Here is a 57,671-nt window from a genome sequence, read left to right on the forward strand (position 1 = left end):
GCAGCCGCATAAGGGGCAGGCTGAATCAGTGTCGTGCCAAGTGCTACGATCGTAGTCAGTGATATCATTTTTTGCAGCTTATTCATACGTATGATTTCCCTCCATTCTCTGTACATGCAAGTTGCCCGGATGTGTTCAACCGGTCATTTTACAAGCTCATGCCATGATATGGCGAAACGTTAACTCACCTCCTCCACAAAGTTATCTAGCAAGCAGTTGTTTGAAGCCACTGTCAGGCTAAACGCTCCTTCAATACGCTTTACCGACTCATCGGTAAGGAGTATATGCCGTATCATAAATTATTTTTCAAAAATTAGCAAAAGTAAACTTAATTAAATAATAATTGTAAAATATGTTTCATAATATTCATCCATTGGTTGCTTTTTTGTAACTATTTCAGCATAGCCTGCAAAAGTTTGTCAAGTTTGGGTGAAAAAAGGGCTATCTCGCTCCTGCAAAAGATATACATTGCAGGTAGCAGTAGATAGCCCTTTTTTGCCACGTTAAAGATATACATCGTCTAACAGACCTTTAATTGCTCGTACTCGTATGATTGCGAAGTGCATCATATTCATTGCGCTTGAGTGGCTCTACACGATACGGGTCTTTATACAGACCGATCTCAGTAATAACGCGATTGAGTGAAGGGAACTTCTTCAGAATCGCGCTATTGTTTGTACGCAGATCCAGATTGCTGTAATTGTAAAAGCCTGCTGCCTGGATCGTTTTGATCGTCGTATTGCCTGTAGCAGACGTGTCGCCCTTTTTCGGTAGAGCGATCGTCGCTTGTCCGATAATCACATTATTATTAAGCTTGCTGCCGTTAGGGTATTGTGGCTTCCAGCCAGCACTTAGCACATGACTCCATAGATTGCCGGTTAAGCCATATTGCTTGGCAAGCTGCTCTCCATACGTCTTCCATGCACCGGACATTGGGTTTAGAGCGCGTAGACGCTTAGCGTATTCGCTGTTTAGCCCGTAGTTCAGCGAGCTGGAGCGATCGTTAATTTCCATCGTACCGATATTAATGAGCAGATTGCCTGTGGCCACATTATGATGCCCATTTTCGATAATAAAAGCGCGCTTCGTATCCTGAATAATATTTTTCTGATACGTATTGCCGCTACTACCGCCATCGGCGTAAAAGCCGTTTGAGCGCTGATTGTGGTGAATCAGATTGTAGCGCAGTACATTGCCATATGAGCCCCAATCTTGTGCAGTATAAAAGGCTCCGGTATCTCCTTCGACCAGCCCGGTATTATGCACTTCATTGTATTCAAACAGCAGCTTATTGCTAAATGTATATCGAATGGCATCCTTCGGTACATCATGCAGTAGATTATGATCAATCCGCATGCCAACCGATTCGCGAATGATCAACGGCTCCAGATGGACAAGGATGCCTGTATTATAGATATGATTATTCGTAATCCGGGTGTTGGATGATTCTAGCTTTGCGCGATTGCCCGCATTACTTACACTGATGCCAAAGCTACCTGTATCATAAATATCATTACTTTGAATCATATTTTGCGAGCCACCGATATCGGTAATGCCGCCATTACTCACATTACGTATCGTCAATCCAGCAAGCGTAATATGATTGGTGTTTTGCATGGTGATGCCATTGCCCATCCCATTTTTAAATTCAAAGCCAATCAGTTTCATGTAGGAGGCACCGTTAATTCGCACGATCGGATCGGTATTGTCAGCGATCACGGTTTGCGACTGATTTAATGGGCGAGAAGGGTAGTAATACAGCTTGTCATCCTTGAAGTCGAGCGCCCATTCCCCCGGCTGATCTATCTCCTCCAGTAGATTCAGTAGTCTCCATTCTTCACTACCATCTCCAACACGATACGGATTATGGTTCGTCGCATCTTCAGCAAAGGCACTGAATTTGGACCCGATGCCGCCTTTTGGTGTTTTGGATAGCTCGATCGAGCGCGATGCTGCTTGAATCTGCTGAATACGAATCGTCACCGGACTCCATACGGTACGCCAGAAACCCTGCAAATAAACATCATGCCCGCTTTTGATCGCCTGTTCCCAGCGCATCATTCGGCTGGCAGCGCCTGTGTTTTGACTTTGCTTCGGATCATAGAAGAAGGAACGTGCATTCAAAATGCCAGATGCGACCGCCCAGCCGGGTCGTGTACCCTGGCTCGCATCATCACGATTCGGCCATTGCGAGATCGGCTGCATCGTATCGTTCACAATCAGCTGTAAAATGCCCCACTGCTCGGTAAACGAATCACCGCCAGTAAAGCCATTAATATTGCGGAAGCCGAGCTTGCGCACATCCAGCTCTACAAGCTGATCCGGCTTAATCGCCGGATTCACACGAATGCGTGCCTGTGCATCGAGTGGCTGCCAATCGGCTGGATTGACCGTTTTTCCGTTGGTCAGACTGACCTTTTCCCCTGAAAACGAGCGATAGATGATGGGTGAGCTGGCTGTGCCGGAATCTGCTGCTGTCCATTCCAGCGTAGAGGCAAGAGTGTATTCGCCACCTTTGACCCAGACCGTAATCCCACCCTGAGGCAGAGGACGCTGTAGCTCACGAATATAATCACGTGCTGCTTCAATCGTCGTAAACGGGTGCTGCTTGCTGCCATTTTGCCCATTTGCAGTAGCGGCACCATCCACGTATACATTGACTGGCGTTTGCGGATCAGGGCCGCTATCGAGTGAGCCGAGTCGACTATCCGACCATCCAAAACGCCAGAGTGGAAATGTCAGCAACAGAACCAGACCAGCTGCCAGTAGGATATAGCGAATATTTTTCACCTCTAATGCCTGACCTCCCTACATCGTTGTGTACATCCAGTATAGGAAGGACGAAGTAGAAGTGTCAATTTTATGGAAATGAAAAGGAATAGAAAGGGTAAACAAAAAAACAGCACTATCCGGCAGAGATTGCCTGAATAGTGCTGTAAAGATGCGTCAATCGGGGTGAAAAGGAGAAAAGGTGGATATTCTTCATTGCGGTGTGTCTATCATGCGAAGATAGCGATTCATCGTTACTACGATCCTAAAATCAATACATCTAAAATCGAGGTGTCAAAAACCAAAGTAACCGAAATCAACGTAGAAGGTGCAATTGCTACAGCATGGATTAGTGGTTAGTCAAGCCGCCAGTTTCAGCACGAGTGACGACACGAATACGATAAGCATCCTGCTGTAGGCCGATTTGTGGGAAGATGCTATTCAGGTTCGGGAAGCTGGCAAGAATCTGAGCGTTATTTGTACGCATATCCATTTTGTTGTAGTTGTAGAAGCTAGCTGCTGTCACACTATCCAGCACCGTGTTATTGCTAACATCATAGTTACCGTATTTAGGCTTGATAATGGTACCTACTTGAACGAGTGCATTATTCGTAATCGCAGAGCCATTAGAATATTCAGGGCGCCAGTTCGCATCAAGAATATCCGACCACAGATTATCGGTATAGCCGTATTTCGCTTTCAGCGTGGCTGCATAAGCAAGCCATGCGCCAGACGTTGGATTTTTGGAGCGAAGTGTATCGGCAAAGGTGCTATCTACGCCGTAGCTTTTGGAAACAGCGAGCGATTGATCCTTCGTGTCACTGCGATTTTCGATCCGTACGCTATTGGAAGCGACAACGACGTTATTTTTAGCGATATTATGGTGTCCGTTGAGCTGCAAGGCACGATCAGAGCCTTGAATAATATTGTTGTAGTAGTTATCGCCTGCATCACTGCCATCAGCATAGAAGCCATTCGAGCGACGGTTATGGTGAATGAAGTTGTAGCGTAGATCATTACCATAGGAAGACCAGTCCTGTGCGGTATAGAAGGCACCGGTATCCGTTTCCTCAAGAGCAGTGTTGTGTACCTCGTTAAATTCAAACGTTAGATTGTTATTACGTTCATAACGGATGGCATCGCGCGGTACGTCATGAATGAGGTTATGATCGACCCATACGCCAACCGAATCACGAATAACGATTCCTGCCAGATGGGCATGCTCGCCAATATTATGAATATGGTTATTCGTAATACGTGTATTCGCACTGGTCAGTGTATTACGGTCGCCTTGATTACCAATACTAATACCGAAGCCGCCTGTATCGTAAATATCATTACTTTTGATCATATTAGAGTAGCCACCTGTGTCGATAATACCGCCGTTTCCTACATTGAGTACGGTATTGCCGGCAATCGTAATATGGTGACTATTTTGCATGTCGATCCCGTTACCCATACTGTCTTCCACCTGGAAGCCGAAGAAGGAGATATACGAAGCATTCGTTAATTTCACAACAGCACTTGTTTTGTCGGCAATCTCGACATCTTTATCCATCATGCCATTTCCACTTTTAGGGTAGTAATAGATTTTACCGTCTTTAAAATCAAGTGCCCATTCGCCAGGCTGATCAATCTCGTCCAGCATATTCAGTGCGCGCCATTCTTCTTTACCACTACCGACGCGATAAACCGGATTGGAACCGATGATCTGCTTGCTGAACTTGTCACCCATGCCGCCCGAAGGCATATCAAGCAACGTAATGCTGTTACTACCTGTATTGATGCTCTGCACCTTGCTCATGACAGGTGCCCAGGCGGTTCTCCAGAAACCTTGCAAATACAGATCATGGCCGTCAGCGATGCTTTTCTGCCAGCGCTGAGCACGATTCGTACCGTCTGCATTCAGTGCATCTGCTGTATCACCATCAGCGGGTATGCCGCCTGTACCATAATAGAAGGAGCTTGCATCCGCCGAGCCGTTGGCAGTTGTCCAGCCAGTGCGGTTATTACCAGCTGTTTCATCTGCATTCGGCCATTGAGACACCGGCTGACGCTCGTGATCGACGATCAGATCGATAATCCCCCATTTATCTGAAAAGGAAGTACCACCTGGATATTCGTTAATATTGCTCAAGCCGAGTGCTTTGGCATCCAGCTCCACCAGATTGGAAGCACTGACTTTAGGATTTACACGCTTTTGAGCGTCCGCGCTTAGCGGCTGCCACAGGGACGGGTCAACACTGACACCGTTGGAGAGAATAACCTTTTCCCCTGGATACGTACGGTAGACGATCGTTTTGCCAGCAGAACCAGAATCAGAAGCATTCAGCTCAAAAGTATAAGGGAACTTGTACGTTCCTCCTTTGACCCAGACGGTAATTCCGCCTGTTGGCAAGGCTCCATTTTTAGCGCGAATGGCATCACGTACCTGAGTCATTGTTTTGTAAGGTGCATCTTTGGAACCATCGCCGCCCGTGGCAACAGAACCGTCAACATACAGGTTGAGTCCTGTATTGGTAGTAGGACCGCTGCTAAGTGTAGTTACGACACTGCCATCGGCAAGCTTATCTGCCTTTGCAGGAGCAGGTGACCATATGCCTCCGGTCACGAGCAAGCTTGCCACGGCAAGCGCCATGACTGATTTTTTTACGAACATTATAAATACTCCCTTTCTAATGGTCATTTCTTACACACTGTATGGGTTAGTTCGATGCATCTCCGTTTACTATTGAAATGAGTAGTCTTTATGTGCTAGTTATTTTGTCGGATAGTTTGATGAAATTATTAATATTTATAGATAAAAATGGGTAATTAAAAACAAAAAACGACGATTTTCGCACGATTTTATACAAAAAGTTAAGAAAGTATAAAGAATGAATCCTGGAACGGCTAAATGACGAGTCATAATTAGCTGGAATAGAAGGAAAATCGAGGAGAGAGGAACAAATAGCGGATATATGAGTATAAAGATATAGATGGTATCGATGATGCAGGAGAAAGTAGAGCTTCTGCTGGTATATAAAAGTTACGACTGCCCGTTCACAAAGGATACGGGCAGCGCGAGACTGAAGACTGACAGGGCTGCAAAATGAAAATAACGCGGAGAAAGCAAGAGCAAGCTGTTAATGAATAACGACTCGCGGAGGTGGCTGCACCCGAGTAGAAAGATCATGGATTGAAGGAATAATGGAGGTAAGATAAGGAGCAGTGCTTGCTGGTCATAAGTGTTAATGAATTATTTTCTCTGGGGACATGATTCAGTATAGTACAGCCACAAGCAGGATGTAATCGCCAAAAATTCTTATTTGCAATATCAATATTAGAGTTAATTAATGTAAAAATAGGTAATGTTATAGCCCGTACTTCCTATTGCTACAATCGTTGATGTAGTGAGGCTATGGATACATGCAGGAACGATATATTATTCATTAGTAAAGATGATATTGTGTATCGGTTATGATAAAATGAACCACTCTGTACTGTAGCAGAGCTACCAGACGAGCAAGGTATGGAGAAAAGGTTACAATTTTTTAAAAAAATGTTCGGTTTGCCCCGGTATGACGGGATTGAAGCAGGCAACTGACGGGTTATACATTAATAACACACTGCTCATCAGTAACATTTTGTAGCGGAATGAATTAGGGTATGCTGGTAGCTGGGCTAGCGAGGGATATAAAAAAAAGCGACCTTACCGCTCGCTGTATACTATACAGAGAACGATATAGGCCGCAGGTCGTGCTACTCAGGCACGCTCGATCAGCGTGCGATACGTCGAAGCATTCATGCCCTTGACGAGCTTGATCAGCAGCTCCTTAGCTGCATCATAATCGTCCGTATGAATGATCGAAGAGGAGGTATGGATGTATCTGCCGCAAATGCCGATAACACTGGAAGGAATTCCGATTCCACTCAGGTGTACGGCGCCGGCATCTGTACCGCCTTGAGAAATGTAATATTGTACCGGAATCTTGTTGGTGCTGGCGGTATCCTGAATGTATTCAACCATGCCGCGATGAGTGAACATTGTTGGATCATAGATACGCAATAGTGCTCCTTTACCGATGTGACCGAATGCATTACGATCACCTGTCATGTCGTTAGCTGCACTACAATCCAGACCGAAGAAGATATCTGGCTGAATGAGCTGTGTTGCTGTACGTGCTCCACGCAAGCCCAGTTCCTCCTGAACGGTAGCGCCAGAATAGACGGTGCCTCCCAGTGGCTGCTTGTGCAGTGCCTCCAGCAGCTCTATGGCAAGACCAACACCATAGCGATTGTCCCAGGCTTTGGCCATAATCTTTTTCGGATTCGCCATCGGTGTGAATTCGCACACCGGTACGATTTGAAGACCTGGACGAATGCCCATCGCTTCTGCTTCAGCACGATCATCAGCACCGATATCGATGTACATGTTACGAATATCGACTGCTTTGCTGCGTTCTTCCTGACTCAGCAAATGAACAGGCGTTGAGCCGACTACCCCTGTAATTGTTCCTTGATCGGTAACAATATGGAGCCTCTGTGCCAGCACAACCTGGTTAGACCAGCCACCGAGTGGCTGAAAGCGTACAAGCCCCTGATCCGTAATGCCTGACACCATAAAGCCAACTTCATCAAAGTGTCCGGCAACCATGATTTTCGGACCTGCCTCATCACCACGAATCACACCAAACAGGCTTCCGAGCCGATCCTGTACAAACTCGCTCGTATACGCCGACATTTTCTCTTTGACCAGCTCGCGAAGCTCGCGCTCAAAGCCAGATACAGCAGGAAATTCGGTTAATTGCTTAAATAGCTCAAGAGTTTGTTCATTCATAAGAAAGCATGCTCCTTTATCGTAAAATAACTTATCATAGTATGCCCCGACTGCTCGCAAAAGTCCACTATTTGACCACTGTTCAGATCAAAGAGTGCCCAATCATCCTACGATAAATCATAGCTTATTATGTAACTGTGCCTGTTTCATGTAAAAGTGACTCTGTTGTACGGTTCATGTACAATAACAGAAGCGGCTGCCACGGCTAGACTTTATAGAAGCAGCGTCGTATAGCTGCACAGTGCTCTATAAGAATTAGCGTGAGACAGGACATCAAAGCAGGCAAAGGATGCGCTAGCGAATGATCCAAAAGGGAGCAACCCTTCGTATCCTGTGTTAAAATCAGCACACGCTTTGCAAGCGGAACCTCCAGATGGTAGCGAACCGCAAGCCGCACGAGCGGCCATAACGACAATGGAAAGACGAACCCGAGGTAGGAGGTTTTTTATATATGCCAGTACGTAAAGAATCCATGCAAATTATCGCAGATATCCGATCCAATCTGGAATCCTGCATTCTTGGAAAATCCTTTGAGATCGAGCTGCTGCTCACCGCGTTGCTCGCGGGTGGTCATGTCCTGATCGAGGATGTGCCCGGAACCGGTAAAACACAAATGATCAAAGCACTTGCCAAATCAATGAGCGGTCAATATCGCCGGATTCAATGTAATCCCGATTTGCTGCCAAGTGATATTACAGGTGTATCGATCTTTCATCCGAAGGATGAGCAATTTTATTTCCGTCCAGGGCCAGTAATGACGAATATCTTGCTTGCAGACGAGATCAACCGTGCTACGACCAAGACGCAATCGGCATTGCTGGAAGTGATGGAGGAGCGCAATGTGACGGTCGATGGCGAGACACATCCACTGCCCCATCCATTTATGCTGTGTGCTACACAGAACCCGATTGATTTTGAAGGCACCTATATGCTGCCAGAAGCGCAGCTGGATCGTTTTATGATGAAGATTACGATCGGCTATCCAGACGAGCAGACGGAGAAGAATCTGCTACGTCAGCAGGGAACGACTGGACAACCGGTAGAACGCTTAACCCCGGTGACTGATATGCAAAGCATCGCTGATATTCAGCAGGAGATTCGCTCCGTGCATATGGATGAATCGGTTAGCGATTATCTGGTCAGTATTATTCGCGCTACACGCGATCATCGCTCGGTGCTGCTCGGAGCAAGTCCGCGTGCTACGCTGTCATTTATGATGGCGGTGAAGGCATACGCGCTCATTCATGAGCGTGATTATGTGTTGCCGGATGATGTGAAGCGTCTAGCACCGTATACGATTGCGCACCGCATACTGGCACGTCCAGAAGCACGTATGGAGCGCATGAGTGCAGAGCGAATCATGCAGCAGATTTTGGAGCAGGTTACCGCGCCGGTATCCATAGGACAATAACATTATGAGAGCCTTATTTTCGTACTTGCGGCTGAATATGAAGTTGCAGCGTCAGCCCTCCAAGCTGTGGCTCGTGCTCATTGTCTGGTTAGGTTGCCTGTTCTATGTACTGTTTCAGGGTGGGAAAACATCGGTCATGCTGTTTTCTATGGTTACGCTCCTGGCAATTTACTTGATCATCGGCGGCTTCCGCGGCGTTGGACGTGCGCGTGGAAGCCGGAAGCTGTCTATTGAAGGCGATGAGGGCAGCGCGATTCATGCTGGTGATCAGGTGCAGGTGAAGCTAAATGTCACGATTCCAGGCTTTTTGCCGCTGCCGTATGTGATTGTACGGGAGACGCTGAAGCGACATAACGGCGAATCGTGGTCTTTTGAAGAAAGTTTAATGCCGAGCATGCGTGGACGTGGAGAGCTGTTATTCCAGACTCCACCGCTGGAGCGTGGACGGTATCGCTTCTATAGTACAGAATGTATTAGTGAGGATATTTTTGGACTGCTGGAAAATCGCGGCACATTCAGTGCACCCGGTGAATTCATGGTGCTACCGCGTACGATATTTATTCCGTACTGGGAAATGGGCTCACGTCATTCCAGGCTCGGCGGTCAGCAGACATCTCAGATGCTGTCGCGTCCAGAAACGAATCAGATTAACGGTGTGCGTGACTATGTGTACGGTGATCGCATCTCACGGATTCACTGGAATGCAACCGCCCGTACCGGTGTATGGAAGTCAAAGGAATTCGAACACGAATCCCTGCCGAAAACGATTCTTGTGCTTGATGCTACGGCTGCCCATTACGAATCAATGGAGCATTTTGAGCTAGCCGTGTCGGTCACAGCCTCGATGCTGGAGTACGGTATTCGTGAGCGAATGGGCATGGGGCTATTCACGATTGGGGCGCGTACAGAAGCTTTTGTACCGTCTGATCTGTCTAGCGAATGGCATCGCATGCAGCTTCATCTGGTCGATATTATGGCAGATGGACAGGATGGACTGCTAAAAGGCTTGGAGCAAGGGGCACGCAGTTTCCCTTCAGGCTCGCTGTTTGTGTTGATCAGCCCGCTAAGCGGCGAAAAGGCATGGGAAGTATTCCAGTTTGCACGGATGCGGCAGATGCTGCCGGTTCAGCTGTTGATTGAAGATCAGCAGCAGGAGCATCTTTCCCAGCATTGGACACTCGATTCCAGTGCACGGGGTGCGGTCTGTTATCCGCTCAGTGAGCTTGATCAGCTGCCGACTGTATTAGGGGGGAGAGCCCAATGAAGAAATGGTGGAGCGAAATTTGCGGCTCCTGGTATTACTCATTATGTCTACTATGGGTGTTAATTATCGCCTATCAGTGGATTCAATATGCAGATGGGATCTGGTACAGCGAAACGACGATGTTTGTACTCGGCACGATGATCGCTGTAGCCGTGATCGATATCATTTTGCCCTTTAACGCATGGTACAGGCTACTCATTAAGCTGGTAGCCGTCATTGCGGTCGTCTATTACGCAATGCACACGCATGGTTTGTTCACATGGAGTCTGTCCCAGTCGCTATCCGACAATATGGAGGAGTTCATTAGTACACTGCGCACGTACATCTGGTTTATCGTTGCCGCATGGATGCTGCTTGAAGTGTCTGCGCGAATCGGTACGTCACGACGAGCGATTATTATGTTTGTCGGTACGAATATTGTGGCGCTGGCGATTTTGGATTCCTTCACAAAAACAGCACTGTGGGAAGAGGTTGCATGGGTTGTTTTTGCAGGTATGGGCTGGCTCGTCAGCAATCACTTCCGCTATTTTCAGGAGCGTTTCCCACGAGGGTGGAAGCATCTACGCCGCTATCCACTCAAAATCATGTTCAATATCGCTGTGATCTTCTCGATCATTTTACTGGCAGGGATCAATATGCCAGAGGTGCAGCCTACGTTAAAAGACCCGTATACCGCCTGGAAAAACTGGCATGGTGAATCGGTCATTACCGTGAATGGCTCGAATGGAATGGATGGTCAGGGTGCATCCTCCGGTTATAGTCGTGAGGATTCCAATCTGGGCGGCGGCTTTAACTTTGACTATACGCCGGTAATGTCGGTTAGCACGACGAGCCGTAGTTACTGGCGCGGTGAAACAAGGCTCGCTTACTCTGGTAAAGGCTGGATTGATCGCTCTAGCAGCAGCTGGCGTGATCTGGAGCCGATTCAGGCAGATGAGAAGCTGTCGATGGATGAAGAGCCATCGACAATCGAAACGCGTACAGTCAAACAGCAGGTGAAGATGCTGAGTGATAAAGGAACAAATTATCCCGTACTCTTCGGTGCGTATACGATCTCACGCATCGAAAGTGTAAATGGAAAAAATGATACAGACCAGCTCGATTGGCGCAGTAATTCCGGTGAGGTTCACTGGAGTCAGACACGACAAAATCGCAATTTCCCAGAATCGTACTCGCTGATCTCCAGCGTACCGGTCGTTCCGGTTGCCGAGCTGGAGAAGAAGACCTACAGTGAGCTATATGATGGCAAGTCGCTTGAGCCTTATTTGCAAATGCCGACAGACTTTCCGCAGCGCGTGAAAAATCTGGCGCGCGAGGTGACTGCTTCGGCGACGACACCGTATCGCAAGATCGAGCTGCTGCAATCGTATTTAAAAAATAATTATACGTATACGAATAATCCAGATCTGTCGCGTAAAAAGAGTAGCGACTTTGTCGATAGCTTCTTATTTGAGATCAAAGAAGGCTACTGTGATTACTATTCCACTGCGATGGTTATGATGGCACGCTCGCTGGATATTCCGGCACGCTGGGTTAAGGGCTATGCGCCTGGACAGGCAAATGGCTATGTGACAAGTGATTATTTCCCAGAAGGTGCGACAGAGTACATGGTAACGAATGCGGATGCGCACTCATGGGCAGAGATTTATTTTGCAGGCTACGGCTGGATTCCGATTGAAGCGACACCGGGCTTTGATATGCCGCTACTGACGGAAGCGGTTCAAGCTCCAGCGCAGACAGAGCAAACACCTCAGCCTGAGGAGCAACAGCAAGAACCAGAGCAGGAGCAGGCTGAAACGCCTGTACAAGCAACAGAGAATGGCGCACCACCTGCTGTGATCTGGACAGCAAGCTTGCTCGTAGCCGCCTGGGTTGTGTTTATCGCGTTCCGTTATCGTCGTAAGCTGCATGCGGCTTATGTGCGGATGCGTTACGGCGAAGCCCATACCCCTCAGCAGAAAATGATGGTCGAAGCCAAGCGCTGGCTGGCATGGATGAAGCGACACGGCTTGAATCGAGAGTCACATGAGACGCTCCGAGAATCGGTCGATCGCTGGCAGGAGCTCAAGCCAGAGCTACGACCTGCACTCGGGCCGTTACTGCAATTGTTCGAACGGGCGAAGTACAGTCCGAACGTAGTGACCGAGGAAGAATACGTAACGATGAAGCAGTATGTGCAGGATTTACGAAAATTGTGGCGCAACACGTCCACAAAGTAGTATAATGATTCAGGTATGCACAGACTGGAAAAATAAAGCTTTAATCGTTTGCAAATAAAGCTTCATAAGCTCGTAAATAGCGCCGCTTTTGCGGCGTTTCTTTTTGTCAGAGTGGTTAAATTTATGGTATAGTTTGTCGTATGAAATCGAGGTGAATATAGCTTGTTTGAAATGCTCATTCCGAAATTGCGTGTAAACACGGTCTACGATATCGACCTGGAAAAGCTGTATGCAGAAGGGTACAGAGGGATTATTACCGATCTGGATAACACACTGGTAGGCGCGAAGGCGCCGGATGCTACACCGGAATTAATCGAATGGTTCGCCAAAGTCAAGAAGTATGGCTTCGAGCTGATTATCGTTTCCAATAATAATATGAACAGGGTATCCCTGTTTGCGACTCCGCTGGATATCAAGTTTGTGCATGCTGCACGCAAGCCTTCCAATGCGCCATTTCGTAAGGCGATGAAGCTGATGAACTGTCGTGATGATCAGACGATCGTTGTGGGCGATCAGTTGCTGACCGATGTATACGGTGGCAACCGTCTCGGCCTGTTCACGGTGCTTGTGCTTCCGATTGCGCTGGATGATGAAGGCTGGCGGACCCGATTTAACCGTCAGGTGGAACGGCTGGCAAGGCTAAGACTTCGTAAAAAGGGCCTATGGGCCGAGGAGGAACGCAATAAATGACTGAACAAAGCGGCTTGACCGCTGGAACCAAATGCAGCGGCTGTGGTATCGTGCTGCAAACTGAATCAACAGATCTGCCGGGCTATATTCCGGCGCAGGCGCTGGAGCGTACACCACTGCTTTGCCAGCGCTGCTTCCGTATACGGAATTACAACGAATCGTCGACAGTAACGGTTGACCAGAGCGAATTCCTACGCCTGCTGAGTCAGGTGGGAGACAAGGATGCGCTGGTGATCCATATTGTCGACCTGTTCGATTTTCACGGTAGTGTGATCTCGGGACTGCAACGTTTTGTTGGTAACAACCCGGTTATTCTCGTAGTCAACAAAACCGATCTGCTGCCGAAGGTAACCAACTGGAACAAAATTCGCAACTGGGTACAAAAGGAAGCGAAGGAGCTTGGTCTGAAAGTAGAAGATATTATTCTATGTAGTGCCAAGCAAAATCAAGGTTTTGACCGTTTGCTAGAGGTAGTCGGCTTCATGCGTGGTAAACGTGACGTGTACGTGGTCGGTGCAACCAATGTCGGCAAGTCGACACTGATTAATCGTCTGATTACGGATTATAGCGATCTGGAGGAAGAACTGACCGTTTCTCGTTATCCAGGTACAACGCTGGATACGGTTAGCATTCCGCTGGATGATGGTCACTCGATTATCGATACACCGGGAATCGTGTACGAATCCCGTTATACCGAGCTGGTGAACAAGCAGGATCTGGCTGCATTGATGCCAGACAAGCCACTCAAGCCAGCTGTATATCAACTGAATGCGGGTCAGACGCTGTTTTTTGGAGCGATGGCACGATTTGATTTTATTGAAGGCGAACGCCAGTCGTTCACTTGCTATATTAACAATCGCTTGAATATTCACCGTACAAAGTTGGATCGTGCAGATGAATTGTTCGAACAGCATGGCGGCGAAATGCTTGCTCCACCAACGAAGGAGAATCTGGCTGAATTGCCAGCATGGACACGTCATGAGCTGCGCGTGCCTAAGGGTAAGTCGCTGGATGTGTTCATCTCGGGTCTGGGCTGGATTAAGGTCAATAGTGATCAGGGTGCGCTTGTCGCTGTCCACCTGCCTAAAGGTGTTAAGGTGATGCTGCGTCCATCGCTGATCTAATCAAAATATCGGGATGCGATCATCGTTGTAGTGATGATAATGATCGACATCCCGTTACTCCTTTCCGATACAGCGGTCCTGTATCGTTATTACAGATCAGGAGGCGATGATGATGACGAATCATCCGCATATTCATGCCCCGTTGCTGCTGGGCGTTATGGGCGATCCGATTGCTCATTCCAAATCACCTGCGATGCACAATATCGCTCTGGAAGCTGCTGCATTACCAGGTATGTATGTACCGCTGCATGTGAAGCCCGAGCATCTTGCCGAAGCAGTTACCGGTGCGCGTGCACTTGGCTTTAGCGGCTTTAATGTAACGATTCCACATAAGGTGGCGATTATGGAGCTGCTGGATGAGCTGGATGAATCCGCTGTGCAATGTGGTGCTGTGAACACGGTCGTGATCCGCGATGGACGTACAAAGGGCTACAATACCGATGGAATCGGCTATGTGCGCTCGCTCAAGGAAGAAGCAGGCGATCTATCTGGCAAGCGGGTTACCGTACTGGGTGCTGGCGGCGCAGCACGCGGGATCATTTATGCGCTGCTCAAAGAAGGGATCGCGTCGGTAACGGTTTTGAATCGGACGGTGAGTAAGGCAGACGAGCTACTGAACATTTTACAAAATGGACAGACAGCGATGAAGTCGGCTACGTTCGATGAGCTTCAAGCCTGCCTGGCTGAAACCGATATACTCATTAATACGACCTCTGTCGGAATGCACCCGGATGTGGAAGCGACGCCTGTGGAAGCTTCGCTCATTCCCGAGGGTATTATCGTCAGTGATCTGATCTATAATCCACTGGAGACGCGCCTGCTTCGCGACGCGAAAGCACGTGGCTGTAAGGTTGTGGGCGGTCTGGGTATGTTCGTCTATCAGGGCGCGTACGCTTTTGAATATTGGACTGGAATCGATGCTCCGGTATCATTGATGCACAGCGCGGTGCTGGAAGCATTCAATCATGAATAACATTAATAACAAATAGTAAGGGGATACCTATGTTAACTGGAAAACAAAAACGTTACCTGCGTAGTCAGGCACACCATCTGGACCCGATTTTCCAAATCGGTAAAGGTGGCATGAACGAAGGCATTATCCGCCATGTGGTGGATGCGATCGAGACGCGCGAGCTGATGAAAATCTCGGTACTGAACAACTGTCTGGAAGAGCCGAAGGAACTGGCACAGGAGCTAGCAGAAGGCGCTGGTGCAGAGCTGGTACAGGTTATCGGACGTACAATCGTACTGTATAAGGAATCGAAGGATCACAAACAAATCGAGCTGCCACGCGCGTAAGCGTACTGGCTAGCTTTACAACGGATGCCGCAGGCTGAGATCAACAGATGAATCGCTTTAGCCTGCGGCAATATGATTACAAATGATGCGGTGGTGGATTCATGAAAGTCGGTATTATGGGAGGCACCTTTGATCCGGTGCATATCGGTCATATGCTGGCAGCGGAGGCTGCGCTGGAAGGATGTAAGCTGGATGAAGTATGGTTTATGCCATCTCACATTCCTCCGCATAAGCACGCTGCTGGTGCTTCCGGTGAACAGCGCCTGGAAATGGTAGCACGCGCCATCGGCACGAATCCTGCGTTTCGTACGCTGGATATCGAGCTGGAGCGTGGCGGCGTATCCTACACCATTGAAACGATCCGTGCATTACAGGAGCGATATGGAGAGCATGAATTCTTTTTCATTATCGGCGCTGATATGGTGAACTCGCTGACTGAATGGCATGGAATTGAGGAGCTGGCACAGCGTTTAACCTTTGTAGGCGTAGGGCGACCTGGCTCAGTTATTGACAAGTCAAAAATGCCTGCCTATTTACAGCCGCGTGTGGAGCTCGTCAATATGCCTCAGGTTGATATCTCATCCACCGATATTCGTGAACGGTTGCAAAACGGTCAAACGATCCGTTATATGGTTCACGATCATGTGTATGAATATATTAAGGGGAGCGGAATCTATGAAGCTGACACGCGATGAACTGATTCAATCGGTATCCGCCCAAATGCCGGAGAAGCGTTGGCGTCATACCGAGGGTGTAATGCAATCGGCGGTGCTGCTGGCGAAGCGCTATGGAGCGGATCCGGTCAAAGCAGAGCTAGCGGCGATCCTGCACGATGTAGCCAAATACTGGCCAAGTGAGCGCCAGGAGCAGCTACTGCGTGATAAAGGGCTGAATGATGAACTGCTGCTCTATGACAAGCCACTCTGGCATGCCGAGATCGGTGCGTATGTGGCAGAAGCCGAATATGGCATCGAGGACGAGGAAATACTGAATGCAATTCGTTACCATACATCCGGCAGAGTCGGCATGACCCTGCTGGAGAAAATTATTTGTCTGGCGGACTATATCGAACCAGGACGTGATTTCCCTGGTGTTGATCATATTCGTCGCCTGGCGGAGACGAGTGTAGAAGCGGCACTGGTCGCGGGCTTTGACTCGACGATCAATCTGCTTGTCGCTCGCCGACAGATCATTTACCCGTTAACCGTATTATCCAGAAATGATCTGGTCAAACAACTTGAATTAGAGGGGGAACTCTAAATGTCATTAAACCCAGAACAAGTCATGCAAATGGCTGTAGACGCAGCTGAAAGTATAAAAGCACACGATCTCGTTGTACTTGATCTGAAAGGACTTTCACTCGTAGCAGATTATTTTGTGATCTGCCATGGTAATTCCGATACACAGGTACAATCGATCGCTAGTGAGGTACGCAAGCGCGCTCATGAAGAAAACGTTCATATCCGTGGCTTGGAAGGAATGAATGCTGCTCGCTGGGTGCTGATCGACCTTGGAGATGTGGTTGTACACATTTTCCATCGTGATGAGCGTGAATATTACAATATTGAACGTCTCTGGTCTGATGCTAAAGTGGTGGAAAACGTATGAGTTTTGAAGCAGGTACGATTATCCCGCTGAAAATCGGACGCGAGGTATCGCCGTATGGCTTCTTCCTGACGGATGGAGAACAGGAAGTGCTAATGCACTATAGTGAGATCGTTGGTAAGATCAAGGTTGGCGAAACGGTGGAAGCATTTATTTTCCACGATACGGAAGACCGCCTTGCCGCAACGATGAAAAAGCCTTTGCTCACACTGGGTGAGCTGGCTAAACTGAAAATTGCTGATCTGCATCCGCGTCTGGGTGCTTTTCTGGAAATGGGTCTCGGTCGCCAGCTATTGCTGCCGATGAGCGAGTTACCTGAAAAGCCAGAGCTACGTCCGCAAATCGGTGATGATGTATATGTTGTCCTGCAACATGATCGTCAGGGTCGTCTACTGGCAAAGCTGGCAGGCGAAGAAGAGCTGGCTGAGCATGTATTCCACGCGCCGTCCAGCTGGATGAACGAATGGGTCGATGCGCTTGTGTACAAGCCGCTGCAAATGGGTAGCTTTGTCCTGATCGAAGGCGGCGTGCTTGGATTCGGCGCGATCGGTTTGATTCACCAGAATGAGCGTAGCCGTATGCTGCGTCTGGGTGAAAAGGTCAGCGTACGTGTCACTCAGGTACGTGAAGACGGACGTGTGAATCTGTCGATGCTGCAACGTAAAGAGGTTGGTCGTGATCAGGATGCGGAGCGTCTGCTTGCATTTATCAACGAGCGTGAAGATAAAGCAATGCCTTATTCGGATCGCACCCAACCGGATGTGATCAAGCAGCGCTTTGGAATCAGTAAAGCGGCGTTCAAGCGTGCGCTTGGTAAGCTGATGAAGGAAGGCGTAGTCGTACAGGATCAAAACTGGACACGCCTTGCAACACACGCCAATGCTACGGCATCGGATACAAAGCCACAAACGGACGAAACGAATACAGACGAACAAGCCTGATTATTCAGAGTATGTCATCCTATTGAATAGATAGAAGTCATAGATTGAAGTTAAACGGAAAGGCAAGAACGGCTTAGGTTGCGTTCCTGCCTTTCTGTTTTTATATGCAGAATGGATTGAATATCGACAGCGCCATAACGGCAATAGGGAAGGACGGTTGAAGCAGTGTCATATCGCAAGTTTGCTTATGTATACGATGAATTAATGGACGATATGCCGTATCCAGATTGGCTACGCTTTGTACGAGAGGTATGGGACAAGTATGGTATGCCACGTCAGGTTGCTGAGCTGGGCTGCGGAACAGGTAGCATTACCATTCCGCTGGTGAATGCAGGCTTCCGTATAAGCGGCATCGATCTATCCTCCGATATGCTATCCATTGCACGCGATAAAATGGAATCGACTCCGCAGGGGCACCGATTATTTCAGGACGGGCAGGTACAGTGGATCTGTCAAAATATGACCGATTGGGAGCTACCTGAGCAGGTCGATAGTGTGATCTCCTTCTGCGATTGTGTAAATTATCTTACCGAGCCGGAGGATGTCATTCGCACATTTCAGGCCACCCATCGCGGATTAAAGCCGGGCGGTACGTTTATTTTTGATGTGCACCATCCGAATACGCTTCGCCGTTATGACGAGGAGCAGCCCTTCATGCTGGATGATCGCTCGGTATCGTATTTGTGGACATGTGAATATGATGCGGTTCGCACCGAAATTGAGCACCATCTGACGATTTTCGCTCGTGTAGATAATGCGCAAAACTCGCTGTATGAGCGATTTGAAGAGGTTCATGTGCAGCGCTCGTACGAACAAGAGTGGCTGAGTACCGAGCTGTATAAGGCAGGCTTTCGGGATGTGAAGTGCTATGCTGATTTTACATGGAATGAACCGGGAGAGGAAGCTGCACGCCTGTTTTTTGTAGCAGTAAAATAAGCTATTTTTATTGTGAGAGCGAGCTTATAGAAGCAAGCACAGAGCGCAAGATCGGGAACGATGCCTCAAGACCGACCTTTAAGCTGGGATACGCCTTCTTTTACCTGTTCAAAGTATCCCGGCTTAACCGGAGGTCTTTGGCATGTTGCCGGGCTGGAGTGGATGCACTTTCACCCGACGCCTTCAGTTATCCTACTTTTGACGCCACATTACATCACCATAATTAAACTCAATCCGCTGCTTAAATCAGTACAGACATATAACCAGCCACCGTACATCCTATGCCGCTATATCGTATGAATTAAGTATACCTTCAAGCTCAAAGCCAAGCTTTTTCATACGTCAATCTTTAATTTAAAATAGATCAACCGATATAGTAGAGTATACATACTTTATATTTAGATGATAAATTTAGATCAACATCAAGATACACTGTCATTCATCTGCAATTTAGGATCGCTCAGAAATTGCACTCTACTATAACGAATAGGGTGGACATGCATGCATACGATTATTCAAACATTATTTAATAACTTAACCTTCCTCACTACAGCTTTGTTTTTTGGTAATTTGATTTTAAAGCTGGTGGATCGGAAGTTTGGTAAAACAAAATGGGCTACGCCTCTGACTGGAGGTTTATTTAGCGGATTGATCGGAGTTGCGATGATGACTTATTTTTCGATCAATATCCATAGCGGTGGTAACTCGCTCATTGTTGATTTTAGACAGCTGGCTATATTGTTCTCCGTTTATTATGGAGGAGGCTGGGCAGGCTTGATCGCAGCCGCGATTATGGGTGTGTATCGGCTATTTATCGGATCATTTCAATTTAGCTCGTGGATTGGTCTGGCGAATATTATGTTTACGTATATACTTGCTGCCACAATGATGCGTTATGGGAAGCGCGTCTCGTTATGGGTATGGGTGCGCGCACTGGTTGGAGCATTATTGATTTATCTGATCGCGGTAACTATTGTTGGAGCGCTGTTACGAGCGTATACACTACATGCGCTGTTTGGCTTATTTTTCATAATGGCAGGCATGTTTGCGTATTATATTCTCTGGTATTTGCGGAGAGCAGACGATAATCTGGTCGTGATGCGTGATGCAGCAAATCATGATTTTTTAACAAAGCTGTATAATCCACGTTCGTTTGATCGATTGTTTCGGCTGACAACGGCGCAGGCAGAGGAACGGGAAGAATCGTTTGCGCTGCTGGTGGTAGACATTGATCATTTTAAGCATGTGAATGATCAGTATGGGCATTTGAATGGAGATATTGTACTGGTTCAGGTTGCACAATTGCTTAACGATACGGTGCAACAGCACGGGTATTGTGCACGTAAGGGCGGCGAGGAATTTGCAGCTATTTTGAATCTGAGTACACAGTATGATGCACTTCAGATGGCTGAGCAGGTACGTGAACGAATTGATCAGCATGTATTCCGGCTGGATGGTGGGCATCAGATTCATTTAACCGTGTCGATCGGCGTTAGCTTATATCCGCAGCATGTACCGCATCAGATGTTTCATGAGGCGGATAAGGCGCTCTATTATGCCAAGGAGCATGGGCGTAATCGAGTCTGCTTATCCACCGATTTGAAGGCGGTATGATGTAGGGTAGAGCTGAGTTTAAAATATAGTGTGTTGTTTGCAGCTTGAACGACTATAGTTGTAGCGTAAATAATTACAAAAGCAGGCACCTTTCTATGAGTTAAGAAAGATGCCTGCTTTTTGGTTTATATTGATCGATAGATAAGTGGGTAGATAAAATGAATGCTGATCATAATAAAGCTATAGATTGTATCGTGACATAAGTGATGGAATGCTCCCATTTTCAATTGGCGCTATTTCCTTATCAATTGCCTGCATCGATCTCCAGCATAGTTTACAACGCAGCGGAGGCTTCGATTGCAGTGTCTGCCACTACATCATGACGCTTCTGTACCTGCACGCGACTGGAAAAGAAAGTTGCACCGCCGCCCATATCGGACAGGCGATCTGGAGTGAGCGCGTTGACCAGATGGGTAGGCTGATGATCACTTGTATCTGCCCATAGTCCCTGACTCACGACTACACCTGGCAACACGGTTTCTCCAACCGCTGCCATGAGCTCGCAGGAGCCGTTAGGATTGGAAATGATGACCCAGTCTCCATCTACAATTCCATGGCGCTCTGCATCGACGGTGTTCATATGCAGACGGGGTGCCTTTTCCATACCGGCATGCTTGGCATTATTAGAGAAGGTGGAGTTCAGATAGTTATGAGCTGGGCCAGGGATGTATAAATAGCCGTCATCATCCTGCTCCTTGAGCGGTACATATGTTGGCAGCGGGGGTAGCCCTATTTGTTCCAGTGTGCTGGAATACAGCTCTACCTTACCGCTTGGCGTATCCAGACGATCTGGATAGATGTACGGACGATGTGCTTTGATATATTTGTGCTCTAATAAGCCTTCGTAGCTAATATTTTGCAAGCCCGGATTGGCTGGATGATCGAGTGCCTGTCGAATCAATTGTTCATCACTATCCTGTAGAGCTTGCTCCTCATAGCCCATGGCAGCAGCGAGCAGGCGGAATACCTCGGTATTCGACTTGCTTTCTCCGTACGTCTCAATAACAGGCTCTGCAATCTGCATGTACAGGTGCCAGTAGGAGGTGTAGAAATCATGATTCTCGAATGCCGATGTAGCGGGCAATATGATGTCTGCGTACGCAGCCGTTTCGGTCAGGAACAGATCATGCACAACGGTAAATAGATCTTCACGAGCTAGCCCTTCACGTACTTGACCTGCCTTTGGCGCTACGACTGCTGGATTGCTGCTGTACACATATAGCGAATGAACCGGTTGCTCCTTCATCGCTAGCACACGTCCAAGCTGATTCATATTGAATGAGCGAGTATTGCGTTTAAAAAGCAGATCAGGACGCTGTAGAGCTTCGCTGTTAAAGGACAGATACGCAGAATTAGAGCGAATCGCGCCTCCACCAGCAACGAGCCATTGTCCGGTTAGCACCGATAGACAGGTGATCGCACGCGTGTTCATGCCGCCATTATCATGATGCTGGAGACCATTACCGATGCGAATAAGTGCAGGTGTCGTTTCATGATACATACGCGCGAGCTTGTACAGATCATCTACCGGCACGCCTGTAATCGCAGCTACGGTAGCCGGGTCATAGGCTTTTACATGCTGGCGCAGCTCTTCATGACCGAGCGTATGCTGCTGTAAAAAGTTCTCATCTACCCGATTCTCTGCAAATAAAATATGCATTAATCCGAGTGCCAATGCGGTATCTGTGCCTGGTAGCACTGGAATAAACCAGTCAGCAAGACGTCCCGTCTGATTTTTATGAACATCGATTACAACGATTTTCGCACCCTGCTTGCGAGCCTGCTGGGCAAGCGTAATCTGGTGCATATTCGTACTTACCGCATTAATTCCCCAGAAAATAAACAGCTTCGTATGCACCGTATCCTCTGGATCAGCACCAATACTACCGCCAACCGTATGCTTAAAGCCAGCACCACCTGCTGCCGTACAGATCGTACGTTCAAGCTGGCTGGAGCCCATACGATGAAAGAAACGGCGATCCATGCCCTCTGCGTTAATATTGCCCATATTACCGTAGAAACTATACGGCAGTATACTTTCCGGTCCATGCTCGGCAATGAGCGCTTTCCAGCGGCTTGTGATCGTTTCGATCGCTTCATCCCAGCTAATCCGCTCGAACTGGCGACTGCCTTTAGGGCCAACACGCTTGAGCGGATGGGTTAATCTTTTCTCATCATAGATACGTTCAGCCATATGGCGAACCTTATTGCATATATTGCCACGTGTCACCGGATGCTCCGGGTCACCAGCGATTTTGACAATTTTACCGTGCTCCTTATGAACCAGCAGACCACACTGATCCGGGCAATCCAGCGAGCAGACCGTTTTAAAAATACCGTCTGGCTGTTCTGTATATGTCGACATCAACGTCGCTCCTTTCATTCGTGCCATCCTGCATTTTTACATAATGATAGACTGTTCCTCATTATTGCACAACGGACTTGGGATAAATTTTAATAAATTGTTGGACATGATCGCGCAGAGCAGAGACTTCGCTGCTTCTCTATACGAGCTATGGGAATAAACTGTAAAATGAATCCCAACTCATGTACACTGATAATAAATCAAGCCTTACTCTGGAGCATTATCAACTGTCAATGATGCTGTGAAGTCAGTCGTGCACATCTGGATAGCAGGTAAAGAACAGGTAGCGATAATGGAATAAGTATGACCGTCAAGTGAATGAGATGTACAGTTCTGCCGAATCGTGTGCGAGGAGCACACACTGAAAAGGGGATGACTAACGTTGAAGCTCAACAAATATGCGTCACTCACGATTATGGTTGCGGTCATGGTGTTAATTGCGGTATTAGCCTATAATCGTTTATCAGGCTCAGGTCATGCAGAAGCACAGGCTGAGGGACAAAAAACATTATCCGCTACAGGAATTACCAATCTGGACATCGAGACGACAGCAGACGATATTGAGGTTGTGCCTGGTGATCAAGATCAGATTGTGGCTTTGCTGGATGGAGACGGCTCTAAGAACGGATATACATTTGATGTTGTACAGGATGGACAGACGGCTCGGATTAATCTGAATGGAGCAAGTAGCCTGTTTAATTTTCAAATGTGGGATGAGGGCACTACCTTAAAGGTTACCGTTCCACAAAAGGATTGGGATCAATTGACCGTCAAATCATCGTCAGGCGACATTACACTGAGCGATCTGAAGGCGCGCACACTGGATGTACAATCCAGCTCGGGTGATCAACATCTGAATGGTTTACAGATTAGCGATCAAGCTACAGTAAGCTCAAGCAGCGGCGATATCACTGCTCGTACGAACACGATCAATCACGCCACATGGGAAACGACAAGTGGAGATATCGACTCGGAGCAGCTGGATGGACAGCAAGCTCAAATGCAGACGTCCTCTGGCGATATTCGTTATGTTCAAAGTAAGCTAGCGCCTGATGTTCAACTAACTACATCCAGTGGCGATGTGGATGCAAAGCTGACCGGTGATACTAACGCCTTACAGATTGAATCGAATAGTAGCTCTGGCACGCCGGATATCGATATTGACGGTATGCAGCTTCAGGATCGCTCGGATGGTAGCACGCTAGGTACAAAAGGGCAGGGCGAAGCAAAGTACCATTTGAAGATTGATACAAGCTCCGGGGACGTGGAGGTATCCGAATAAGTTAGAAAGCAATCTAGTCACATTTCTTCCATTGACTTTAACCGTTAACTTTTTTACAATAAAAACATTGTTACAACCGGGCAAGCAATGTCTGGACATACGTAATGCTCAGTGAAAAGGAATAGTAGTACCGGTAAGCATTGGTAGAGAGTCGGCGGGTGGTGAAAGCCGATATGATACGGGTACGAACTCGCCTTGGAGATATGTGGCAAGAACGACGATACGCATTCTGTAGACTTATGCAGACATGCAGTCCATCTGAACCACATCGGCTTCCTACCGTTATCAGGCAAACTAAGTGAGTGAATGGTGAAGCATACCTGTTCGCTAACTAGGGTGGTACCGCGAGAACAGCCTCTCGTCCCTAGCGATTATATACGCTGGGGATGAGGGGCTTTTTTATGGTTTACGCACCGTGCACATACGGGATTCAAGGTCGCCGTAACGACCATACTTACATTATTTGAAGGAGGAACATGTATGACGACAGATAATCATGCAGCTCCACAGGGCTATCGCCCACAGGAGATTGAACCTAAGTGGCAAGGCTACTGGGATGAGAACAAAACATTCAAAACCGAGGACGAGACGAGTAAGCCAAAGTTTTATGCACTTGATATGTTCCCATATCCTTCAGGAGCAGGTCTGCACGTAGGTCACCCAGAGGGGTACACTGCTACAGATATCGTTTCCCGTTACAAACGGATGAAGGGCTTCAATGTGCTGCATCCAATGGGCTGGGACGCATTCGGTCTGCCAGCCGAGCAGTATGCGATTGATAAGGGTGGTCACCCGCGTGAATTTACTCAGCAAAATGTCGACAACTTCCGTCGTCAAATTAAATCACTCGGCTTCTCTTATGATTGGGATCGTGAGATTAGCACGACAGACCCTGATTATTACAAATGGACACAGTGGATTTTCCTGCAATTGTACAAAAAAGGTCTGGCTTACATCGCTGAAATTCCAGTCAACTGGTGCCCTGCACTCGGTACCGTGCTGGCAAATGAAGAAGTCATCGATGGCAAAAGTGAGCGCGGTGGACACCCGGTTATTCGTCGTCCGATGCGCCAATGGATGCTGAAAATTACCGAATATGCTGATCGCCTGCTGGACGATCTGGAAGAATTGGATTGGGCAGAAAGCATCAAGGATATGCAGCGCAACTGGATCGGCAAATCGACAGGTGCAGAGGTAACCTTTGATATTGAAGGCAGTGACGAGCAGATTCGTGTGTTCACTACGCGTCCAGACACATTGTTCGGTGCAACATACTGTGTACTTGCACCAGAGCATGCACTGGTCGAGAAAATCGTAACAGCAGATCAGCAGGAAGCGATCAAGGCGTATCAGGAGAAGGCTTCGCACAAGAGCGATCTGGAGCGTACTGACCTGAACAAGGATAAAACAGGTGTATTCACTGGCTCTTATGCAATCAATCCGGTCAATGGTGAGAAGTTGCCAATCTGGATCGCTGACTATGTACTGGCTGCCTACGGTACAGGTGCAATTATGGCGGTTCCTGGTCATGATACACGCGACTGGGAGTTTGCACAGAAGTTCGAGCTGCCGATCATCGAAGTGGTTGAAGGCGGAGATGTGACGAAAGAAGCTTACACTGGCGAAGGGAAGCATGTGAACTCCGGTATGCTGGATGGCATGACAACTGAGCAAGCGATCCCGACAATTATCGAATGGCTGGAGCAGCAAGGTAAAGGCGAAGGCAAAACGACCTATCGTCTGCGCGATTGGCTGTTCAGCCGTCAGCGTTACTGGGGCGAGCCGATTCCAATTCTGCATCTGGAAGACGGCACAATCAAGCCTGTTCCAGAAGAAAGCCTGCCATTGTTGCTGCCTGATCTGGACGAAATTAAGCCTTCCGGTACAGGTGAATCACCACTGGCTAACGCAACGGACTGGGTGAACACCATCGATCCAGAAACCGGTATGAAGGCACGTCGTGAGACGAACACGATGCCACAATGGGCAGGTAGCTGCTGGTATTACCTGCGCTATATTGATCCGAAGAACGATCAGGAACTGTGCTCCAAAGAGAAGCTGGACTACTGGCTGCCTGTCGATCTGTACATCGGTGGTGCAGAGCACGCGGTGCTTCACTTGCTGTATGCTCGCTTCTGGCACAAGGTACTGTACGATATCGGTGTAGTGCATACAAAAGAGCCATTCCACAAGCTGGTTAACCAGGGTATGATCCTCGGTACAAACAATGAAAAAATGAGTAAATCTCGCGGTAACGTCATCAACCCGGATGATATCGTCAATGAATATGGTGCAGATACACTGCGTCTGTATGAAATGTTTATGGGCCCATTGGAGGCGACCAAGCCATGGAATGAAAATGGCGTGGAAGGGATGTATCGTTTCCTTGGACGTGTATGGCGTCTGTTCATTAGCGAAGACGGCAGCCTGAATCCGAAAATCGTTGATAACGGTGGCGATGATGCGTTCAAGCGCACATGGCACAAAACGATCAAAAAAGTTAGCGAAGATATGGACGCATTGCGCTTCAATACAGCGATCAGCCAGCTGATGATCTTTACCAACGACGCGTACAAGGCAGAAGAGCTGCCGCGTCAGGCGATGGAGAACTTTGTTCAGCTGTTGTCTCCACTGGCACCGCATATTGCAGAAGAGCTGTGGGCACGTCTCGGTCACGAAGGCGGCATTACGTATCAAGAGTGGCCAACGCATGACGAAGCATGGACAACGGAATCCGAAGTCGAGATCGTTATTCAAATTACAGGCAAAATCGTACAGCGTGCTAACGTGGCTAAGGATATGGATGCCAAAGCGCTGGAAGAGTTTGCATTGTCACTGGAAACGGTACAAAAAGCAATCGAAGGTAAAACGGTTCGTAAGGTCGTTGCCGTACCAGGTAAGCTGGTAAACATCGTTGCGAACTAAAGGTTGAAGTGAATTTAGAGGAATAAAGCTTCATTTCAAAGGTACTATAATAAGTATTCCTTTTTTACGATTCTTCATAATCGCATAAATAAAGCACGCTAAAGTGAAAGCACCACTTGACGCTCCGACTATCTAATGATGGTCGGGGCGTTGTTTTGTCTAGAGGAGCATTCACATCGCTATAGGATAGAAACATAGAAGCCCATTCATTATGTTTAGTAAGGAAAGGACAATTTATTTCTAAATTACATAGGAGGTTAAAGTATGAAACGAGGTATCATAGCAGGTATGGCAGTATTAGCAGCACTTGGAGCTGGATTGATCATTGCAGGGCTGGTTAGTGCACCAGAGAAGGAAGCACAGTGGCAGTCGTGGAATGATCGCGCCGCTTTATCGGTACAGGAATCCGTGCAGGAAAATAAAGCTGCCATGCAGAACAATCTACATAGCAAGCAAACAGATACCTCTAAATTAGCTACAGATCAGACAGTAGTAGACTCCACGGGAAATAAACAAATAGAAAATAGTCAGGGCAGTTCATTACAAGGACAAGCGGGATCTGGTACGGGTACTGCATCAGGTATAAAGGAAAGCACTGAAGCACTAACAACAGAAGCCAATCCCAATACCACATCTGCATCAGCTACAGATCAACTGACGAGTAATCCAAGCTCAACTAACCAGCAAGCCGCTAATGGTGATATGATAGATCATAATGAACATAGGTCAGCCGCCAATCCGTCGGCTGATATGGCCGATACAACGATTACTGGCGAGTCTCGTGCCTCGCAGGTTCAGGATGGCAAGATTAGCATCAATGATGCAGGGCTTGCAGAACTGACCGAGCTACCAGGCATCGGTGAGAAAAAGGCACAGGCAATTATCGATTATCGACGTACCCATGGTCCATTCCAGGATGTGAATGAATTGGATCGTGTAAAGGGGATTGGCAGTAAGATGCTTGCCAAAATGCTGCCATATGTAAAGCTGTAATTACCAAGGGGGAAGCGAAATTGCGCAAAGATTGGGACACTTATTTTATGGATATCGCACACATGGTATCTACTCGTTCACGTTGCCCAAGAAGGCATGTGGGAGCTGTACTGGTGCAGGGGAAAAAGCTGCTCGGTACAGCCTATAATGGTGCGCCGATGGGTGTACCCGACTGCTCCGAAGCAGGCTGTATGATCTCGGAAGCAGTGGAGATTGTACGTGTGGATGGCGTAGAAACAATGGTGAAAAAGCAGCGCTGTATCCGCACCATTCACGCTGAACAGAACCTGCTATTGTTTACCGATCGTGCTGATCGTGAGGGCTCTACCGTCTATGTGACAGACGAGCCCTGCTGGACATGTGCGAATATGCTTGCCAATAGTGGTGTGGTGGAGATCGTTTATCATCGTAGCTATCTGAAAGATACGGATAAGGTGCATGAGATGATGGGACAAAAGGGAATCATTTTCCGTCAGCTTCAAGCATATGAGCCGCCACGCGAGACAGTTGCGTATGAGATTCCATAATGAAGGCTTAGATGATATAAAGCTACTTTGTAAATGAACAATATCAATAATGGAAGAACCGTTATTTCAACATGCTATTCGTGTGCTACGAAGCACCGATTGCGCAGGAATGACGGTTTTTTTGTGTTTTTCTTGCCTGTCTGTTAACAAACCGATATGTATACCTATCCAAACTGGAGGCTAATATCGCCTATTCCTTCTGGCTCAATCATAAAGGAACCGCACCTGTCCAATAGAAGTTTAGCTTGAACATTTGAACTGTCCATTTATTCGCAACGAATTATAACGAATCGCAATGAATCATAACTCAATGGCAATGCCGAGAAAAGCCACATGATCACAACGCTGAATACGGACAAATGGAAAGGAACACATTCACAATGCACAGTATATATCGAAACGAAAAGGATAACTTCATCTCAGCGAGTGTACCATTATGACGATGATGCAAACACGTCCACTTGTTGTTCTATGTATAGCATGGATGGCAGGCAATGCCTGTGCAGCTTTATTGCCAAGCAGCACATTCTGGTTGGTCTGGTGGGGACTAATCATTTTGACCGGATTAGGTATGACGATGATATGGTTAGCGATGCGTACTCAACGAAAAGCTTCTTTTACTGGAACGCCTGCCATTAAGATGCGCGCTATACTTCTTGTTATGGCGGTTTTTATCCTCGCAGCTGCCTACTGGCATTGGAACGATGCACGCAATATCAGTCAGCTTCCCACTATTCTTCATGAGTCTAGCGCTGATCTGATCGGGCAGCAAATAGAAGCCACAGGCGTAATTGCAGGTGATATCGATATTGATGGAGATCGAGTTCGCTTTCCGTTAGAGGTGTATCGATTACAGCCATTTGAGTCGGTAGTAGCGGAGGACGCTATGACCCATTCACTCGATCATAGCGAAGCCTCCATTAGTTTACCTGAGAGCGAAACCATTATGATTCAACTCAAGCTAGCACACGAAGAAGAACTCCAGCGTGCGTATGTATGGCAGCGTGGAGATCAGATTGCTGTAAAGGGAAGCTGGAAAGAACCAGGAGTAGCGCGTAATTTTGGGACGTTCGATTATGCGCAATATTTGCGTAAGCAGCATATTCACTGGATGCTGGAAGCAAGTGGAGCCGATTCGTTACGCGCACAGGAGCTATCCTTGTCACTATGGTCGAAGACAAAAGGAATGCTGCTACGCTGGAATGATCATGTACGCAAGCAGTTAGGCAGGCAGATCGCACAAATCTTTTGGGCAGTAGATCAAGGCTATATGAAGGGTCTGCTCATCGGAGATACCGATGATATTGATCCGGAGTCATTTGCCGCCTTTTCACGACTTGGCTTGACTCATATTTTAGCAATCTCTGGTTTGCATATTGCGATCTATGTCGGGTTGTTGTTATGGTTATTGCGAAGAATTGGGCTAACGAAGGAAAGCGCATGTCTAATCGTCATGATAGTATTGCCATTCTATGTCCTGTTAACAGGGGCATCTCCGTCTGCTATTCGTGCCGGATTAATGGGCATGATTGGATTATATTTAGCAAGTCGTGGGCTGTTAAAGGATGGATTACATATTTTATGCCTGGTGGGCTGGATGATGCTAGTGTATGAGCCGTATTATTTGCTGGATGTGAGCTTCCAGTTATCCTTTGCTGTAACGGCTGGGCTGATTATTTATGTCCCACTACTAAGTGCATTACTTGTAAAGCTACCTGCTCGTATTCGTTCAGCTATTGCGGTAACGCTGGTAGCGCAGCTTATTTCGTTTCCATTGACGATTTATTATTTTAATCAGTTTTCTTTGCTGTCTTTTCTCGCTAACTTTCTGCTTGTGCCGGTATCAGGCTTACTGGTTCTACCCATCGGGTCGTTAGCACTTGTTCTGAGCTATATGTGGCTGCCTGCTGGTGTATGGCTAGGAAGCTGTGTGTCATGGCTCAATACATGGTGCTTCTGGTTGGTTGACCTATTGGATTCACTACCAGGCATGTTAACAATCTGGGCCTCGCCCGGTCTCTGGTTGATGCTCAGCTATTATGGTTTTTTATATGCGGCACTGCGGTGGATGCGAGATATACAGCAATGGTTGGAGCAGCATAAGGATGATCCGATGTATACTTCTACCTCCAGACGCCTGCGTCCTGCTACATTTCAGCCTTTTTCTACCACTGCTCAGATAACTCAGAAGCAATCGGATCAGCCATCGATCTCATTTTGCAAATTGTATGTTAGACGTGGACTGCATTGGCGCATCGGTTGGACGCGGCATCGATTGGTATTGTTGCCTGTGATATTAATGGGGATTGTGCTATTACTCGGGAGCTGGTATCATTCGCCGCATTATGGTAGAGACGGAATAGTGCAATTTCTAGATATCGGACAGGGTGATAGTATTCTGATCACGACACCAGCAGGCAAGCATATTTTGGTGGATGGCGGTGGGACAGTGAATTTTCGGCAATCGGGTCAGGAATGGCGGCAGCGTAAGCAACCGTATGAAGTGGGCAATAAGCTACTTGTGCCTTTGCTGAAAAAGCGCGGAGTACACGAGCTTGATGCGGTGATCGCCACGCACTGGGATCAGGATCACGTAGGTGGACTGCAAGCCATTATCGAGGCGATACCTGTGCGTCAATTTTTATTCAATGGAACGATGCCAGACAATCACCAACGGGATGAGATGATTCGGCTGCTACTGGACAAAAAGATTCCGATGTACGCGCCTGTAGCAGGGATGAGTATGCAGCCAGATTCAGCCACCCGTCTCGACTTTTTAGCACCGGCTGCGTCATCTTCGCAATCGGCAGCATGGACGAGCTCTACAGCGATAAAAAAAGGTAATGGAACGGCTACTATGACTCAGCAGCAAGCTATGCTAGCCGCTCCATTACCTGTGCGTGAGAACCAGAATCTGTATTCGCTGGTATTTATGCTTACATTAAATGGAAGGCATATTTTATTCACTGGAGATGCAGATACAACTGAGGAGCAATCGATCTTGAATGAATTACAGTTGCCCACCTTAGCGATGCCGATCGATGTATTAAAAGTCGGACATCATGGCAGCAAAACTTCTACTTCAGCCGAGTGGCTTGCCTATTGGCAGCCACAGCTATCTGTGATCTCAGCAGGTGTAAATAATCGCTATGGTCACCCCAAGCAGGAAGTGCTGGATCGTCTAGCTGCTGTACACTCAACGATTGCACGCACAGATCAGCAAGGCGAGATTCAGATTCGTATTGATGCTTCCGGACATATGAGTGTGCGCTCTATGCTTGAGGGAAAGATGCCAGCCCAATAATTTTTCGATTCACTTTATTTGATTGTGCGTATTTTTTTATTGTGTGCGCATGTTCAAATGCGTTTTTACAAAATGTGTTTATAGCGCTAAAAGTGTGTTTTACAGAAATAAAAGTGTGTTTACCGTAATAAACGTATCCCTATAGCAAAACACAATATCGATGGTATATAAGATGAATACAGAGATGGAAAATAAGAACTGAATATAGTTCAATATCGTATATGAATCGATAACAATATACAAAACAACCACATAGCGCGTGCGTATACGCGTGCGTATATTAGAAGCAAGCGAGCCAGAAGATGACGGATACCGCGGATTTTGGTATCCTAAGTACAGCTATGATTTGTTTTCGCATATGACCCGGCTCGATGTCGCCCGCAGAGTAGTCCAAAAGCATCCCGGATTCGTATGATTTCTACATAGGGTAAGTGTTTGTAAAGCTTTTTACTGCACTTTCCGAATTTAAGCAACAAAATGAAATTAATTTAACAAACACTGCAACAATCGGGACGTGTCTTGCGTCTAGAGGTTGTAAGGAGAGGGGGATCCTCCGTGGTGGAGCAGGGACTCATCAAGGCCGCCCAAGAGGGAGACCGGGATGCTCTAATCACCCTATTAAGAGAGATAGAACATCATGTGTACAAAACAGCTTACTACATTTTGAACAATGAACAAGATGCTCTGGATGCGGCTCAGGAAGCGTTAATTCGCATCTATACCAAAATTGGTTCCTACGAAGAAAAAGCTCAATTTAAGACCTGGGTGCAGCGGATCGTTACGAACATCTGTATTGATAAATTCCGTCGCAATAAACCGACGGTTTCGATTGAGGAGCACGAGATGGTGTTTGAAGGTCACGATGATGTGGAGCACGAGGTTATGCGGGCATATACCTCCAGTGATGTAAGGGAGGCTATTAACCAGCTACCCGAGCACCATCGCACCGTGATTGTACTGCGCTATATTCAGGATCTTTCCTACAATGAAATCGCGGACTGCCTGGATTTACCTTTGAACACAGTCAAATCGTATTTATTTCGCGCCCGCCAACAACTACAAAGTCTGCTAGCAGACTATGAGAAAGGAGGATTGATTGGATGAAACGTGAAGTAGCGGAAGAATGGATGAGCCGCTATTTGGACGGGGACTTGAATGGAGAAGATACCAAGGAGTTGTTCCGCTATATGGATGAGCACCCGGATGCAGCCGAAACTTTTCGCATCATGACCGCATTATCGCTGCGTCTGGAAAAGCTGCCGGATGTGAAGCCGAGATACAGCCTTGTCGATGCCATCTTGCCTCAGCTGGATGAGCTGGATGCTCAGCGCCGTACGGATAGTGCAGCTGAGATCGGCATCATGGAAAAGCAGAAGCCTGAGATCGATGAAGTGGCTGAACGTCGCCGTCAGCGTGGTAACTGGCGTGATCGATTGCCTGTGCGCACGATCGGGGGGATCGTCGCAGCAGGTGTTGTGCTCGGTATTTCCATTGCCAGCTATGAGCCTAAGACGCTTACTGACGCAGGGCCGGAAGTTTCGCCTTATCGTTATAACGAGACAGGCAGCATCGGTCAAAAAGATAGCCCAACTACGAATCCTGAACAAAGTTCTTCACCTAAAGCTTCGGACCCTACCGGCAAGTCGCAGGATACCAAAAAAGACCCGTCCAATGCAACGGACGCAGAAAGTTCATCCAATGAGCCTTCTGACGGAAACAAATCGACAGATACTCCTAGCACTGATAGCACCAAATCGAATCAGCAGCAGGAGAACAGTACGAAGACGACTCCTCCGCAAAGTGAGTCGAACAGTAGTGATACTAAGCAGCAAGCACCAGCTTCGGGTAACCGTGGCGGTGTTCCATCAACGACGGATAGCGGCAAGTCTACTACAGACAAGGGTAATACAGCGGGTACTACTCCAGAGAAGCAGACAGATAAAGGATCTTCTGCTGCCAACTCGGGTACGGATGGTTCAGACAAAGCACGCTCGTTGACTACACAGGAATCGGGTACAGACAATCCTGAAGCTACGAATTCAGGTGAAGCGACTGGCTCTACCGATTCTTCGACACTGGCGCCGCCAGGGGGTCAATCGAATCAGCTTGCACCGGAAACTACGCCACCAGCTTCCGGAACAGGCACACCATCAACGGATTCACCATCCACTCCAGGCTCGACGGGTACGAATAGTACAGGCGCTGGCTCAGCAAGTGTGAACTCGACGAAGACAGAGCAGGAATGGAAATCACCGTCTCAGGATTACACTGTAGTTCTGACAACGAACAACACACTTCGTCTGGATAGTATTGCTGCCGATAACGTTAATGGTCGTAGTGTCGTATCTTCTATCCCGTTAAAGGGAACGTGGATCGCTGGCAAATGGTCTGACGACGGCAAGGAATTTACGTATCAGGTGAACGAAAATGGCATTAACAAAACGTACAAGATTACAGTGGGCAACTAAGCTTCGCAGTGCTTAGACGTTCCAGGGAACCTGTAACGGTATGGAAACGAATGAACGTGTTTGAAGCCAGAGCAGCACCAGTGACTGTGTGTTTCTGGCATCCGGTTCATCCAACAAAATACAGCGAATTGCTGAAGCAGAGGACTTTCTGAGTGAATTCACTTGGGAAGTCCTTTGCTGTTCGTTGCGCTACTGTTCGGCTTCTCTATTTTCCGTTACAATGAATATATTGAAGTCAGGAGGAACACGGTATGGATTTAAAAGCAGCCAGTAAGGACATTCAAAATAACAATCCCGCGTCGATCTATGTATGCTATGGCGCAGAAAAATACAGAATTAATGAATTCGTTGACTTTGCGATTCAACATCTGATCGAACCGGAGCATCGCGACTTTGCCCTTGCGCGTTACGATTTGTCGGAGACGCCGCTGGAGACAGTGCTGGAGGATGCAGAAGAGATTCCGTTTATGGTGCCACGTAAGGTCATCATTATCCGCGATTCCTCTGTACTGGCAGCAGGCAAGGACAATGGGAAGATCGAGCATCGTACCGAAGCGTTGCTACGTTATATGGATGAGCCGGTCGATTATTCCATTTTATTGTTTTGGGTTAACGCAGAAAAACTGGACGAGCGGAAGAAGATTGTAAAGGCACTGAAAAATAAAGCCTGTCTACTTCCTTTCCAGCCGATGAATGCAGATGAGCTGTTAACATGGCTGATTCGTCATGCCAAAAAGCAGGAGTGTGAATGCTCCAAATCGGCAGCAGAGGCACTTGTACAGGCGGCAGGCACGACACTGGGTATTTTATCCGCAGAGATGGATAAGCTCTGTCTGCATGCCGGACGCGGCGGTACAATCACAGAGCAGGATGTTGAAAAGCTCGTTGCACGCAGCACAGAGCAAAATGTATTCATTCTGGTCGAACAGATTGCGGCAGTAAGACTAGAAAAAGCACTAACGATCTTTTACGATCTGCTCAAGCAACGAGAGGAACCGATCAAAATTGCAGCGCTCATCGCTAGGCAATTCCGTATTATGCTACAGGTGAAGGAGCTGGCAGGTCAGAACTATTCCCAGCAGCAGATCGCTTCACAGCTAAGTCTGCATCCGTATGCAGTTAAAATTGCCGGCGAGCAAGCACGCCGATTCGAGGCAACAAAGCTACGCTCGATTCTCGCGCATCTGGCACGCTTGGATTACCAGATGAAGACGGGAGCCATCGATAAGGTACTGGGATTGGAAATGTTTTTGCTTCGTCTTGGAGCATAAGAGGCGTAAACAGATAGCGATATACCGCATAAATAAATATATCTGTTAGACAACCATGCAAGGTTATATATGTAGAAGGGATAGCGACGTGCTTAGATAGCATAGTCGATGATGTTATGGTATCAATAGATTCTGCATAAATAAAAAAGCCTGTATCGTAGAGGACGCACGAGTAGGATCATCGTGGTGTTATCTACTTTGCAGGCTTTTTGCTTCGTCTTGCCAGCTTCATTGCTTTTAGGAAATAAAATAATAAGACTGTTCGTTAAATGATGATGAAACATTATATGATAACACATTAATTACATTTGGCTGGAAAGTGCATTCAGTTTCTTAGCCAGACGGTAAAACAGCGAATACTCGAAATAGAGGACAAGAAAAGGTAAGGCGCAGAAAATAAATGATTAAAATGTGACTGTGCTTGAAATGCTGCAACTGCTGCTTTAGCACCCTCAGTCCATTATCAAACGATATATCCTATATGTATGCACAAATGTATATACACAAAATAAACCCCTCACCGGCAGAGCCGATCAGGGGTTTATGGAAAAAGCAGCATTACGCTTGGCTGGAAAGTGCATTCAGTTTCTTAGCCAGACGGGATTTTTTACGGGCTGCTGCGTTTTTGTGGATGTGACCTTTAGTTACAGCTTTATCCAGGCTTTTGGAAGCAGCAGCAACTGCTGTTTTAGCAGCATCAACATCGCTATTCACGAGTGCAGAATCAGCAGCTTTTACGCTAGTACGCAGAGCGGACTTTTGAGCTGCGTTCAGCGCACGACGCTTTTCGCTAGTTTTCACACGTTTTACCGCGGATTTAATGTTAGGCATTACATTCACCTCCTGTAAAGCATATACGAATCATCGTTAAGACTCACAACTCTAAATATATTATCATGTTATATTCACTTTTGCAATATAAATTGCTGTTCGTTTCTACTTAGAAGCTTCAAAGGCTTCAATTGCGCATCGTAGCGCAGATGGATATATAATTCGATTGTGTTTTATGTTGTATTTGCAACAAAATTGACATAAGATAATATTATTTCTAGATTGCTATATTTACAATATTTCTAGATTTCTATATTTGTGATGATAGGTCAGTATTGTATAGCTCATGAATATGAAAGGAAGAATAGGATGAACCCAACAACCGGAACTGAACTAAAGCATGTGACTACGATCGAACAGCTTGAGCTTATAAAAGATATTCGAACGCGTGTGTTTGTCGACGAACAGGGAGTACCGCTGGAGGATGAATTTGATGCTCATGATCATCTGGATGCAGACTGTACCCATATTCTTGTTTATTATAACGGACAGCCTGCCGGTACAGGGCGCTGGCGTCTGGTAGATGGCACGGCGAAGCTGGAACGTATTTGCCTATTACCTGAGTTTCGCCAATATGGACTGGGACGACTCCTGATTGGTGGACTGGAGCAGCTGGCAGTAGAGCAAGGGCTACGGCACTTTCAGCTACACGGGCAGACCCAGGCGGCACCATTTTATGAAAAGCTAGGGTATCGCATCTTTTCTGTTCCTTTTATGGAGGATGGAATTGAGCATGTGTGGATGATTCGTGAGGTGTAATTCGGCTTTTGAAGCAATAGAGAGTATGAACGACTATATTTCCTTCTTCTAATGGGATTGCTGGGTCAACGACCAACTGCTATAATGAATTGATTAATGGGAATGGTTAACCTTTCACACAGGACCGGACCATCAGCATTATATTTCAGGCTTATGTTGGGGGTAAGGCATGACTGATATTTCAGCAAGACAGAAGAAGATCCGCAATTTCTCGATTATTGCGCATATTGACCACGGGAAGTCTACACTGGCTGACCGCATTCTAGAGTACACAGGGGCGCTCACTTCACGTGAGATGCAGGAACAGGTGCTCGATCAGATGGAGCTCGAACGTGAGCGCGGAATTACAATTAAACTACAGGCGGTTCGTTTGACATACAAAGCCGATGATGGTGAGGAGTATCTGCTCAATCTGATCGATACACCGGGACACGTCGACTTTACGTATGAAGTCTCTCGAAGTCTGGCAGCCTGCGAAGGTGCATTACTCGTTGTCGATGCGGCACAGGGTATTGAAGCACAGACACTGGCTAATGTGTATCTGGCACTGGATAACAATCTGGAGATTTTGCCAGTTATCAACAAAATCGACCTGCCAAGTGCTGATCCTGAACGGGTGAAGCAAGAGGTAGAGGATGTTATCGGTCTGGATGCAAGCGAAGCTGTACTCGCATCTGCCAAAGCAGGGATTGGGATTAAGGAAATTCTGGAGCAGGTCGTACAAAAGGTACCTGCACCAACAGGTGATCCTTCCAATCCACTGAAAGCGCTGATCTTTGACTCGCATTATGATCCATACAAGGGTGTTATTATCTACTCCCGAATTGTGGACGGCAAGATCAAAGCAGGCTCCAAAATCAAAATGATGGCAACAGGCAAAGAATTCGAGGTTATCGAGGTCGGTGCCTTTATGCCGCGTATGACCATCGTGGATGAGCTGAATGTAGGCGATGTTGGTTTTATCGTTGCCGGTATCAAAACCGTTGGCGATACGCGTGTCGGTGATACCATCACAGATGCGAAAAGACCAACAGCTGAGCCACTGCCGGGTTATCGCAAAATTAACCCGATGGTGTATTGCGGTCTGTATCCGATCGAATCATCGGATTATATTGACCTGCGTGAAGCACTGGAAAAGCTACAGTTGAATGATGCTTCGCTCAGCTTTGAGCCAGAATCATCCAGTGCACTCGGATTTGGTTTCCGTTGCGGATTCCTCGGACTCCTTCATATGGACGTGATCCAGGAGCGGATTGAGCGTGAGTTCAATATCCCGCTGATCACAACGGCACCAAGCGTTATTTACCATGTTACACTGACCAATGGCGAAAAGGTTGTTATTGATAATCCTTCAAACTATCCAGAAGTTGGACGTATCGAGTATGTGGAAGAGCCATACGTGAAGGCTTCGATCATCGTACCGAACGACTATGTAGGAACCGTAATGGAGCTGTGTCAGGGTAAACGTGGTGAGTTCATCAACATGGAGTATCTGGATACAACGCGTGTAACGATCACGTATCAGGTTCCATTGTCCGAGATCGTTTACGATTTCTTCGATCAACTCAAATCCAGCACCAAAGGATATGCTTCATTTGACTATGAGTTATCCGGTTATCGTCGCTCGAATCTGGCGAAAATGGATATCTTGCTTAATGGTGAACAGGTGGATGCATTGTCCTTTATCGTTCACCGTGATCGTGCATATCATCGCGGACGCATTATCTGTGAGAAGCTGCGCGAGCTGATTCCACGTCAAATGTTCGAAATTCCGATCCAGGCATCAGTAGGTACAAAGGTAGTTGCCCGTGAAACGGTCAAAGCGATGCGTAAAAACGTCCTTGCCAAATGTTACGGCGGTGACATCTCCCGTAAGCGTAAGCTGCTGGAGAAGCAAAAAGAAGGTAAAAAGCGTATGAAGCAGGTTGGTAACGTTGAGGTTCCGCAGGAAGCATTTATGGCTGTACTGCGTATCGACGAATAGAGCGTTATAGCTTGATCCATGATGTTCTCATAACGGTTTGATCTGAGTCATCCAGTTGAATCTTTACCGGGTACAGGTTGTATCCGATAAAGATTCATTTGCTGGAAGCGATATCTGTTAGTGATTCATTCGCGAGCAGAGAATTCATGAGGTTATACCTGATCCGTTGGACATGTACCAGCGATCAGATGTTAAGATGGAGGGCGCAGGGGAAGGCTCGGATAAGAGCTTTCCCTTTTGTCCATTTATCGTTGGTATGTTGCAGAGGATAACGGTGCAGTAGCCGATTATGAGACTGGACGGTACACAACGATAAACGATAGAGGCTTTTAATAGGAATGCTGGGCTATTTGCTGAAGAAATGAATGCAAGCAATCAAAGGATAGACCTGAAAGACGAGCGTAGATTGGAGTACGAATAATCTCTGGCTATAAGCTGGATTCACAATAGACTGACGGGGAGGACACCGGTCATGAATCAACTGATAAATACAGACGCGCCCCGTGCAATATATGTACACATTCCGTTTTGCACGAACAAGTGCTTTTACTGTGACTTTAACTCTTACGTTCTAAAGGATCAGCCAGTAATGGACTATTTGCGGGCGTTAGATCGTGAGATGGAATATACGGTGGCACAGAAGCCACCGGGCGTAATTGATACGATCTTTGTAGGTGGGGGCACGCCCACTGTATTGAAAAATGAAGAGATGGAATATTTCCTGCAAAGCTTGCGTCGTCATTTCCCGAACTGGGCGGACGATATCGAGTTCACGATGGAGGCTAATCCGGGTACAACAGATGCAGATAAGCTAGCCATTATGAAGGCGGGCGGTGTCAACCGCGTGAGCTTCGGCGTACAAGCCTTTCAAAATGAGCTGCTCACAGGCATCGGACGTATCCATAATACCGACGATGTGTATCGCAGCCTTGAAAATGCACGTAAGGTAGGCTTGACCAATCTGTCGATCGACCTGATGTTTGGACTGCCTAATCAGACGCTGGATATGCTTTCTTATAGCGTAGATCGCGCGCTAGAGCTAGATCTGCCGCATTACTCGATCTATAGCTTAAAAGTAGAAGAAAACACCTTGTTCCACACCTTATTCCAGAAAAATCAGCTCCCTTTGCCAGACGAGGAGGTAGAGCTGGGCATGTACCTGCTGTTGATGGACAAAATGAAGGCAGCTGGTTACGAGCAATATGAGATTAGTAACTTTGCTAAGCCTGGCTTCGGTAGCCGTCACAATATGACGTACTGGCGCAATGAGGATTATTACGGTCTGGGCGCTGGTGCACACGGCTATGTAGACGGCAAACGCCACATCAACATCAAAGGCGTAAACCCATACAACGAAGCAGCAGCGAACGGCTTACCTCGACTCGACGCATCCGATATCGATCGCGATGAAGCGATGGAAGACTTCATGATGGTCGGCTTACGTATGCTAGAAGGCGTGTCCAAAGCACGCTTTGCTAAGCAATTTGACGGACAGCAACTGGATGACGTTTTCCACAAGCAAATCACGCGTTTACTACGTGACGACTTGCTGGAACTAACTGAAGCCGGCTACCGTCTAAGCGAAAAAGGTCTACTATTCGGTAACGATGTATTCGCCGAATTCGTAGGTAGTCTCGTGCAGGAGCACGCTTGAGCGGATGGATGTCATGATGAGGGTACGAGGATAAGAGAACTGGTCATACTGACTGATTGCATAAGTATAGCCAGCATACAGCATTATGAAATAGATGCTACTGTACAATGGGATGGGTTGTTGCTGAAGATAAGACCATTTTACAAAAGATCACCAAAGTAATATGTGCAGGCAATGATGTACAGGCGTTGTTCCTTAATACAGGAGCAACGCTTTTTTATATGTGGTCACTCACATCAATGCTTACGATCTATTATGGTAATACTATCAAGCAATGAAGGAAGACGTGTTACTTCGTAAAGATGATATATACCGCTCGATCACTTACACGGCACAATCGCTTCAATTTTTATCAATGCATCATTATAGATAGCTAGGACTTCATTGGATACAATATTTCGAAATAAATGTACAAAAATTATTAATAATCGAACCTCAAATTCAAACTCAAAGCCATGTAGAGTTTGCATCATAATAAATAGTTACTATTGAAGAAAGAATTATATTATATCTGAGCAATCTGAAAGCGATGCGGAAGATGTGGAATTACAATTTTTCTTTCAATCTACCGATAAAAGAAAATGTCGAGACCTCATAAATAAATTTAAGATATTCTTTAGCTCATTCAACTAAACAAATCATCTGAAGAATATCTTAGAACTCATAAACTAGCTCATAAACTAGCTCATAAACTACAAAATATACAAAGCTCCTAAAGATGAAGCTTTAAATGTATTTATTTTAAATACGAATGATGCAACAAGCACATAACGAAGGCAAGGAAATAAGGGAAAAGGACGATTTATAGTGTTAGTGGTCTTCTAACACGCGATGCAATGAAGAATGATTTTCGCGAAGCAAAATATCTTACTGCTTCAGAGGGGCGGGAATCTTCATTCCTTCCCCATTCCAAAAGATTCCCGCGGCTCCACCTGAGTCCGTTCCCTTATTCCTTGACGAAGTGCTTGATGCACCCCATACTCATTTGCACATTGCACATTGCACATTGCACATTGCACATTGCACATTGCACATTCATTCTAATTCCCCATCTACCTTCTCATGATCATTCAACCCATTCCACCCTAAGATTACAATCTACGCATACCATTAACAAATTGCTCGCTGTATAAAATACACTCTAATCTGCATGAACTAGGCACTTTACACCTGCAAATCAACTGAAAAAACACTTCCGAAAAGAATATAAAAAAACTATATTTTCCTCATACACCGCGCGGTTCCAGCTGTAAAAAAATCAAACGAAAATTTAACGTATTTTTTTCCGTAAACCCTATTGAATTTTCATTTGCCTTGTTGTATATTTATACGTATTCATTTAACAGTGATATGACATTGTCGGTTATTCAATTCATCTGGAGTTTACAAAATTAACATTGCACAAATAAACGAAGAGGTAGACGGAGCCCTGAACATACCCTAGGACTGATCCGCAACGCCGCAACGAGGAGGCACGTATTCATGTATGCTGTAGTCACTTGCAGAGCAGCTGTACCCGAAGATGTAGAAGCATTGTATCAATTAATCGCAGGTTATGCTGAGCGAGGTATCATGTTGCCGCGTTCCCGTGAGGCGCTGCATCGGCAGCTAGAGCATTTTGTTGTGGCAGAGATTGATGGTGAGCTGGTAGGCTGTGGCTCGCTATGCAAGCTTGGAGAAGAACTGGTCGAGATTCGCTCGCTGGGTATTTCTGAAGGTCATAAAGGGCAGGGAATTGGCTCTAAGCTCGTCGATACATTAATCGAGCATGCAGCGAAGCGTAAATTGCGTAAAGTGATGGCGCTAACGTACGAAGTATCCTTTTTCAAAAAGAACGGCTTTGAAGTGGTCGAGACGAGCATTTTCCCTGAGAAGGTATGGGCGGATTGCCGTCATTGTCCAAAGCAGGATCGTTGCGATGAGATCGCTGTGTTGAAGGTGCTGGATATTTAATTTCGAAACGAATCCGTTAGCGCTGATCATGCAGAATGGAGGGAATCAGTTAGCATGCAGCAGCTGCCTGTATGGGCTGTAAAGCTGTTGGATGTACACGAATTCTCTTTTCTACAAGATCATCTATAGATGAGAATAAAGTCGATTGCCTGCTATGAGAGAGGCAATCGACTTTTTGTATGCGGGGACAGAGATCAAGCAATGCTTTTGCAGGGATCAAGAAGTGTATTAAAAACAGCATCAACCACATAAGACGTAATATCAACACTTGCAAAATAAAATCTAAACTCTATAATATAGTTAGATGATCTAATCATATATACAAAGGATGAGTTTCAATGGTTCGCAAGCATATTAACTATGGCACGACATCTGATCCATCGCTGCCGCGACTTGGCAGTGAACCGTATAATGAGCTGTGCCAGCAAACTGCCGCAACGCACACGTCGGTTTCAGCTGCTCAGCTTGGTCTATTGATGTTATGGAATAGCGATCATGTATTGGATGTGATGGATGATGCACTCGCGCCGTACGACATTAGTGAGAGTAAGCTGGATGTGTTGTTGCTGATTCGATTGCATGAAGGTCAGCGCGATGTGACAGCATCGGAGCTTGCCCAGCGATTGGGGATACGCAAGGCATCGGCGACTATTTTGTTAAATGGATTGGAGAAGAAGGGCTGGATTTACCGCCAGCCAAGTCAGCACGATGGACGCAAAAGCTATATTCATTTAACCGCAGCAGGCAAGCAGCTATTGGATAATGTGTTACCTGAATTCTGGCAAGCGTGCGCTTCATTAGTCGAAGGATTGGATGAACAGGAACGCCAGCTGCTGCATAAGCTGATGCTCAAATTCAATAAACAGATCGAAAATCGGTTAGGCTCAGGTCGATGAGTAGCCGATTTTCGAATCGTCTTTATATGAAAACGATATTTTTTTGTATGAATGATTAGATTATCTAACTAAATTGAAGAGGAGAATGGATATGTCGATGGTTAGTGACGGGGTTATTCTCAATGAAACGCAGTACAGATGGAGAACATGGCTGCTCGCCTGGAGCGGTCTGATTGTCATGTGCAGCTTGTATATGACGATTCCACTGAGTACGTTATTTGCATCGCAGTTCCACGTGTCTGCTTCTATGGCTGCTCTGAGTAGTAGTGTATTTTCGATTTGTTTTGCCTGTGGTTGTCTACTGTATGGAGCGATTGCTGATAAGTACGGTCGTAAACGCGTGATGTTGGTCGGTATGCTTGGTCTGGCTTTATCTACACTTGCGGCAAGCCTGATGCAGCAGTTTCCGCTATTCATTGTATTACGAGCGCTGCAAGGACTAACCGCGTCTACGTTTTCTCCAGTTGTTCTTGCCTACATTGTATCAATGTTCCCTTCACAGCGTCGCGTAACAGCGATTGGCTTTGTCAGTACCGGATTTTTGCTGGCAGGTATTGTAGGTCAGGTCGTTGCTGGATATATCGGTACACATGATGATTGGCATCATTTATTTTTGCTGTTTGGCTGTCTGTATATCGTAACTGCCCTATTGCTCTGGAGCTTTTTGCCGGGGGATGTGGCTGGACAACCCGAGCTGAATCTGTATGTGTATATGAAGCAAATCAAGCATGTTATTTTACAGAAAAATGTAGTGCTGAGCTATGTGGTCGCGTTTGTACTGCTGACTTCTTTTATCGTTATGTATGCCATATTGAATCATCAGCTGCAAAATGCCGCTTACGGACTGGATGAGCAGTCGATATTGTGGATTCGAATTGCCGGTATCGCCGGTATGATCTGTGCGCCGCTGGCTGGGATCATTTCGCAGAAAAGAAGCTCACGCTTTACATTGCTGCTCGGATTGACGGTAAGCCTGCTCAGTCTTGTTGTGATGGCAGTCTCGGTAGCCTTACCGCTTCTGGTACTGTTCAGTGTATGCGCTGTGGCAGGTATCGCGATTAGTGTACCTGCACTTGTATCAATCGTAGGACAGCTGGGGTTACAGCGGCGCGGTATTGCTGTCTCATTGTATACATTTGTGCTATTTGTTGGGACGGCATTTGCTCCATTTTTGTCGATGCAATTCATCTCGCTGCACAGTCATATGCTGGCATTGGGTAGCAATGCATTGCTGCTGTTGCCTGCGCTGCTGGCGACGCTTGGCATGCGTCTGCCGAAGCAGGAATAAATACAGTCTACGACAACTATGTGAGCAGGTAGATGAATTTCAAATCGAACACAGTAAAAATACCAAACCGACTTGACAATAAAGACGTCGATTTGGTATTTTTGTATTAACCGTTAGCACTCAACTCGAACGAGTGCTAACGAAAAAGATGTTGTGTTTTATTTTAAATGCTACTGCCGTATACAGGTCGAGCATTTATCGGACAGACGATCCGCAACAGAAGACTGTAGGATTGTTGTTTGCAAGGCACTCAAAGGGAGGGAGCCTCATGTTAACCGAGCGTCAACAAATGATTCTGAATGCAATCGTGGATGATTATATTCGTTCGGCAGAGCCTGTCGGATCCCGTAGCATCTCCAAGCGTGGCGATGTCAACTATAGCCCGGCAACGATTCGAAATGAGATGGCTGATCTGGAGGAGCTAGGCTTTCTGGAGCAACCACACACATCCGCTGGGCGTATTCCTTCTACCAAAGGATATCGTTATTATGTCGATCATCTTTCTCCGGTGCAATCGGTGAATCCTGCTGAGGTGAAGGAACTGAAACGCTTTTTCACCGAGCAGCTGAGCGCTGCCGAGCAGATGATGCAGCATGCAGCTATGGTATTATCCCATGTGACGAATTATACGTCGATTTTGCTAGGCCCCGAGGTATTTCATACCTCGTTACGCCATTTTCAGCTACTGCCTCTGGAGGATCAGAGCGCGATTGCAATCATGGTCACAAGCACAGGTCAGGTGGAGAATCGCAAAATCCGTATTCCGGATCATGTGTCTGCTTCCGAACTGGAGCAGACGGTTAATCTGCTGAATAGCCGATTGATTGGAGTACCGTTATACAAACTCAAAACACGTATTTTCTCTGAAATTAGTGAAGAAATGCAGCGTCATCTTGAGCACTATGAAGAGATGATGGCTGCGTTAGATGGCGCATTCGGTCAGGAGCAGGAACAGAAGATTTTCCTGAGCGGTGCGACTAATATGTTGATTCAGCCAGAATTCCGGGATATGGATAAGGTGAAGAGTATTCTTGACCTACTGGAGGAGACGCCAACTTTGACCCGGTTAATGACGGAGGCAGCAGCTCCGCAGGGAATACAGGTGCGGATCGGTGCAGAGAATGCGCATGAAGCATTCGAAAATTGTAGTTTGATCACTGCTACCTATGAGCTGGATGGCGAATCACTCGGTACTATTGGTATACTAGGACCGACGCGAATGGAATATGCACGTGTGATGGGTATCCTGAATATGCTATCGCATGATATGACCCGTATTCTGAAGCAATGGTATCGTTAATTCATTGTTCTCTCTAAAATGTAGCCGTATTCGCTGATTGGATCGACCCGTAGTTGCGGTAATGATTATTTTGACAGCGTCCCACTGTGCTTTATAGCCATCCAGTAAACGGGTTGCAGGAGTACAGTGGTGGACGTGACGATGCATCTATTTTAAGGAGGTGAACAATCTTGAATAAAGAGCAATCCTTTCAAGAAAACAATAACGCCGAGGAGCAGATTCCAGTGCAAGAAACTGAAGCTGCAGAAGCGGTAGCCAATAACGAGCAGACAGAAGCTGGTGGCGAGACAGCCGAGCCAACGACGGAGCAAGTCGTGAGCAAGGATGAGTTGGATCGCGCTCAGGCACATGCCGAGGAGCAAACCCAGCGCCTTTTGCGTGCGCAGGCAGACTTTGATAACTTCCGTCGCCGTACACAGAAGGAAAAAGAAGACCTGGCGAAATACGCATCCGCGCAGCTCATCACCGAGCTGATCCCGGTTATCGATAATTTTGAACGTGCGATGGCGACCAAGCCGGAGCATCCAGAGCTGGAGTCCTTTTCCAAAGGCGTGGATATGATCTTCCGCCAGCTGTCTGATGTGCTGAAAAATGCAGGTCTGACAACGATGGAAACGGTAGGTCAGCCATTCAACCCAGAATTCCATCAAGCAGTTATGCAGGTAGAGTCGGAAGAGTATGAAGAAGGTATTATTGTGGAAGAGCTGCAAAAGGGCTATGTGCTGAAAGATAAAGTACTGCGTCCAGCTATGGTTAAAGTTAGCGGCTAGTCTGCACGAAATGATCCACAATAGCAATCATGTAGCAAGTGAATGACGACTATAAATGATCAATAACTTTACATTATGAGGAGGATATTTAAGGATGAGCAGAGTAATTGGTATCGACTTAGGTACAACGAATTCATGTGTAGCAGTAATGGAGGGCGGCGAGGCTGTCGTTATCCCTAACCCGGAAGGCGCGCGTACAACCCCTTCGGTTGTAGGCTTCAAAAAAGACGGCGAGCGTATCGTTGGTGAAACAGCGAAACGTCAATCGATCACGAACCCGGATCGTACAATCAGCTCGATCAAGCGTCACATCGGTACAGACTACAAAGTACAAATCGACGATAAAAACTACAGCCCACAGGAAATCTCCGCGATGATCCTGCAAAAGCTGAAATCCGATGCAGAAGCTTACCTCGGTCAAACAGTAACACAAGCCGTTATTACGGTACCTGCTTACTTCAACGACAGTCAGCGTCAAGCAACAAAAGATGCTGGTAAAATCGCAGGTCTGGAAGTACTGCGTATTGTCAACGAGCCAACAGCAGCAGCACTGGCATACGGTCTGGAGAAATCCGAAGATCAAACGATCCTCGTATATGACCTGGGTGGCGGTACATTTGACGTATCGATCCTTGAGCTGGGCGATGGCTTCTTCGAAGTTAAAGCAACTAGCGGTGACAACCACCTCGGTGGTGACGACTTTGACCAGGTGATCATCGATTACCTCGTAAGTGAATTCAAAAAAGATCAGGGCGTAGACCTGAGCAAAGATAAAGCAGCTGTACAACGTCTGAAAGACGCAGCTGAAAAAGCGAAAAAAGAACTGTCCGGCGTGATGACAACAACAATCTCCCTGCCGTTCATCACTGTTGTTGACGGCGTACCTCAGCACCTTGAGGTCAACCTGACTCGTGCGAAGTTCGAAGAGCTGTCCGCTGATCTGGTAGAGCGTACACTGGCACCAACTCGTCGTGCTATTCAAGACTCCGGTCTGAGTGCAAGCGAGATCGACAAAATCGTTCTGGTGGGTGGTTCCACTCGTATTCCAGCCGTACAGGAAGCGATCAAAAAGCTGACTGGTAAAGAGCCTCATAAAGGCGTTAACCCTGACGAAGTTGTAGCACTGGGTGCTGCGGTTCAAGCGGGCGTACTGACTGGTGATGTTAAAGACGTGGTTCTGCTCGACGTAACTCCACTGTCCCTCGGTATCGAGACAGCAGGTGGCGTATTCACAAAAATGATCGAGCGCAACACAACAATCCCTACAAGCAAATCCCAGGTGTTCTCCACTTATGCGGATAACCAGCCTAGCGTAGAAATTCACGTCCTGCAAGGTGAGCGTGAAATGGCTGCTGGCAACAAAACACTGGGTCGCTTCATGCTGGGCGATATCCCTGCTGCACCACGTGGCGTACCACAAATCGAAGTTACTTTCGACATCGATGCGAACGGTATCGTTAACGTATCCGCAACAGATAAAGGTACAGGTAAGAGCCAGAAGATCACGATCACTTCCTCGAGCGGTCTGAGCGATGAAGAAGTAGAACGCATGATGAAGGACGCTGAGCTGCACGCAGAGGAAGACCGTAAGCGTAAAGAAACGGTTGAAGTGAAAAATAGTGCGGATCAACTGATCTATCAAGTGGAAAAAACGATCAAGGATCTGGGCGAAAAAGCAGATGCAGGCGAAGTCGAAAAAGCAAATGCTGCAAAAGACAAGCTGAAAGCTACACTGGAAGGCGAAGATGTAGAAGCGATCAAAGCAGCTACAGAAGAGCTGAACACCGTAGCACAGGCGCTGGCAGTGAAGCTGTATGAGCAATCCGCAGCAGAAGGTCAGGCAGCAGGTGGAGCAGAGCAAGGCGCTCCGAAAAACGACAACGTTGTAGACGCTGAATACGAAGTAGTAGACGAAGACAAAAAAGACTAATCCATCATTGGATGATGTAAACTTTTAGAACTGGGAAGGTCAAAGCCGGGGCATCCCGTGCTTTGACTTTCATTTTTTATGTCCACATGGTATAACGGCATAGTGGGTCATACGATCGGAGCTAGATATGCTCATGCTGCGTAGTGTCGCAGAGCATACAGGCATCGTTGAAGCACGGAACCAAAAAATGAAGCATGCTGACGGAAGTTTGGTACAGGCGTCAGCGCGAATGAGCGAGTGGAGGTGGACCAATGGCAGATAAACGCGACTATTATGAGGTTCTTGGCTTAGGCAAAGATGCCTCTGAGGATGAGATTAAAAAGGCGTACCGCAAGCTGGCACGCCAGTATCACCCGGACGTGAACAAGGCAGACGATGCGGAAGCCAAGTTTAAAGAAGTGAAGGAAGCGTATGATGTACTCAGCGATTCGTCCAAACGCGCCCAGTATGATCAGTATGGACATATTGATCCGAATCAAGGCGGCTTCGGCGGCGGTGGATTCTCGGGTGGCGGCTTTGGTGATATTTTCGATATGTTCTTTGGCGGTAACGGCAGACAACGTAATCCGAATGCACCGCAGCGCGGTAATGATCTACAGTACACGATGACGCTGGAGTTCAAGGAAGCGGTCTTCGGTAAAGAAACAGATATCACGATTAACCGTACGGAAAATTGTGATGTGTGTAACGGTAGCGGTGCTAAACCAGGCACACAGCCGAAAACATGTACAGTTTGTCACGGTTCAGGTCAGGAAGAAGTGGTGCAAAATACACCATTTGGCCGTATGGTGAATCGTCGCAGCTGTTCCAACTGTGGTGGTACAGGTACGATCATTGAGGAAAAATGCGGCAACTGTAGCGGCTCAGGTCGCGTGAAAAAGCAACGCAAAATCCATATCCGTATTCCAGCAGGTGTGGACGATGGTTCGCAAATGCGCGTAAACGGCGAAGGTGAAGGTGGTATGCGCGGAGGCCCTCCAGGCGATCTGTACATCGTATTCCGTGTGAAGGATCATGATTTCTTCCAGCGTGAGGACGATGATATTTACTGTGAGATTCCGCTTACGTTTACTCAGGCAGCGCTTGGTGATGAGATCGAAGTGCCAACCCTGACGGAAAAGGTGAAAATTAAAGTTCCGGCAGGTACGCAAACCGGTACGTATTTCCGCCTGAAAGGAAAAGGGGTTCCGCGTCTGCGTGGTACAGGTCAGGGCGACCAGCATATCAAGGTCGTTGTCGTGACTCCAAGCAATCTGACGGACGATCAGAAAGATCTGCTACGTCAATTCGGTTCATTAAGCGGCGAGCATACGCATGAGAATGAGCAATCGTTCTTTGACCGTGTAAAGCGCGCATTTCGCGGAGATTAATTGACTTGCGGTAGTGGATGGCGAATGTAGAAACCATTCATTTCACATAAAGACTGGAGCAGCCCGGTTCTGGCATAGAGCCGGGCTTTGCTCTGTGATGGGAAACGATCAATAGAAACGTAAACTGAGAGGCTATCATGCTTCGTAGACTCATGATCATGATCTTATGGCAGGAGTATATCGATAGATGAATGAAGGAGTTAGCTACGCATTAGTACGTTAGTGATAGAAGGCTTTGAACTGTGATACGTATGTGTAGTACAATGAGGCGTAATGCAAACCGGGCGGCTTGATTATCGCCCGACAATGATCAGGGGGAATGTAATCATGTTATGGCATGAATTAACGATACATACAACCGAGCAGGCGGTGGAGATGATCTCCAATTTCCTGCATGAAGCAGGTGCAGGTGGTGTAACGATTGAAGAATCCGGCACACTGAACAAAGAGCGCGACACCTCCTATGGACAATGGTATGAGCTGCCGCTGAACGATATTCCAGAAGGCGAAGCGGTCATTCAGGGCTATTTTGCTGAGGAGACAGATATGACGGCACTATCGGAAGAGGTAGCAGGTCGTATCGCTCAGCTCAAGGAATTTGGCATTGATGCAGGTGCGGCTGAGATGTCGGTTCGCACAGTGGATGAGGAAGATTGGGCAGATGCATGGAAAAAGTATTTCAAGCCGCTACGTGTATCCGAGCGTCTGACGATTAAGCCAACCTGGGAGGACTACACACCGGAGAGCGAGCAGGAGCAGATTATCGAGCTCGATCCGGGAATGGCGTTCGGTACAGGTACGCATCCAACGACCTCGCTCTGCCTGCGTACACTGGAAACGGTTATTCATGGCGGCGAGGAAGTGATCGATGTCGGCACAGGCTCCGGCATTCTGGCAATCGGTGCAATCAAGCTGGGTGCGAAAAGTGTACTGGCGCTTGACCTTGATCCGGTGGCGGTGTCCAGCGCACGTGAGAACACAAAGCTCAACGGCTTGAGTGAACTGATCCATGTGCATGAAAGTGATCTGCTATCTGTATTGAAGGCAGATGGTCAGGAAGCTTCCAATGAACTGAATGTAACGCTGCCCGTGCAGGTAGTCGTAGCGAATATTTTGGCAGAGATTATTTTGCTATTTATCGACGATGTGTACAATGCACTTCGTCCAGGCGGCGTGTATATCGCTTCCGGTATTTATAAGAACAAAGAGGATGCAGTACGTGAGGCATTGGAGGCTGCTGGCTTCGAGATCGAGGGTGCGCATCGCGATGAAGACTGGATCGCTTTCGTGGCGAGAAAGAGGTAAGTATGGATTTTTTGAATCAGGTTTTATTCGTTCGACTTGATGTATTGCCATTTTATGTGCTGGCGCTTGTGATTGGCTTTACCGTGCATGAGTTCTCCCATGCTTATTTTGCCAATAAGTTCGGTGACCCTACAGCTAAAATGCTAGGTCGAGTCACGCTGAATCCAGCGGCACATATCGATATTCTCGGTATGATTCTGCTGCTTATTGCTGGCTTTGGTTGGGCACGTCCTGTACCGGTGAACCGCGCTAACTTTGATCGTCCGCGTCTGATGAGTATTGTTGTATCTGCGGCAGGCCCGGTCAGCAATCTGTTGATCGCGCTCGTCACAGCGGTAATCTACTATGCGCTCAATTACTTTGGCGTGATTGGCTCCTTTGCGAACAATCGGATCGATATCGCTATTTATACATTTGTGCAGTATATGATCCTGATGAACTGCTTCCTGTTCATTTTCAACCTGATTCCGTTACCACCGCTGGATGGTTACCGAATTGTGAGTGAGCTGCTGCCACCGCGTATTAGCGCTAAGCTGCATGGTTTTGAGCAGTGGGCATTTCTGCTATTCTTGCTAATTGTGTTCCTGCCACCACTGAAAATGTACACGATTCAGCCACTATATGAGCTGGCAGGCACATTATCCGGCAGCTTCTATAGTCTCGGCAATCTGCTATTTGGCGGCTGAGTAAGCGCACAGCAGAGAACGATATTATAGTATTATCCCAAAAAATACCAAACAATCTTGATTGTTGATTCAAAGCCGATATTCGCATTCATGCCGAATATCGGCTTTATTCATTCTTCATGAAGTTCATGAAGCGCTGACGAACCATTGCAGTTGAGCGATTTCTTTCATAATGTAAACGCTTTAAAATTAAAAAGGGCAAATATGAACAATTATTGAACTTTTCGTACGATAAACGTTATAAGAAAATGGATAAAAACGTCGGATATCAGGGTAATGAGGAAAGAGAACAAAGGCTTCTCCATGAAGATTAAGTGAAGTCGGCCGCATCGCTTGACAGCAACTATCGTCTAGTATGATAATGGTTCTCAGATTATAATTATTCTAATTACACGTTAGAGTAATTAAAAAATCATTGGATATAGGGAGGAATTTTATTATGTCTCTGATCGGTAAAAAGGTAGAAGCGTTTAACGCAAAAGCATTTCACAACGGTGAATTCATCGACGTATCTGAACAAAACTTCCAAGGTAAATGGAGCGTAGTATGCTTCTATCCAGCGGATTTCACATTTGTATGCCCAACTGAACTGGGTGACCTGCAAGATCAATACGCTACACTGAAAAGCCTGGGTGCTGAAGTATACTCCGTATCGACAGACACTCACTTCACGCATAAAGCATGGCATGATCATTCCGACGTAATCGGTAAAATCGAATACACAATGATCGGCGATCCATCCCAACGCATCTCTCGTCTGTTTGAAGTTCTGGACGAAGAAGAAGGTCTGGCACAACGCGGTACATTCATCATCGATCCAGATGGTATCGTACAAACGGTTGAAATTAACGCTGACGGTATTGGTCGCGACGCAAGCACACTGGTTGACAAAATCAAAGCTGCTCAGTACGTTCGCAACAATCCAGGCGAGGTTTGCCCTGCAAAATGGAAAGAAGGCGCTGAAACATTGAAACCAAGCCTTGATCTGGTTGGTAAAATCTAAGCGATTCGTTACGATAAATTCAAGCTAAACGTCATTCACGTTTACGTGTAAGGAGTATGAACCATGGCATTAGATGCAGAAATGAAAGTCCAATTGTCGCAATACCTGCAATTGCTGGAGAGCGACATCGTTCTGAAGGTTAGCGCTGGCGATGACAAAGCATCTCAGGAAACGCTGGAACTGCTGGATGAGCTGGCTGCCATTTCCTCGCGCATCACGGTCGAAAAAGCAACCCTCGAACGCACACCAAGCTTTAGCGTAAATCGTGGACAGGAGGACACCGGTGTTGTATTTGCCGGTGTTCCACTTGGACACGAGTTCACTTCGCTTATCATGGCGCTGCTACAGGTAAGCGGCCGTGCGCCTAAGGTAGATGACAGTCTGATCGCTCAAGCCAAAGCGGTTCAAGGCCAATACAATTTTGAATCGTATGTCAGCCTGACCTGCCACAACTGTCCTGATGTGGTACAGGCGCTGAACATTCTGAGTGTACTGAATCCGAACATCCGTCATACGATGATCGAAGGCGGCGCATTCAAGCATGAGATCGATAGCAAAAACATCATGGCAGTGCCTACGGTGTTCCTGAACGGTGAGCCGTTCGGTAATGGTCGTATGTCCCTGCAAGATATTCTGAGCAAGCTGGGTGCAGGTCCGAATGCGGATGAACTCGCTAGCAAGGAAGCGTATGATGTGCTTGTCGTTGGTGGCGGTCCTTCCGGTGCCAGCGCAGCGATCTATGCCGCTCGTAAAGGTATTCGTACAGGTCTTGTAGCTGAACGCTTCGGCGGACAGATTATGGATACTGTTGGTATCGAGAACTTTGTCAGCGTGAAATATACAGAGGGTCCTAAGCTTGCAGCTAGCCTCGAAGAGCATGTGAAGGAATATGGCGTAGACATTATGCCATCCCAACGTGCGAAGCGTCTGGCTAAAAACGATCTCGTTGAAGTCGAGCTGGAAAATGGCGCAGTACTGAAAAGTAAAACCGTTATCCTGTCGACAGGTGCACGCTGGCGGAATATCGGCGTACCAGGTGAAGAGGAGTTTAAAAACAAAGGTGTTGCCTATTGCCCGCACTGTGATGGCCCTCTCTTTGAAGGCAAGCGTGTAGCGGTAATCGGTGGTGGTAACTCCGGCGTTGAGGCTGCCATTGACCTTGCTGGTATCGTGAAGCATGTGACGGTGATCGAGTTCGGTAGCGAGCTGAAAGCCGATTCCGTATTGCAAGAGCGTCTGTACAGCCTGCCTAACGTAACGGTTGTCAAAAATGCACAAACAAAAGAAATCACAGGTACAGATACCGTCAATGGTATTACGTATGTAGATCGTGATTCGCTGGAAGTGCATCATGTAGAGCTGGAAGGTGTATTCGTTCAGATCGGTCTGGTGCCTAACACCGATTGGCTGAAAGATTCGCTCGATCTGACTCGCATGGGTGAGATTGTTACAGACAAGCATGGTGCAACGAGCCTGCCAGGCGTATTCGCCGCTGGTGACTGCACAGACAGTGCATACAAGCAAATCATCATTTCGATGGGTTCCGGAGCAACCGCTGCACTGGGCGCATTTGATTATATGATTCGCAACTGATTTGATATTTTAGTCTCTGGTGCTTGACCGGGGATGAAGGAAGCCCTTTTCTATCTGGTGTTTATCGGATGGAGAAGGGTTCTTTGTTTTATATGGATCGTTGCAGGTGGCTGAATGATGGTCGATGAATGTACATATAAAGTGTAGAAGGTACGCCTGTACAGGCTGTTATGTGTTTGATAATACGTACGAATATCGTAATTTAATTTTAGTGTTTAATCGATACATCGCTCTATAAATTGCGTCAAAACTCTAGCCCTCGCTGGCTAAAAGTTGTATGATAGGGTTTCAGGGTTCATGTTCCAATGGGTAATCAGTAGCGTTATTTTTAGGAAGTCCGGCTGGTTCACACGGTCGGGCTATTTGAATGCGACGCGTAGGTCTGGTAGCCTTGGAGTAGAAACAGATTCAGGAATAGCATGTTGATCCTATGCATAGAAAGTGGATGAGTGATGCAGCGATATTTTGTACCGGCAGCGCAGTTTAGTGAGCATAGCGTAACGATCACTGGTGAAGATGCCCGGCATATTATAAAGGTAATGCGTTCGGAGGAAGGTGACGAGCTGATCGCCTGTGACGGAGAACAGCTTGATGTACTTGCTGCGATTGAAAGTATGACAGACGGGGTTGTAACAGCGCGGATCCTAGAGCGACTGGAGCAATTGTCCGAAGCGAAGGTGCAGGTGACGATCGCGCAAAGCTTGCCGAAGGGCGATAAGATGGAGACGGTCATTCAGAAATGCACCGAGCTGGGCGCAGCTGCGTTCGTTCCCTTTTTGTCGGCACGCACGGTTGTGCAGTATGATTCGCGTAAAGAAGAGAAGCGCTTGCAGCGCTGGAGCAAGATCGCTAAGGAAGCGGCAGAGCAAAGTCATCGTAGCCGTATTCCAGTGATCCAGCATCCGCTGAGCTGGAAGCAGCTAATTGCTTCGCTTGAAGCGTATGATCTCATCTGTTTTTGTTACGAAAAGGAAGATGGGAGTCAGCTTCGTGATGTAGTGCAGCCGTTTGCGGCTAGTCTGGCTCAGCGTCAGCAGAGCGAGCAGCCTGCACGTGTACTTATTGTAGTCGGACCGGAAGGCGGCTTTACCGAGCAGGAAGTGGAGACAGCAGAGCAGCATGGCGCTGTATCGACCGGGCTGGGACGACGTATTTTGCGTACCGAAACTGCCGCGATGACAGCACTTGCTTGTATTATGTATGAAACCGGAGAAATGGGAGGAATTTGAATTATGCCATCTGTAGCATTTTATACTCTGGGCTGCAAAGTAAACTTTTACGATACAGAGGCCATGTGGCAGCTGTTTAAAAATGAAGGCTATGAGCAGGTTGATTTTGAAGAAAAAACAGCTGATGTGTATGTGATCAATACCTGTACGGTGACGAACACAGGCGACAAAAAGAGCCGTCAGATTATCCGCCGTGCGGTACGCCGTAACCCGGATGCGATTATCGCGGTAACGGGCTGCTATGCACAGACATCGCCAGCTGAGATTCTGGATATCGAGGGCGTTGATCTGGTTGTAGGTACACAGGATCGTGAGAAGCTGATGGAGCATATCCATACGCTGCAATCCGAGCGTCAGCCGATCAATGCGGTGCGTAATATTATGAAAACACGCGAGTTCGAGGAATTGGATGTACCGGACTTTGCCAATCATACACGTGCCTTTTTGAAAATTCAGGAGGGCTGCAACAACTTCTGTACGTTCTGCATTATTCCATGGTCACGCGGTCTGTCCCGTAGCCGTGCAGCAAGCAGTGTTATTGCCCAGGCGCATCAGCTCGTAGCTGCTGGATACAAGGAAATCGTACTGACGGGTATTCATACAGGTGGCTATGGCGATGATCTGGAAGATTATGATCTGGCCGACCTGCTGTGGGATCTGGACAAGGTTGAAGGTTTGGAGCGCATCCGTATCAGCTCTATCGAAGCAAGTCAGATTACAGACAAAGTGCTGGATGTACTGAACCGTTCGTCCAAAATGTGCCGTCACTTCCATATCCCGCTGCAAGCTGGTGATGATACTGTGCTCAAGCGCATGCGCCGTAAATATACCGTTGCTGAATACGCGGAGAAGATTCGCCGTATCCGTCAATCGATGCCAGACGTTGCCATCACCACAGACGTAATCGTCGGCTTCCCAGGCGAAACAGATGAAATGTTCCAAAACGGCTACAATATGATGAAGTCGATCGGCTTCTCTGAAATGCACGTATTCCCATACTCCAAGCGTACAGGCACACCAGCCGCACGTATGGAGGATCAGGTGGATGATGAAGTGAAGCATGCACGCGTGCACCAGCTGATCGATCTGTCTGAGCAAATGCAGCTGTCCTATGCTGAGAAATTTGTCGGTCATGTGCTGGATATCATTCCAGAGAACAATGACAAGGGCGTATTCGGCGAAGGTATGATCGGTGGTTATAGCGATAACTATTTGCAAATCGCCTTTGAAGGCTCGGAAGAGCTCGTTGGTAAGCTATGTCGTGTGAAGCTTGTTGAGCCAGGTGCGAATACGT

At 47.2% G+C, this 57,671-nt stretch carries 43 protein-coding genes and 1 other annotated feature (2 of these 44 cut by a window edge); of the genes, 37 read left to right on the forward strand and 6 right to left on the reverse strand.

The window, feature by feature from the left end; translation table 11 throughout:
* The 4 genes from SK066_RS07325 to SK066_RS07340 form a co-directional block, all read right to left on the reverse strand.
* Nucleotides 1-86, reverse strand: the 5' end (the start) of a protein-coding gene (locus SK066_RS07325; RefSeq protein ID WP_320544202.1) for a right-handed parallel beta-helix repeat-containing protein. Its footprint begins 2,614 nt before the window's first position; the window shows 86 of its 2,700 coding nt (coding positions 1-86); the start codon lies at nucleotides 84-86; the stop codon falls past the left edge of the window.
* A gap of 445 nt (nucleotides 87-531) precedes the next feature.
* Nucleotides 532-2,790: a right-handed parallel beta-helix repeat-containing protein gene (locus SK066_RS07330; protein WP_320544203.1), complete on the reverse strand. Its 2,259-nt coding sequence runs from the start codon at nucleotides 2,788-2,790 to the stop codon at nucleotides 532-534.
* Between the two features lie 328 nt (nucleotides 2,791-3,118).
* Entirely contained in the window at nucleotides 3,119-5,428 is a 2,310-nt protein-coding gene (locus tag SK066_RS07335; protein WP_320544204.1) for a right-handed parallel beta-helix repeat-containing protein, read from the reverse strand.
* 1,086 nt (nucleotides 5,429-6,514) lie between these two features.
* Nucleotides 6,515-7,588, reverse strand: a complete 1,074-nt coding sequence (locus SK066_RS07340) for a M42 family metallopeptidase (protein WP_250343669.1) — start codon at nucleotides 7,586-7,588, stop codon at nucleotides 6,515-6,517.
* A 451-nt stretch (nucleotides 7,589-8,039) separates the two neighbouring features.
* Between SK066_RS07340 and SK066_RS07345 the strand changes: the two genes are divergently transcribed.
* The 13 genes from SK066_RS07345 (at nucleotide 8,040) to SK066_RS07405 (ending at nucleotide 20,691) form a co-directional block, all read left to right on the forward strand.
* Nucleotides 8,040-8,999, forward strand: coding sequence for an AAA family ATPase (locus tag SK066_RS07345; RefSeq protein ID WP_188776302.1), 960 nt, complete (start codon nucleotides 8,040-8,042; stop codon nucleotides 8,997-8,999).
* A 4-nt stretch (nucleotides 9,000-9,003) separates the two neighbouring features.
* Entirely contained in the window at nucleotides 9,004-10,263 is a 1,260-nt protein-coding gene (locus SK066_RS07350; protein ID WP_320544205.1) for a DUF58 domain-containing protein, read from the forward strand.
* On the forward strand, nucleotides 10,260-12,482 hold the full coding sequence (locus tag SK066_RS07355; protein WP_320544206.1) for a DUF4129 domain-containing transglutaminase family protein: 2,223 nt from the start codon (nucleotides 10,260-10,262) through the stop codon (nucleotides 12,480-12,482). Before SK066_RS07350 ends, SK066_RS07355 begins: the two co-directional genes overlap by 4 nt.
* 162 nt (nucleotides 12,483-12,644) lie before the next feature.
* A complete protein-coding gene (locus SK066_RS07360) occupies nucleotides 12,645-13,172 on the forward strand; it encodes a YqeG family HAD IIIA-type phosphatase (protein WP_188776305.1) in 528 nt (175 codons plus the stop codon).
* Nucleotides 13,169-14,296 (forward strand): ribosome biogenesis GTPase YqeH, encoded by a 1,128-nt coding sequence (gene yqeH, locus SK066_RS07365; protein WP_320544207.1) that lies wholly within the window; start codon nucleotides 13,169-13,171, stop codon nucleotides 14,294-14,296. The genes SK066_RS07360 and yqeH overlap by 4 nt, the downstream gene beginning before the upstream one ends.
* A 106-nt stretch (nucleotides 14,297-14,402) precedes the next feature.
* Entirely contained in the window at nucleotides 14,403-15,269 is an 867-nt protein-coding gene (gene aroE / locus SK066_RS07370) for a shikimate dehydrogenase (RefSeq protein WP_320544208.1), read from the forward strand.
* Between the two features lie 29 nt (nucleotides 15,270-15,298).
* Nucleotides 15,299-15,595, forward strand: coding sequence for a ribosome assembly RNA-binding protein YhbY (yhbY, locus tag SK066_RS07375; protein WP_188776308.1), 297 nt, complete (start codon nucleotides 15,299-15,301; stop codon nucleotides 15,593-15,595).
* A gap of 101 nt (nucleotides 15,596-15,696) precedes the next feature.
* Nucleotides 15,697-16,290, forward strand: a complete 594-nt coding sequence (gene nadD / locus SK066_RS07380) for a nicotinate-nucleotide adenylyltransferase (RefSeq protein WP_188776309.1) — start codon at nucleotides 15,697-15,699, stop codon at nucleotides 16,288-16,290.
* On the forward strand, nucleotides 16,271-16,855 hold the full coding sequence (yqeK, locus tag SK066_RS07385) for a bis(5'-nucleosyl)-tetraphosphatase (symmetrical) YqeK (protein ID WP_188776310.1): 585 nt from the start codon (nucleotides 16,271-16,273) through the stop codon (nucleotides 16,853-16,855). The genes nadD and yqeK overlap by 20 nt, the downstream gene beginning before the upstream one ends.
* Nucleotides 16,856-17,203 (forward strand): ribosome silencing factor, encoded by a 348-nt coding sequence (gene rsfS, locus SK066_RS07390; RefSeq protein ID WP_320544209.1) that lies wholly within the window; start codon nucleotides 16,856-16,858, stop codon nucleotides 17,201-17,203.
* Nucleotides 17,200-18,141 carry a CvfB family protein gene (locus SK066_RS07395; RefSeq protein WP_320544210.1) on the forward strand — a complete coding sequence of 314 codons (942 nt, stop codon included), beginning with the start codon at nucleotides 17,200-17,202 and terminating at the stop codon, nucleotides 18,139-18,141. Before rsfS ends, SK066_RS07395 begins: the two co-directional genes overlap by 4 nt.
* 204 nt (nucleotides 18,142-18,345) lie before the next feature.
* The gene (locus tag SK066_RS07400) at nucleotides 18,346-19,077 is read left to right on the forward strand and encodes a class I SAM-dependent DNA methyltransferase (RefSeq protein WP_320544825.1); all 732 of its coding nucleotides are present in this window, start codon (nucleotides 18,346-18,348) and stop codon (nucleotides 19,075-19,077) included.
* Nucleotides 19,078-19,578: 501 nt separating this feature from the next.
* A complete protein-coding gene (locus SK066_RS07405) occupies nucleotides 19,579-20,691 on the forward strand; it encodes a GGDEF domain-containing protein (RefSeq protein ID WP_320544211.1) in 1,113 nt (370 codons plus the stop codon).
* Nucleotides 20,692-20,965: 274 nt separating this feature from the next.
* On the opposite strand, the gene SK066_RS07410 is transcribed toward SK066_RS07405, so the two are convergent.
* Nucleotides 20,966-23,056: a molybdopterin-containing oxidoreductase family protein gene (locus SK066_RS07410; protein WP_320544212.1), complete on the reverse strand. Its 2,091-nt coding sequence runs from the start codon at nucleotides 23,054-23,056 to the stop codon at nucleotides 20,966-20,968.
* Nucleotides 23,057-23,438: 382 nt separating this feature from the next.
* Between SK066_RS07410 and SK066_RS07415 the strand changes: the two genes are divergently transcribed.
* From SK066_RS07415 to holA, 8 genes are all read left to right on the forward strand, one after another.
* Nucleotides 23,439-24,338 carry a DUF4097 family beta strand repeat-containing protein gene (locus tag SK066_RS07415; protein WP_320544213.1) on the forward strand — a complete coding sequence of 300 codons (900 nt, stop codon included), beginning with the start codon at nucleotides 23,439-23,441 and terminating at the stop codon, nucleotides 24,336-24,338.
* Between the two features lie 102 nt (nucleotides 24,339-24,440).
* Nucleotides 24,441-24,707 (forward strand) — a binding site (T-box leader).
* A gap of 111 nt (nucleotides 24,708-24,818) precedes the next feature.
* Entirely contained in the window at nucleotides 24,819-27,263 is a 2,445-nt protein-coding gene (gene leuS / locus SK066_RS07420; protein WP_320544214.1) for a leucine--tRNA ligase, read from the forward strand.
* A 264-nt stretch (nucleotides 27,264-27,527) separates the two neighbouring features.
* Nucleotides 27,528-28,256 (forward strand): ComEA family DNA-binding protein, encoded by a 729-nt coding sequence (locus SK066_RS07425; protein WP_320544215.1) that lies wholly within the window; start codon nucleotides 27,528-27,530, stop codon nucleotides 28,254-28,256.
* 47 nt (nucleotides 28,257-28,303) lie between these two features.
* Nucleotides 28,304-28,783 carry a deoxycytidylate deaminase gene (locus tag SK066_RS07430; protein WP_229685834.1) on the forward strand — a complete coding sequence of 160 codons (480 nt, stop codon included), beginning with the start codon at nucleotides 28,304-28,306 and terminating at the stop codon, nucleotides 28,781-28,783.
* A gap of 436 nt (nucleotides 28,784-29,219) precedes the next feature.
* Nucleotides 29,220-32,087, forward strand: coding sequence for a ComEC/Rec2 family competence protein (locus SK066_RS07435; RefSeq protein ID WP_320544216.1), 2,868 nt, complete (start codon nucleotides 29,220-29,222; stop codon nucleotides 32,085-32,087).
* A 555-nt stretch (nucleotides 32,088-32,642) separates the two neighbouring features.
* A complete protein-coding gene (locus tag SK066_RS07440; protein WP_188776319.1) occupies nucleotides 32,643-33,191 on the forward strand; it encodes an RNA polymerase sigma factor in 549 nt (182 codons plus the stop codon).
* Complete coding sequence (locus SK066_RS07445; protein WP_320544217.1) at nucleotides 33,188-34,555, forward strand: anti-sigma factor family protein; 1,368 nt, start codon at nucleotides 33,188-33,190, stop codon at nucleotides 34,553-34,555. Before SK066_RS07440 ends, SK066_RS07445 begins: the two co-directional genes overlap by 4 nt.
* Nucleotides 34,556-34,806: 251 nt before the next feature.
* The gene (gene holA / locus SK066_RS07450) at nucleotides 34,807-35,826 is read left to right on the forward strand and encodes a DNA polymerase III subunit delta (RefSeq protein ID WP_320544218.1); all 1,020 of its coding nucleotides are present in this window, start codon (nucleotides 34,807-34,809) and stop codon (nucleotides 35,824-35,826) included.
* Between the two features lie 558 nt (nucleotides 35,827-36,384).
* Here the strand turns inward: holA and rpsT are convergent.
* Complete coding sequence (rpsT, locus tag SK066_RS07455; protein ID WP_188776322.1) at nucleotides 36,385-36,657, reverse strand: 30S ribosomal protein S20; 273 nt, start codon at nucleotides 36,655-36,657, stop codon at nucleotides 36,385-36,387.
* 309 nt (nucleotides 36,658-36,966) lie between these two features.
* Between rpsT and SK066_RS07460 the strand changes: the two genes are divergently transcribed.
* The 16 genes from SK066_RS07460 to mtaB all read left to right on the forward strand — a co-directional run.
* A complete protein-coding gene (locus tag SK066_RS07460; protein ID WP_320544219.1) occupies nucleotides 36,967-37,416 on the forward strand; it encodes a GNAT family N-acetyltransferase in 450 nt (149 codons plus the stop codon).
* 169 nt (nucleotides 37,417-37,585) lie between these two features.
* The gene (gene lepA, locus SK066_RS07465; RefSeq protein WP_188776324.1) at nucleotides 37,586-39,400 is read left to right on the forward strand and encodes a translation elongation factor 4; all 1,815 of its coding nucleotides are present in this window, start codon (nucleotides 37,586-37,588) and stop codon (nucleotides 39,398-39,400) included.
* Nucleotides 39,401-39,872: 472 nt separating this feature from the next.
* Nucleotides 39,873-41,054: a radical SAM family heme chaperone HemW gene (gene hemW, locus SK066_RS07470; RefSeq protein WP_320544220.1), complete on the forward strand. Its 1,182-nt coding sequence runs from the start codon at nucleotides 39,873-39,875 to the stop codon at nucleotides 41,052-41,054.
* Between the two features lie 1,482 nt (nucleotides 41,055-42,536).
* A complete protein-coding gene (locus SK066_RS07475) occupies nucleotides 42,537-43,007 on the forward strand; it encodes an N-acetyltransferase (protein ID WP_188776326.1) in 471 nt (156 codons plus the stop codon).
* A 338-nt stretch (nucleotides 43,008-43,345) separates the two neighbouring features.
* Entirely contained in the window at nucleotides 43,346-43,903 is a 558-nt protein-coding gene (locus SK066_RS07480) for a MarR family winged helix-turn-helix transcriptional regulator (protein ID WP_320544221.1), read from the forward strand.
* Nucleotides 43,904-43,994: 91 nt separating this feature from the next.
* The gene (locus tag SK066_RS07485; protein ID WP_320544222.1) at nucleotides 43,995-45,191 is read left to right on the forward strand and encodes an MFS transporter; all 1,197 of its coding nucleotides are present in this window, start codon (nucleotides 43,995-43,997) and stop codon (nucleotides 45,189-45,191) included.
* A gap of 268 nt (nucleotides 45,192-45,459) precedes the next feature.
* Nucleotides 45,460-46,491, forward strand: coding sequence for a heat-inducible transcriptional repressor HrcA (gene hrcA / locus SK066_RS07490; protein ID WP_188776329.1), 1,032 nt, complete (start codon nucleotides 45,460-45,462; stop codon nucleotides 46,489-46,491).
* 170 nt (nucleotides 46,492-46,661) lie between these two features.
* Nucleotides 46,662-47,261, forward strand: a complete 600-nt coding sequence (gene grpE, locus SK066_RS07495) for a nucleotide exchange factor GrpE (RefSeq protein ID WP_320544223.1) — start codon at nucleotides 46,662-46,664, stop codon at nucleotides 47,259-47,261.
* Between the two features lie 94 nt (nucleotides 47,262-47,355).
* Entirely contained in the window at nucleotides 47,356-49,191 is a 1,836-nt protein-coding gene (gene dnaK / locus SK066_RS07500; protein ID WP_188776331.1) for a molecular chaperone DnaK, read from the forward strand.
* Nucleotides 49,192-49,442: 251 nt separating this feature from the next.
* Complete coding sequence (gene dnaJ, locus SK066_RS07505) at nucleotides 49,443-50,561, forward strand: molecular chaperone DnaJ (protein ID WP_188776332.1); 1,119 nt, start codon at nucleotides 49,443-49,445, stop codon at nucleotides 50,559-50,561.
* Between the two features lie 327 nt (nucleotides 50,562-50,888).
* Entirely contained in the window at nucleotides 50,889-51,866 is a 978-nt protein-coding gene (gene prmA, locus SK066_RS07510; RefSeq protein WP_320544224.1) for a 50S ribosomal protein L11 methyltransferase, read from the forward strand.
* Nucleotides 51,867-51,868: 2 nt separating this feature from the next.
* The gene (locus tag SK066_RS07515; RefSeq protein WP_320544225.1) at nucleotides 51,869-52,552 is read left to right on the forward strand and encodes a site-2 protease family protein; all 684 of its coding nucleotides are present in this window, start codon (nucleotides 51,869-51,871) and stop codon (nucleotides 52,550-52,552) included.
* A 439-nt stretch (nucleotides 52,553-52,991) separates the two neighbouring features.
* On the forward strand, nucleotides 52,992-53,555 hold the full coding sequence (gene ahpC / locus SK066_RS07520) for an alkyl hydroperoxide reductase subunit C (RefSeq protein WP_188776335.1): 564 nt from the start codon (nucleotides 52,992-52,994) through the stop codon (nucleotides 53,553-53,555).
* A 63-nt stretch (nucleotides 53,556-53,618) separates the two neighbouring features.
* Nucleotides 53,619-55,148 carry an alkyl hydroperoxide reductase subunit F gene (gene ahpF / locus SK066_RS07525; RefSeq protein WP_250343645.1) on the forward strand — a complete coding sequence of 510 codons (1,530 nt, stop codon included), beginning with the start codon at nucleotides 53,619-53,621 and terminating at the stop codon, nucleotides 55,146-55,148.
* Between the two features lie 452 nt (nucleotides 55,149-55,600).
* A complete protein-coding gene (locus tag SK066_RS07530) occupies nucleotides 55,601-56,377 on the forward strand; it encodes a 16S rRNA (uracil(1498)-N(3))-methyltransferase (protein WP_320544226.1) in 777 nt (258 codons plus the stop codon).
* A 3-nt stretch (nucleotides 56,378-56,380) separates the two neighbouring features.
* Nucleotides 56,381-57,671: the 5' portion of a tRNA (N(6)-L-threonylcarbamoyladenosine(37)-C(2))-methylthiotransferase MtaB gene (mtaB, locus tag SK066_RS07535; protein ID WP_188776340.1), read on the forward strand. Its footprint extends 53 nt past the window's final position; only the first 1,291 of its 1,344 coding nucleotides appear in the window; the start codon lies at nucleotides 56,381-56,383; its stop codon lies off the right edge, out of view.

This window comes from Paenibacillus hunanensis (genome assembly GCF_034055775.1).
Classification (GTDB): Bacteria; Bacillota; Bacilli; order Paenibacillales; family Paenibacillaceae; genus Saccharibacillus; species Saccharibacillus hunanensis.

Coding starts and splice junctions, on each gene's coding strand:
- nadD (WP_188776309.1), top strand. CDS start 15,697: ATGAAAGTCGGTATTATGGGAGGCACCTTTGATCCGGTGCATATCGGT.
- yqeH (WP_320544207.1), top strand. CDS start 13,169: ATGACTGAACAAAGCGGCTTGACCGCTGGAACCAAATGCAGCGGCTGT.
- SK066_RS07405 (WP_320544211.1), top strand. CDS start 19,579: ATGCATACGATTATTCAAACATTATTTAATAACTTAACCTTCCTCACT.
- hrcA (WP_188776329.1), top strand. CDS start 45,460: ATGTTAACCGAGCGTCAACAAATGATTCTGAATGCAATCGTGGATGAT.
- SK066_RS07515 (WP_320544225.1), top strand. CDS start 51,869: ATGGATTTTTTGAATCAGGTTTTATTCGTTCGACTTGATGTATTGCCA.
- prmA (WP_320544224.1), top strand. CDS start 50,889: ATGTTATGGCATGAATTAACGATACATACAACCGAGCAGGCGGTGGAG.
- dnaJ (WP_188776332.1), top strand. CDS start 49,443: ATGGCAGATAAACGCGACTATTATGAGGTTCTTGGCTTAGGCAAAGAT.
- SK066_RS07410 (WP_320544212.1), bottom strand. CDS start 23,056: ATGTCGACATATACAGAACAGCCAGACGGTATTTTTAAAACGGTCTGC.
- dnaK (WP_188776331.1), top strand. CDS start 47,356: ATGAGCAGAGTAATTGGTATCGACTTAGGTACAACGAATTCATGTGTA.
- SK066_RS07400 (WP_320544825.1), top strand. CDS start 18,346: ATGGACGATATGCCGTATCCAGATTGGCTACGCTTTGTACGAGAGGTA.
- aroE (WP_320544208.1), top strand. CDS start 14,403: ATGATGATGACGAATCATCCGCATATTCATGCCCCGTTGCTGCTGGGC.
- SK066_RS07395 (WP_320544210.1), top strand. CDS start 17,200: ATGAGTTTTGAAGCAGGTACGATTATCCCGCTGAAAATCGGACGCGAG.
- rpsT (WP_188776322.1), bottom strand. CDS start 36,657: ATGCCTAACATTAAATCCGCGGTAAAACGTGTGAAAACTAGCGAAAAG.
- SK066_RS07435 (WP_320544216.1), top strand. CDS start 29,220: ATGACGATGATGCAAACACGTCCACTTGTTGTTCTATGTATAGCATGG.
- SK066_RS07345 (WP_188776302.1), top strand. CDS start 8,040: ATGCCAGTACGTAAAGAATCCATGCAAATTATCGCAGATATCCGATCC.
- SK066_RS07475 (WP_188776326.1), top strand. CDS start 42,537: ATGTATGCTGTAGTCACTTGCAGAGCAGCTGTACCCGAAGATGTAGAA.
- hemW (WP_320544220.1), top strand. CDS start 39,873: ATGAATCAACTGATAAATACAGACGCGCCCCGTGCAATATATGTACAC.
- lepA (WP_188776324.1), top strand. CDS start 37,586: ATGACTGATATTTCAGCAAGACAGAAGAAGATCCGCAATTTCTCGATT.
- SK066_RS07355 (WP_320544206.1), top strand. CDS start 10,260: ATGAAGAAATGGTGGAGCGAAATTTGCGGCTCCTGGTATTACTCATTA.
- ahpF (WP_250343645.1), top strand. CDS start 53,619: ATGGCATTAGATGCAGAAATGAAAGTCCAATTGTCGCAATACCTGCAA.
- rsfS (WP_320544209.1), top strand. CDS start 16,856: ATGTCATTAAACCCAGAACAAGTCATGCAAATGGCTGTAGACGCAGCT.
- leuS (WP_320544214.1), top strand. CDS start 24,819: ATGACGACAGATAATCATGCAGCTCCACAGGGCTATCGCCCACAGGAG.
- yqeK (WP_188776310.1), top strand. CDS start 16,271: ATGAAGCTGACACGCGATGAACTGATTCAATCGGTATCCGCCCAAATG.
- SK066_RS07335 (WP_320544204.1), bottom strand. CDS start 5,428: ATGTTCGTAAAAAAATCAGTCATGGCGCTTGCCGTGGCAAGCTTGCTC.
- ahpC (WP_188776335.1), top strand. CDS start 52,992: ATGTCTCTGATCGGTAAAAAGGTAGAAGCGTTTAACGCAAAAGCATTT.
- SK066_RS07425 (WP_320544215.1), top strand. CDS start 27,528: ATGAAACGAGGTATCATAGCAGGTATGGCAGTATTAGCAGCACTTGGA.
- SK066_RS07485 (WP_320544222.1), top strand. CDS start 43,995: ATGTCGATGGTTAGTGACGGGGTTATTCTCAATGAAACGCAGTACAGA.
- SK066_RS07445 (WP_320544217.1), top strand. CDS start 33,188: ATGAAACGTGAAGTAGCGGAAGAATGGATGAGCCGCTATTTGGACGGG.
- SK066_RS07480 (WP_320544221.1), top strand. CDS start 43,346: ATGGTTCGCAAGCATATTAACTATGGCACGACATCTGATCCATCGCTG.
- yhbY (WP_188776308.1), top strand. CDS start 15,299: ATGTTAACTGGAAAACAAAAACGTTACCTGCGTAGTCAGGCACACCAT.
- SK066_RS07530 (WP_320544226.1), top strand. CDS start 55,601: ATGCAGCGATATTTTGTACCGGCAGCGCAGTTTAGTGAGCATAGCGTA.
- SK066_RS07430 (WP_229685834.1), top strand. CDS start 28,304: ATGGATATCGCACACATGGTATCTACTCGTTCACGTTGCCCAAGAAGG.
- holA (WP_320544218.1), top strand. CDS start 34,807: ATGGATTTAAAAGCAGCCAGTAAGGACATTCAAAATAACAATCCCGCG.
- SK066_RS07350 (WP_320544205.1), top strand. CDS start 9,004: ATGAGAGCCTTATTTTCGTACTTGCGGCTGAATATGAAGTTGCAGCGT.
- SK066_RS07460 (WP_320544219.1), top strand. CDS start 36,967: ATGAACCCAACAACCGGAACTGAACTAAAGCATGTGACTACGATCGAA.
- SK066_RS07340 (WP_250343669.1), bottom strand. CDS start 7,588: ATGAATGAACAAACTCTTGAGCTATTTAAGCAATTAACCGAATTTCCT.